Origin of the sequence: Actinocorallia libanotica (genome assembly GCF_039525175.1) — a bacterium.
GTDB classification, from domain to species: Bacteria; Actinomycetota; Actinomycetes; order Streptosporangiales; family Streptosporangiaceae; genus Actinocorallia; species Actinocorallia libanotica.
Window position 1 is genome coordinate 1 of the sequence record NZ_BAAAHH010000037.1, and the last position, 56378, is coordinate 56378.

At 70.8% G+C, this 56378-nt stretch carries 53 protein-coding genes (1 of these 53 running past the window's edge); 29 read left to right on the forward strand and 24 right to left on the reverse strand.

Annotated features, from left to right (window positions below):
* Positions 1–215 (reverse strand): heterodisulfide reductase-related iron-sulfur binding cluster (locus tag ABD140_RS32195; RefSeq protein ID WP_344245278.1); only part of this gene is annotated, 215 nt, incomplete at its 3' end.
* A complete protein-coding gene (locus ABD140_RS32200; RefSeq protein ID WP_344245280.1) occupies positions 212–1234 on the reverse strand; it encodes a LacI family DNA-binding transcriptional regulator in 1023 nt (340 codons plus the stop codon). The genes ABD140_RS32195 and ABD140_RS32200, both read right to left, overlap by 4 nt.
* A gap of 204 nt (positions 1235–1438) precedes the next feature.
* Here ABD140_RS32200 and ABD140_RS32205 point away from each other — a divergent pair, with 204 nt between their 5' ends.
* From ABD140_RS32205 to ABD140_RS32240, 8 genes are all read left to right on the forward strand, one after another.
* A complete protein-coding gene (locus ABD140_RS32205; protein ID WP_344245282.1) occupies positions 1439–2950 on the forward strand; it encodes a sugar ABC transporter ATP-binding protein in 1512 nt (503 codons plus the stop codon).
* Positions 2947–3987 (forward strand): ABC transporter permease, encoded by a 1041-nt coding sequence (locus ABD140_RS32210; RefSeq protein ID WP_344245284.1) that lies wholly within the window; start codon positions 2947–2949, stop codon positions 3985–3987. The genes ABD140_RS32205 and ABD140_RS32210 overlap by 4 nt, the downstream gene beginning before the upstream one ends.
* Positions 3977–4966, forward strand: a complete 990-nt coding sequence (locus ABD140_RS32215; RefSeq protein ID WP_344245286.1) for an ABC transporter permease — start codon at positions 3977–3979, stop codon at positions 4964–4966. The genes ABD140_RS32210 and ABD140_RS32215 overlap by 11 nt, the downstream gene beginning before the upstream one ends.
* Before the next feature lie 73 nt (positions 4967–5039).
* Entirely contained in the window at positions 5040–6104 is a 1065-nt protein-coding gene (gene rhaS / locus ABD140_RS32220; protein ID WP_344245288.1) for a rhamnose ABC transporter substrate-binding protein, read from the forward strand.
* A gap of 61 nt (positions 6105–6165) precedes the next feature.
* Entirely contained in the window at positions 6166–6486 is a 321-nt protein-coding gene (locus tag ABD140_RS32225) for an L-rhamnose mutarotase (protein ID WP_344245290.1), read from the forward strand.
* 42 nt (positions 6487–6528) lie between these two features.
* Positions 6529–7686, forward strand: coding sequence for an L-rhamnose isomerase (rhaI, locus tag ABD140_RS32230; protein ID WP_344245291.1), 1158 nt, complete (start codon positions 6529–6531; stop codon positions 7684–7686).
* A gap of 5 nt (positions 7687–7691) precedes the next feature.
* Positions 7692–9752: a bifunctional aldolase/short-chain dehydrogenase gene (locus tag ABD140_RS32235; RefSeq protein WP_344245293.1), complete on the forward strand. Its 2061-nt coding sequence runs from the start codon at positions 7692–7694 to the stop codon at positions 9750–9752.
* 162 nt (positions 9753–9914) lie between these two features.
* Positions 9915–12890 carry a glycosyl hydrolase gene (locus ABD140_RS32240; RefSeq protein ID WP_344245295.1) on the forward strand — a complete coding sequence of 992 codons (2976 nt, stop codon included), beginning with the start codon at positions 9915–9917 and terminating at the stop codon, positions 12888–12890.
* A 230-nt stretch (positions 12891–13120) separates the two neighbouring features.
* On the opposite strand, the gene ABD140_RS32245 is transcribed toward ABD140_RS32240, so the two are convergent.
* Complete coding sequence (locus ABD140_RS32245; protein ID WP_344245297.1) at positions 13121–13906, reverse strand: hypothetical protein; 786 nt, start codon at positions 13904–13906, stop codon at positions 13121–13123.
* Between the two features lie 126 nt (positions 13907–14032).
* Positions 14033–14584, reverse strand: a complete 552-nt coding sequence (locus tag ABD140_RS32250) for a GNAT family N-acetyltransferase (RefSeq protein ID WP_344245299.1) — start codon at positions 14582–14584, stop codon at positions 14033–14035.
* A 51-nt stretch (positions 14585–14635) separates the two neighbouring features.
* Between ABD140_RS32250 and ABD140_RS32255 the strand changes: the two genes are divergently transcribed.
* The 3 genes from ABD140_RS32255 to ABD140_RS32265 all read left to right on the forward strand — a co-directional run bounded on the left by ABD140_RS32255 (position 14636) and on the right by ABD140_RS32265 (position 17116).
* Entirely contained in the window at positions 14636–15295 is a 660-nt protein-coding gene (locus ABD140_RS32255; RefSeq protein WP_344245301.1) for a TetR/AcrR family transcriptional regulator, read from the forward strand.
* A 163-nt stretch (positions 15296–15458) separates the two neighbouring features.
* Positions 15459–16436, forward strand: coding sequence for a DMT family transporter (locus tag ABD140_RS32260; protein ID WP_344245303.1), 978 nt, complete (start codon positions 15459–15461; stop codon positions 16434–16436).
* 161 nt (positions 16437–16597) lie between these two features.
* Positions 16598–17116, forward strand: coding sequence for a hypothetical protein (locus ABD140_RS32265; protein WP_344245305.1), 519 nt, complete (start codon positions 16598–16600; stop codon positions 17114–17116).
* Positions 17117–17207: 91 nt separating this feature from the next.
* Here the strand turns inward: ABD140_RS32265 and ABD140_RS32270 are convergent, their stop codons facing one another.
* From ABD140_RS32270 to ABD140_RS32280, 3 genes are all read right to left on the reverse strand, one after another.
* Entirely contained in the window at positions 17208–17726 is a 519-nt protein-coding gene (locus tag ABD140_RS32270) for a hypothetical protein (RefSeq protein WP_344245307.1), read from the reverse strand.
* A 249-nt stretch (positions 17727–17975) separates the two neighbouring features.
* Entirely contained in the window at positions 17976–18260 is a 285-nt protein-coding gene (locus ABD140_RS32275) for a hypothetical protein (protein ID WP_344245309.1), read from the reverse strand.
* Positions 18261–18263: 3 nt separating this feature from the next.
* Complete coding sequence (locus ABD140_RS32280) at positions 18264–18578, reverse strand: hypothetical protein (protein WP_344245311.1); 315 nt, start codon at positions 18576–18578, stop codon at positions 18264–18266.
* A gap of 337 nt (positions 18579–18915) precedes the next feature.
* On the opposite strand from ABD140_RS32280, the gene ABD140_RS32285 reads away from it, so the two are divergent.
* Positions 18916–19275 (forward strand): VOC family protein, encoded by a 360-nt coding sequence (locus tag ABD140_RS32285; protein ID WP_344245313.1) that lies wholly within the window; start codon positions 18916–18918, stop codon positions 19273–19275.
* A gap of 17 nt (positions 19276–19292) precedes the next feature.
* Here ABD140_RS32285 and ABD140_RS32290 read toward each other — a convergent pair whose 3' ends face one another.
* Both ABD140_RS32290 and ABD140_RS32295 read right to left on the reverse strand, forming a co-directional pair.
* Positions 19293–20018, reverse strand: coding sequence for an SDR family NAD(P)-dependent oxidoreductase (locus ABD140_RS32290; protein WP_344245315.1), 726 nt, complete (start codon positions 20016–20018; stop codon positions 19293–19295).
* Between the two features lie 271 nt (positions 20019–20289).
* Positions 20290–21465 carry a macrolide family glycosyltransferase gene (locus ABD140_RS32295; RefSeq protein ID WP_344245317.1) on the reverse strand — a complete coding sequence of 392 codons (1176 nt, stop codon included), beginning with the start codon at positions 21463–21465 and terminating at the stop codon, positions 20290–20292.
* Positions 21466–21881: 416 nt separating this feature from the next.
* On the opposite strand from ABD140_RS32295, the gene ABD140_RS32300 reads away from it, so the two are divergent.
* Positions 21882–22622, forward strand: coding sequence for a dienelactone hydrolase family protein (locus ABD140_RS32300; protein WP_344245319.1), 741 nt, complete (start codon positions 21882–21884; stop codon positions 22620–22622).
* A gap of 218 nt (positions 22623–22840) precedes the next feature.
* On the opposite strand, the gene ABD140_RS32305 is transcribed toward ABD140_RS32300, so the two are convergent.
* Positions 22841–23218, reverse strand: coding sequence for a nuclear transport factor 2 family protein (locus ABD140_RS32305; RefSeq protein WP_344245321.1), 378 nt, complete (start codon positions 23216–23218; stop codon positions 22841–22843).
* A gap of 57 nt (positions 23219–23275) precedes the next feature.
* Positions 23276–24301 (reverse strand): LLM class flavin-dependent oxidoreductase, encoded by a 1026-nt coding sequence (locus tag ABD140_RS32310; RefSeq protein ID WP_344245323.1) that lies wholly within the window; start codon positions 24299–24301, stop codon positions 23276–23278.
* Positions 24302–24422: 121 nt separating this feature from the next.
* On the opposite strand from ABD140_RS32310, the gene ABD140_RS32315 reads away from it, so the two are divergent.
* Positions 24423–24878 (forward strand): MarR family winged helix-turn-helix transcriptional regulator, encoded by a 456-nt coding sequence (locus ABD140_RS32315; RefSeq protein WP_344245325.1) that lies wholly within the window; start codon positions 24423–24425, stop codon positions 24876–24878.
* Positions 24879–25153: 275 nt separating this feature from the next.
* Positions 25154–25708: a hypothetical protein gene (locus ABD140_RS32320; RefSeq protein WP_344245327.1), complete on the forward strand. Its 555-nt coding sequence runs from the start codon at positions 25154–25156 to the stop codon at positions 25706–25708.
* Positions 25709–25790: 82 nt separating this feature from the next.
* On the opposite strand, the gene ABD140_RS32325 is transcribed toward ABD140_RS32320, so the two are convergent.
* Positions 25791–25991 (reverse strand): hypothetical protein, encoded by a 201-nt coding sequence (locus ABD140_RS32325; RefSeq protein WP_344245328.1) that lies wholly within the window; start codon positions 25989–25991, stop codon positions 25791–25793.
* Between the two features lie 213 nt (positions 25992–26204).
* Positions 26205–26612 (reverse strand): YciI family protein, encoded by a 408-nt coding sequence (locus tag ABD140_RS32330; protein ID WP_344245330.1) that lies wholly within the window; start codon positions 26610–26612, stop codon positions 26205–26207.
* Between the two features lie 243 nt (positions 26613–26855).
* Here ABD140_RS32330 and ABD140_RS32335 point away from each other — a divergent pair, with 243 nt between their 5' ends.
* Positions 26856–27233 (forward strand): hypothetical protein, encoded by a 378-nt coding sequence (locus ABD140_RS32335; protein WP_344245332.1) that lies wholly within the window; start codon positions 26856–26858, stop codon positions 27231–27233.
* Between the two features lie 6 nt (positions 27234–27239).
* Entirely contained in the window at positions 27240–29312 is a 2073-nt protein-coding gene (locus tag ABD140_RS32340) for a tetratricopeptide repeat protein (protein ID WP_344245334.1), read from the forward strand.
* Here ABD140_RS32340 and ABD140_RS32345 read toward each other — a convergent pair.
* The gene (locus tag ABD140_RS32345) at positions 29254–29748 is read right to left on the reverse strand and encodes a YybH family protein (RefSeq protein WP_344245336.1); all 495 of its coding nucleotides are present in this window, start codon (positions 29746–29748) and stop codon (positions 29254–29256) included. The two genes, ABD140_RS32340 and ABD140_RS32345, sit on opposite strands and share 59 nt — an antisense overlap.
* A gap of 63 nt (positions 29749–29811) precedes the next feature.
* Between ABD140_RS32345 and ABD140_RS32350 the strand changes: the two genes are divergently transcribed.
* On the forward strand, positions 29812–30180 hold the full coding sequence (locus ABD140_RS32350; protein WP_344245338.1) for a winged helix-turn-helix transcriptional regulator: 369 nt from the start codon (positions 29812–29814) through the stop codon (positions 30178–30180).
* A gap of 220 nt (positions 30181–30400) precedes the next feature.
* A complete protein-coding gene (locus ABD140_RS32355; RefSeq protein ID WP_344245340.1) occupies positions 30401–31624 on the forward strand; it encodes a sensor histidine kinase in 1224 nt (407 codons plus the stop codon).
* A gap of 100 nt (positions 31625–31724) precedes the next feature.
* Here the strand turns inward: ABD140_RS32355 and ABD140_RS32360 are convergent, their stop codons facing one another.
* The 4 genes from ABD140_RS32360 to ABD140_RS32375 all read right to left on the reverse strand — a co-directional run bounded on the left by ABD140_RS32360 (position 31725) and on the right by ABD140_RS32375 (position 37481).
* On the reverse strand, positions 31725–32366 hold the full coding sequence (locus ABD140_RS32360) for a carbonic anhydrase (protein ID WP_344245342.1): 642 nt from the start codon (positions 32364–32366) through the stop codon (positions 31725–31727).
* Between the two features lie 130 nt (positions 32367–32496).
* On the reverse strand, positions 32497–32787 hold the full coding sequence (locus ABD140_RS32365; RefSeq protein WP_344245344.1) for an STAS domain-containing protein: 291 nt from the start codon (positions 32785–32787) through the stop codon (positions 32497–32499).
* Positions 32787–36938, reverse strand: a complete 4152-nt coding sequence (locus tag ABD140_RS32370) for a SpoIIE family protein phosphatase (RefSeq protein WP_344245346.1) — start codon at positions 36936–36938, stop codon at positions 32787–32789. The genes ABD140_RS32365 and ABD140_RS32370 overlap by 1 nt, the downstream gene beginning before the upstream one ends.
* A 138-nt stretch (positions 36939–37076) precedes the next feature.
* Positions 37077–37481 carry a hypothetical protein gene (locus ABD140_RS32375; protein WP_344245348.1) on the reverse strand — a complete coding sequence of 135 codons (405 nt, stop codon included), beginning with the start codon at positions 37479–37481 and terminating at the stop codon, positions 37077–37079.
* A gap of 308 nt (positions 37482–37789) precedes the next feature.
* On the opposite strand from ABD140_RS32375, the gene ABD140_RS32380 reads away from it, so the two are divergent.
* Both ABD140_RS32380 and ABD140_RS32385 read left to right on the forward strand, forming a co-directional pair.
* Complete coding sequence (locus ABD140_RS32380; RefSeq protein ID WP_344245350.1) at positions 37790–39196, forward strand: PP2C family protein-serine/threonine phosphatase; 1407 nt, start codon at positions 37790–37792, stop codon at positions 39194–39196.
* A 27-nt stretch (positions 39197–39223) separates the two neighbouring features.
* Positions 39224–39616 carry an STAS domain-containing protein gene (locus ABD140_RS32385; protein WP_344245352.1) on the forward strand — a complete coding sequence of 131 codons (393 nt, stop codon included), beginning with the start codon at positions 39224–39226 and terminating at the stop codon, positions 39614–39616.
* 46 nt (positions 39617–39662) lie between these two features.
* Here ABD140_RS32385 and ABD140_RS32390 read toward each other — a convergent pair whose 3' ends face one another.
* On the reverse strand, positions 39663–39944 hold the full coding sequence (locus ABD140_RS32390) for a hypothetical protein (protein WP_344245354.1): 282 nt from the start codon (positions 39942–39944) through the stop codon (positions 39663–39665).
* A 403-nt stretch (positions 39945–40347) separates the two neighbouring features.
* Between ABD140_RS32390 and ABD140_RS32395 the strand changes: the two genes are divergently transcribed.
* Entirely contained in the window at positions 40348–40884 is a 537-nt protein-coding gene (locus tag ABD140_RS32395) for a hypothetical protein (protein ID WP_344245356.1), read from the forward strand.
* Positions 40885–40910: 26 nt separating this feature from the next.
* Here the strand turns inward: ABD140_RS32395 and ABD140_RS32400 are convergent, their stop codons facing one another.
* Positions 40911–41855, reverse strand: coding sequence for a LysR family transcriptional regulator (locus ABD140_RS32400; RefSeq protein WP_344245358.1), 945 nt, complete (start codon positions 41853–41855; stop codon positions 40911–40913).
* A 113-nt stretch (positions 41856–41968) separates the two neighbouring features.
* On the opposite strand from ABD140_RS32400, the gene dnaE reads away from it, so the two are divergent.
* From dnaE to ABD140_RS32420, 4 genes are all read left to right on the forward strand, one after another.
* Positions 41969–45529 (forward strand): DNA polymerase III subunit alpha, encoded by a 3561-nt coding sequence (dnaE, locus tag ABD140_RS32405; RefSeq protein ID WP_344245360.1) that lies wholly within the window; start codon positions 41969–41971, stop codon positions 45527–45529.
* Positions 45530–45691: 162 nt separating this feature from the next.
* Complete coding sequence (locus ABD140_RS32410) at positions 45692–46909, forward strand: SUKH-4 family immunity protein (RefSeq protein WP_344245362.1); 1218 nt, start codon at positions 45692–45694, stop codon at positions 46907–46909.
* 160 nt (positions 46910–47069) lie between these two features.
* The gene (locus ABD140_RS32415; protein ID WP_344245364.1) at positions 47070–47699 is read left to right on the forward strand and encodes a TetR/AcrR family transcriptional regulator; all 630 of its coding nucleotides are present in this window, start codon (positions 47070–47072) and stop codon (positions 47697–47699) included.
* A gap of 403 nt (positions 47700–48102) precedes the next feature.
* Positions 48103–49071 (forward strand): NADP-dependent oxidoreductase, encoded by a 969-nt coding sequence (locus tag ABD140_RS32420; protein WP_344245366.1) that lies wholly within the window; start codon positions 48103–48105, stop codon positions 49069–49071.
* A 99-nt stretch (positions 49072–49170) separates the two neighbouring features.
* Here ABD140_RS32420 and ABD140_RS32425 read toward each other — a convergent pair whose 3' ends face one another.
* On the reverse strand, positions 49171–50598 hold the full coding sequence (locus tag ABD140_RS32425; RefSeq protein WP_344245368.1) for an aminotransferase-like domain-containing protein: 1428 nt from the start codon (positions 50596–50598) through the stop codon (positions 49171–49173).
* Between the two features lie 61 nt (positions 50599–50659).
* On the opposite strand from ABD140_RS32425, the gene ABD140_RS32430 reads away from it, so the two are divergent.
* A complete protein-coding gene (locus ABD140_RS32430; protein WP_344245370.1) occupies positions 50660–51565 on the forward strand; it encodes a PhzF family phenazine biosynthesis protein in 906 nt (301 codons plus the stop codon).
* Between the two features lie 11 nt (positions 51566–51576).
* Positions 51577–52548, forward strand: a complete 972-nt coding sequence (locus tag ABD140_RS32435) for an ornithine cyclodeaminase family protein (RefSeq protein WP_344245372.1) — start codon at positions 51577–51579, stop codon at positions 52546–52548.
* 90 nt (positions 52549–52638) lie between these two features.
* Here the strand turns inward: ABD140_RS32435 and ABD140_RS32440 are convergent, their stop codons facing one another.
* A complete protein-coding gene (locus ABD140_RS32440; protein WP_344245374.1) occupies positions 52639–53022 on the reverse strand; it encodes a DUF5997 family protein in 384 nt (127 codons plus the stop codon).
* A 55-nt stretch (positions 53023–53077) separates the two neighbouring features.
* Between ABD140_RS32440 and ABD140_RS32445 the strand changes: the two genes are divergently transcribed.
* On the forward strand, positions 53078–53743 hold the full coding sequence (locus ABD140_RS32445) for a LysR family transcriptional regulator substrate-binding protein (protein WP_344245376.1): 666 nt from the start codon (positions 53078–53080) through the stop codon (positions 53741–53743).
* Positions 53744–53889: 146 nt separating this feature from the next.
* Here the strand turns inward: ABD140_RS32445 and ABD140_RS32450 are convergent, their stop codons facing one another.
* Both ABD140_RS32450 and ABD140_RS32455 read right to left on the reverse strand, forming a co-directional pair.
* Positions 53890–54702: a crotonase/enoyl-CoA hydratase family protein gene (locus ABD140_RS32450; protein ID WP_344245378.1), complete on the reverse strand. Its 813-nt coding sequence runs from the start codon at positions 54700–54702 to the stop codon at positions 53890–53892.
* Between the two features lie 94 nt (positions 54703–54796).
* Positions 54797–56378, reverse strand: the 3' portion of a protein-coding gene (locus tag ABD140_RS32455; RefSeq protein WP_344245380.1) for an acyl-CoA dehydrogenase family protein. The gene runs 59 nt beyond the window's last position; 1582 of the gene's 1641 nt are visible here — the last part of the coding sequence; the start codon falls outside the window, past its right edge — the gene reads right to left on this strand; it ends in the stop codon at positions 54797–54799.

The window sequence follows — 56378 nt, forward strand, 5'->3', positions numbered from 1 at the left end:
ACGGCCTCGTGGTCGGAGAAGGTGCGGGTGAACGACTCCACCATCGGCAGTGCCTGTTCGGGGTAGCCGGTGTTGAGGTGCATCTGCCCGCAGCACGTCTGCCCCTCGGGGAAGATCACCTGGTGGCCGAGTCGTTCCAGCAGTGAGACGACGGCTCTGCCCGTTCCGGGGAAGAGCGTGTCGTTCACGCAGGTGAGGAAGAGCGCGATCTTCACGGTGCCGTCGATTCCCGTATGACGAGTTCCGGTTGGAACATGATCTGCTGGTGGGCGTGCCCCTCGGGGTCCTCGCACTCCTCGAGCAGCAGCTCCGCGGCGATCCTGCCGAGCCGGTAGGTGGGCTGCCGGACGGAGCTGAGCGGGATCGCCGAGGCGGTGGCGTACTCGATGTCGTCGTAGCCGATGAGCTTCACCCGGTCGGGCACCCGCACCCCCTGCTGGAGCAGGGCCCGCAGGACCCCCATCGCCAGCAGGTCGTTGGCGCAGAAGATGGCGTCGGGCAGCTCGCCGAGCAGCTGCCAGGCGGCCTCCTGCCCGGCGCGCGGCGTCATCTCCCCGACGGTGACGTGGCGCAGCGTGCCGTGTCCGGCCTGCTCCAGCGCGCGGAGCGCGCCGGCGTGCCGGTCGGCGCACTGCCGGATGCCCATCGGCCCCGACACGTAGGCGATGTCGCGGGCCCCGGTGTCCAGGAGGTGCGCGACGGCGAGCTGCCCGCCGGAGACGTCGTCGACGGTGACCGAGCACTGGTGCGGCCGTGTCGCGGGATGGTCGAGCATGACCGCGTTGACGCCGCGCTCGCGCAGCAGCGCCAGCCGGTCGGGTCCCTGGTCGACGGGGGTGACGAGCACGCCGCGCACCTGCTGCTCGGCGAGCATGCGCAGGTTGCGCTCCTCGCGCTCGGCGGAGGTGGCCGAGCTGCACAGGATCACCGCGTAGCCGCGCTCGCTCATCACGTCCTCGACGCCGCGGGCGAGGTCGGTGAAGAAGGGGTTGCCGAGGTCGAGGACCATCAGCCCGACGGTGCGGCCCTGCCCGGCCCGGAGGCTGGAGGCGGAGCCGTTGCGGACGAAGCCGAGTTCGCGGATGGCGGCCTCGACTCTGGTCCGTGTGGCGTCGGCTACCCGTTCGGGTCGGTTGAGGACGTTCGACACGGTGCCGGGGGAGACGCCGGCGTGCGCGGCCACCTCTTTGATGCCCACGGTGCCGCCCCGGGTGCCGGTCTGCGGTGTGCTCATGGACGTCCTTGTACTGGATCAGGGGCGGTTCTCGGGGGAAGCTTCGCATACTTTCGCCTCCCGGTTAAAACGTGTCAAGTCCTGAAGTTCGTCACTAGCTGGTACTTGACGGGTAAGCCCGGTCACATTTACGGTTCCAGCGTTCGCCCAGCTTTAAAACGTTTTTTACAGAAAGAGCCCGCAGATGAGATCAGGAGGCGGCAGGTGAGCGGACCGACACCGGTGCTGGCGCTGGTCGACGTGAGCAAGTCCTTCGGCGCCGTCCGCGCGCTCAAGGGCGTGCGCCTCGAGCTGTACGCGGGCGAGGTCCACGCCCTCGCCGGCGAGAACGGCGCGGGCAAGTCGACGCTCGTCAAGACCTTCGCGGGCGTGCACCGCCCGGACGGAGGACGGATCCTGCTCGGTGGCGAGCCGGTCGTCTTCAACAGCCCCGCCGACGCGCAGAGCGCCGGCGTGGCGGTGATCTACCAGGAGCCCACGCTCTTCCCCGACCTGTCGGTGGCGGAGAACATCTTCATGGGCCGCCAGCCGCGCGGCGCGCTCGGCCGGATCGACCGGAGCGCGATGCACGCCAAGGCCGCCGGGCTGTTCGAGCGGCTGGGCGTCCCCATGGACCCGCGCCGGCCCGCCCGCGGCCTGTCCATCGCCGACCAGCAGGTCGTCGAGATCGCCAAGGCGATCTCCCGCGACGCCAAGGTGCTCATCATGGACGAGCCCACCGCGGCGCTCACCGGCCAGGAGACCGCCCGGCTGTTCTCGGTGGTCGAGGCGCTGCGCGAGCAGGGCTGCGCGCTGCTGTTCATCTCCCACCGGCTGGAGGAGATCTTCGAGCTGTGCCAGCGGGTCACCACCCTGCGGGACGGCCAGTGGATCGCCAGCGAGACGCTCGAGGGCCTCACCCCCGACGACCTCGTCACCCGGATGGTCGGCCGCGAGCTGGACGAGCTCTACCCCAAGCAGGACGTCGAGCCCGGCGAGGTCGCGCTGAAGGTCTCCCGCCTCACCCGCGAGGGCGTCTTCACCGACGTCTCCTTCGAGGTGCGGCGCGGCGAGATCGTCGCGCTGGCCGGCCTGGTCGGCGCGGGCCGCAGCGAGGTCGCCCGCGCGATCTTCGGGATCGACCGCCGGGACGCCGGCTCGGTCGAGGTGGACGGCAGGCCGCTCAAGGCCGCCAGCCCCACCGGCGCGATGGCCGCCGGACTGGCGCTGGTGCCCGAGGACCGCCGCCAGCAGGGCCTGGTGATGGAGATGTCCATCGAGCGCAACATGGGCCTGACCCGGCTGCGCGCCCTCAGCCGAGGCCCCCTGATCTCCCGCGCCGCCGAGCGCGCCAACGCCGCGGACTGGGCCGTGCGGCTCCAGCTCAAGTACGCCAGGGCCGGCGACGCGGTCGGTGTGCTCTCCGGCGGCAACCAGCAGAAGGTCGTGCTCGCCAAGTGGCTGGCCACCGAGCCGTCCGTCCTGATCGTGGACGAGCCCACCCGCGGCATCGACGTCGGCACCAAGGCCGAGGTGCACCGCCTCCTGTCGGAGCTGGCCGCCGGGGGCCTGGCCGTCCTCATGATCTCCTCCGACCTGCCCGAGGTGATCGGCATGGCCGACCGCGTGCTGGTCATGCACGAGGGGCGGATCACCGCCGAGATCCCCCGGGAGCAGGCCACCGAGGAGTCGGTGATGAGCGCCGCCACCGGGCGGTACGGAAAGGAGGCGGCATGACGACCCTGACGTCGGCGCCACCTGCGAAGAAGGCGCCGAAGGCCGAAGGCGGCCTGCTGGACCTGGTGCTGCGCGCCCGGGAGCTGAGCATCCTGGGAGCCCTGGTCGTCCTGGTGGCGGTCACCGCGATCGTCAACCCGCGCTTCCTGTCCGCGCAGGGCGTCGAGGACATCTTCCTCAACGCCTCGATCCTGGTGCTGCTGGCCGTCGGGCAGACGCTCGTCGTCATCACCCGCAACATCGACCTGTCGGTCGGCTCGGTCGTCGGGCTCGTCGCCTTCACGACCGGCAAGTACGTCTCCGGCGACGACCGCAGCGTGGTCATGGCGATCCTCATCGGCCTGGCGATCGGCGCGCTGTGCGGCCTGGTCAACGGCTTGCTCGTCAGCTTCTGCGGCGTCCCGGCGCTGGTCGTCACCCTGGGCACCCTGTACGTGATCCAGGGGATCGGCTACTACATCGCGCAGGGCGACCAGATCAACGCCGCGGACGTCCCGCAGTCCCTGCTCGACCTGGGCAGCGGCGGCGTGCTCGGCGTGCCCTACCTGCCGCTGATCGCGGTGCTGGTGATGGCCGCCGTCGGCTACTACCTGCGGGCCTACCCCTCGGGCCGGGAGTTCTACGCCATCGGCTCCAGCCCCGAGGCCGCGCGCCTGGCGGGCGTCCCGATCCGCCGCCGCGTCCTGACCGCCTACGTCGTCAGCGGCCTGCTCGCGGGCCTGGCCGGCGTGCTGTGGCTGGCCCGCTTCGGCACCGTCGTGGCCGACGCCGCGGGCGGCTGGGAGCTGAAGGTCGTCAGCGCGGTCGTCGTCGGCGGCGTTGCGATCGTCGGCGGCGTCGGCTCGGTCTACGGCGCGGCGCTCGGCGCCCTGCTGCTCACCACGATCGGCAGCGTGCTGGTCGTCCTGAAGGTCAACTCGTTCTGGCAGGACGCCCTGACCGGCCTGCTGCTCCTGCTGGCGATCAGCGTGGACCGGCTGCTGGCCCTGCGGATGAACCGGGTACTGCGCAAGAGGAGCGCCCACCATGGCTCTTAAGACAGACGGCGCGCTGGGCCGCTTCGTCCGCTGGGACGTGCTGGTCACCGCCCTGCTCATCGCGGTGTTCCTCGGCGGCTCCGGGATGAACCCCGACTTCGCCAACACCGGGAACCTCTCCTTCGCCCTGGGCGACCTGGGGGAGATCGCGCTCATCGCGCTGCCGATGACCCTGCTGGTGGTCTGCGGCGAGGTGGACCTGTCGGTCGCCTCGGTGCTGGGCCTGGCCAGCGCGCTGACCGGCTCGCTGTGGAACGCCGGCTGGGCGTTCGAGACGATCGTCCCGGTCGTCCTGGTCGTCGGCCTGGTCTGCGGGCTGATCAACGGCCTGCTGGTGACGAAGCTGGGGCTGCCGTCCCTGGCCGTCACGATCGGCACGCTCACCCTCTACCGGGGGCTGGCCTACGTGGTGCTCGGCACCGAGGCCGTCTCCCAGTTCCCCCAGCAGTACGCCGACCTGGCCGTCTCCAACGTGCCCGGCACGCCCATCCCGTACCCGGTCGCCCTCTTCGCGGTGCTGGCCGTCGCGACCGCACTGCTGCTGCACGCCACCGGCCTCGGCCGCTCCCTCTTCGCGATCGGCAGCTCCGAGGAGGCCGCGTTCTTCGCCGGCGTCCGGGTCAAGCGCATCAAGCTCCTGCTGTTCGTGGCCGCCGGAGTGATCTCCGCGTTCGCCGGCATCGTCTTCACCCTGCGCTACGGCAGCGCCCGCGCCGACAACGGCATGGGGCTGGAGCTGACCGTTATCGCCTCCGTCCTGCTGGGCGGCGTCGACTTCGACGGCGGCAAGGGCACCCTCGGCGGCGTGATCGCCGGCGTGCTGCTCATCGGGGTGCTGCGCAACCTGCTCATGCTCGACGACGTCTCGACCGAGATCCAGGCGATCGTCACCGGACTCCTGCTCATCGTCTCGGTGCTCACCCCCCGGCTGACCGCGGTCGTCCGGGAGGCCAGAGCCCGAAGGCGGGTGCCCGTCTGAGGGCACGCCCTTCTCCCCTCCCACCCCCCTCCCACCCGGAAGGCCATCGAACATGTCCGTTCGTTTCCGCAGCGTGAGATCCGCGCTGTCGCTCGCCACCGCGGGCGCCCTCGCCCTGAGCCTCGCCGCCTGCGGCGGCACCACCAAGGACTCCGCCGAGAACAACAGCGGCTCCAACTCCGGCTCCAAGGCGACCGCGAACCCGAACGCCCCGATCAAGGAGGGCCTGAAGCTCGCCTTCCTGCCCAAGCAGATCAACAACCCCTACAGCACGATCGTCAACAGGTCGGGCATCGAGGCGGCCAAGGAGTTCAAGGGCGAGGCCAAGGAGGTCGGCCCGTCCGACGCCTCCGCCTCCTCCCAGGTCTCCTACATCAACACCCTGGTCCAGCAGGGCCACGACGCCATCCTCATCGCGGCCAACGACCCCAACGCCGTCTGCGGCCCGCTCAATCAGGCCCGCTCGCGCGACATCAAGATCGTCGCCTACGACTCCGACACGGACAAGAGCTGCCGCGACATCTTCATCAACCAGGCCAGCTCCGAGGAGATCGGCCGCAGCCAGGTCAAGCTGCTGTCCGACCAGATCGGCGGCCAGGGCGAGATCGCGATCCTGTCGGCGACCGCCAACGCCACCAACCAGAACACCTGGATCGAGTTCATGAAGGACGAGCTGAAGAAGCCGGAGTACTCCGGCATGAAGCTCGTCAAGGTCGCCTACGGCGACGACGACGACCAGAAGTCCTTCCAGCAGACCCAGGGCCTGCTGCAGGCCTACCCGAACCTCAAGGGGATCATCTCCCCGACCACGGTCGGCATCGCCGCCGCGGCCCGGTACATCTCCAGCTCCGAGTACAAGGGCAAGGTCGTCGTGACCGGCCTGGGCACCCCGAACCAGATGCGCAAGTTCGTCAAGGACGGCACGGTCGCCGAGTTCGCGCTGTGGAACCCCGAGGACCTGGGCTACCTGGCCTCCTACGCCGCCGCCGCGCTGTCCTCCGGCCAGATCACCGGTGCCGAGGGCGAGAAGTTCAAGGCCGGCCGCCTCGGCGAGCGGACGATCGGCACGGACGGCGAGGTCATCCTCGGCCCGCCCTTCACCTTCGACAAGGACAACATCGACGACTTCGACTTCTGATCCCGTCCGGACCCTCCTCGGACGGGGAGGGTCCGGCACCCCCACCACCGGAGGACCTCCCATGCGCCGACGTGTCTGCTTCCTGCTGAAGGTGCGCGAGGACAGGCGGGCCGAGTACGCCGAGCGCCACGCGGAGGTGTGGCCCGACATGCTCGCCGCCCTGCGCGACACCGGCTGGCACAACTACTCGCTCTTCCTGCGCGACGACGGGCTGCTCGTCGGCTACCTGGAGACCGACGACTTCCAGGCCGCCCTCGACGGCATGGCCCGCACCGAGGTCAACGCCCGCTGGCAGGCCGCGATGGCCCCCTACTTCGAGGACCTGGACGGCCGACCCGACGAGGGCATGCGCCCCCTCACCGAGGTCTTCCACCTCGACTGAACGACTCCACCTTGACCGACATCCGATTCGGGGATCGTGACCATGACTGACATCACGGCCGGGCTGGACGCCCTGGCCATCGAGACGCCCTCCTGGGCCTACGGCAACTCCGGGACCAGGTTCAAGGTGTTCGCCCAGGCGGGAGTGCCGAGAGACCCCTTCGAGAAGCTCGCCGACGCCGCGCAGGTCCACGCCTTCACCGGGGCGGCCCCGAAGGTCGCGCTGCACATCCCCTGGGACAGGGTGGAGGACTACGCCGGGCTCGCCGCGTACGCCCGGGAGCGGGGCGTCGCGCTGGGGACGATCAACGCCAACGTCTTCCAGGACGACGACTACATGCTCGGCTCGGTCACCAACCCCGACCCGCGGGTGCGGCGCAAGGCGACCGACCACCTGCTGGAATGCGTCGACATCATGGACGCCACCGGCTCGCGCGACCTCAAGCTGTGGTTCTCCGACGGCACCAACTACCCCGGCCAGGACGACATCCGAGCCCGGCAGGAGCGCCTCGCCGAGGCCCTCCAGGAGGTCTACGCCCGCCTCGGCGACGACCAGCGCATGCAGCTGGAGTACAAGCTCTTCGAGCCGGCGTTCTACACCACCGACGTGCCGGACTGGGGCACCTCGCTGCTGCACTGCCTCGCCCTCGGCCCCAAGGCCGTGGTCTGCGTGGACACCGGCCACCACGCGCCGGGCACGAACATCGAGTTCATCGTCGCCCAGCTGCTGCGCGTCGGCCGCCTCGGCGCCTTCGACTTCAACTCCCGGTTCTACGCCGACGACGACCTCATGGTCGGCTCGGCCGACCCGTTCCAGCTCTTCCGGATCATGCACGAGGTGGTCCGCGGCGGCGGCCTCGGAGCCGACTCCGAAGTCGCCTTCATGCTCGACCAGTGCCACAACATCGAGCCGAAGATCCAGGGCCAGATCCGGTCCGTCATGAACGTCCAGGAGGCCACCGCCAAGGCCCTCCTGGTCGACACCGCGGCGCTGAAGGCCGCGCAGGACTCCGGCGACGTGCTCGGCGCGAACGCCGTCCTGATGGACGCCTACAACACCGACGTCCGCCCGCTGCTCGCCGAGTGGCGCGAGGCCAAGGGCCTGGCGGGCGACCCGATCGCCGCGTACAAGGCGTCCGGGTACCTCGAGAAGATCTCCGCCGAGCGTGTCGGCGGCGACCAGGCCGGCTGGGGGGCCTGATACCGATGAGCGATGCTGTGAACACCGTTGTGCAGGACCTGCTGAACCGTTGCCACGAGCTGGGCGCCGACCCGCGCAACACCAACTACGCGGGAGGGAACGCCTCCGCCAAGGGCGTCGAGACCGACCCGGTCACCGGCGAGCCCGTCGACCTCATGTGGGTGAAGGGCTCCGGCGGCGACCTGGGCACCCTGAAGGCGTCCGGCCTGGCGGTGCTGCGGCTGGACCGGCTGCGCGCCCTGGTGAACGTGTACCCGGGCGTCGAGCGCGAAGACGAGATGGTCGCGGCGTTCGACTTCTGCGCGCACGGCAAGGGCGGCGCCGCGCCGTCCATCGACACGGCCATGCACGGCCTGGTCGAGGCGGCGCATGTGGACCACCTCCACCCGGACAGCGGCATCGCGATCGCGACCGCCGAGGACGGGGAGGAGCTCACCCGGAGGATCTTCGGGGACAGGGTGGCGTGGGTGCCGTGGCGGCGCCCGGGATTCCAGCTCGGGCTGGACATCGCGGCGATCAAGGCGGAGAACCCGCGGGCGATCGGCGTGATCCTGGGCGGCCACGGCATCACCGCGTGGGGGGAGACCTCCGCGGAGTGCCAGGCCAACTCGCTGGAGATGATCCGCACGGCCGAGGCGTTCCTCGCCGAGCACGGGCGTCCGGAGCCGTTCGGACCGGTGATCCCCGGTTACGAGCCGCTGCCGGAGGCCGAGCGCCGTGCCCGTGCCGCCGAGCTGTTCCCGCTGATCCGCGGACTCGCCTCGACGGACAAGCCGCAGGTCGGCCACTTCACCGACAGCGAAGCCGTGCTGGACTTCGTCTCCCGCGCCGAGCACCCGCGCCTGGCCGCGCTGGGCACGTCCTGCCCCGACCACTTCCTGCGCACCAAGGTCTCGCCGCTCGTGCTGGACCTGGCGCCCGACGCCCCGCTGGACGAGGCCAAGGCCCGGCTCAAGGAGCTCCACGCCGCCTACCGCGAGGAGTACGCCGCCTACTACGACCGTCACGCCACGCCGGAGTCCCCGGCGATGCGCGGCGCGGACCCGGCGATCGTGCTGGTGCCGGGCGTCGGCATGTTCTCCTTCGGCGCGAACAAGCAGACCGCGCGCGTCGCGGGCGAGTTCTATGTCAACGCGATCAACGTGATGCGCGGTGCCGAGTCGGTGTCGCGGTACGCGCCGATCGAGGAGTCGGAGAAGTTCCGCATCGAGTACTGGTCGCTGGAGGAGGCCAAGCTCCAGCGCATGCCCAAGCCCAAGCCGCTCGCCACCCGCGTGGCGTTCGTGACCGGCGGCGGCTCCGGCATCGGCGCCGCCACCGCCCGCCGACTGGCCGCTGAGGGCGCGTGCGTCGTCGTCGCCGACCGCGACCTCGCCGCCGCCGAGAAGGTCGCGGCGGAACTCGGGGCAGGCGCGCTGCGGGCCTCCGACGTGGCGATCGCCGTGGCAGCCGACGTCACCAGCGAGGACGAGATCAAGGCGGCTCTGGCCGCGGCCGTCCTCGCCTTCGGCGGCGTCGACCTGGTGGTCAACAACGCCGGCCTGTCGCTGTCGAAGCCGCTGCTGGAGACCACGGTCGCCGACTGGGACCTGCAGCACGACGTCATGGCGCGCGGCTCGTTCCTGGTCTCCCGCGAGTCCGCCCGCATCATGATCGAGCAGGAGATGGGCGGCGACGTCGTCTACATCTCCTCCAAGAACTCGATCTTCGCGGGCCCGAACAACATCGCCTACAGCGCGGCCAAGGCCGACCAGGCCCACCAGGTCCGCCTGCTGGCGGCCGAGCTCGGCGGACACGGCATCCGCGTCAACGGCATCAACCCCGACGGCGTGGTGCGCGGCTCCGGCATCTTCTCCTCCGGCTGGGGAGCCAACCGCGCCGCCGTCTACGGCGTCGAGGAGGAGAAGCTCGGCGAGTTCTACGCCCAGCGCACCCTGCTCAAGCGCGAGGTCCTGCCGGAGCACGTCGCGGCCGCCGTCTTCGCCCTCACCGGCGGGGACCTGACCCAGACCACGGGCCTCCACATCCCCGTGGACGCCGGCGTCGCCGCGGCCTTCCTGCGCTGACACCCACCGCCCGGGCCGTCTTCGGCCGCGGTCCGGGCGGATCTTCACATTCCCGGCCGACCAGCCCCGACCGTTCCAGGTCCGGGCCGCCTCGGGCGGCGGCGTTCTCGGGGGACGCCGCCGCTCCCTCCCCACCCTGCCTTTGTGAAACCGAGGTTCGGCATGCCCGAAAACAGCCCCGTCTTCTCCCGACGTCGTTTCCTCCAGACCGCCGCCGTGGCCGGCACCGCCGTCGCCGTCGCGGGCGGTCCCGGCGGTACGCCCGCCGCGCTGGCCGACGCCGGTTCCACCGGCTTCCCGAAACTCCCCGCCTCGGTACGGCCCTGGTTCCGCTGGTGGTGGCCGGACGGCCTGGTCGACCCGGCCGAGATCGCCCGCGAGATCGACCAGATCGCCGACGCCGGGTTCGGCGGCGCGGAGATCGCCGCGGTCCACCACAGCATCAAGGACAAGTCGGTGCTCGACCCGGCCGGGCACGGCTGGGGGAGCGCCCCCTGGATCGCCGGTGTGGAAGCCGCTTTGGAGCGTGCCAACAGGCGCGGCATCGGCATCGACCTGACGCTCGGCCCGGCCTGGCCCTCGGCCACCCCGACGGTCACGCCCGACAGCGCGGCGGCCTGCAAGGAGCTGGCGTACGGCGCGGTCAAGGTCACTTCCGGAACCGAGTACACCGGCCCCGTGCCGCCGCCCCTCGTCGCCGCCCACAGCGACGTCGAGGAGAAGCTCCGGTACGTGCACGCGATGCGCGTCAACGCCGCGAACGACACCCGCAAGGAGGTCGGACTCGAGCCCGCCTCCCACATCGACCTGAACGACGCCGTCGCCGACGGGCAGATCACCTGGACCGCGCCCGCCGACGGCGACTGGTACCTGTTCGCCTACTGGGAGCGCGGCTCGGGCCAGCAGCCGGAGTCCGGCCCGCACACCGCCCCCGAGTCCTACGTCGTCGACCACTTCAGCGCCGAGGGCACCCGGGCCGTCATCGACTTCTGGGAGGAGTCGGTCCTGACCAGGGAACTGCGCAGACTGCTCAAGCGCAACGGCGGCGCGCTGTTCGAGGACTCCTTCGAGCTGGAGACCGACGCCCTGCAGTGGACGCCGAAGATCGACGAGGAGTTCGAGAAGCGGCGCGGCTACGCGCTGTGGCCCGTCCTGCCGGCGATCCTCCTGAACAACGAGAACACCGTCTTCGCCTTCGACGCCGTGCTCAGCCGCGAGGTCCGGCACGACTACTGGGAGACCGTGGCGAACCTGTTCGACGAACGGCACTTCCGGCCGCTGCGCGACTGGGCGCACCGGCTCGGCATGAAGCTGCGCGCCCAGCCCTACGGACTGAACACCGACGCCATCGCCTCGTCCGCGATCCTGGACGTCACCGAAGGCGAATCGCTGGGCTTCAAAAACCTCGACGACTACCGGGCGCTGGCCGGCGGACGCGACATGGGCGGCCACCTCGTCATGTCGTCCGAGACCGGCGCCTACCAGGGCGGCGCCTACGCCACCACCTGGAAGAAGATCATCCGGACGATGTCCGGCGCGTACGCGGCGGGCCTGAACCAGACGGTGTTCCACGGCTTCTCCTACGCCACCGCGCCCGGCGTGCAATGGCCCGGCTTCGCGGCGTTCACGCCCTACGACGGCAAGGTCGGCTTCTCCGAGTCGTGGGGTCCGCGCCAGCCCAGCTGGACCCACATCAACGACATCTCCGACTACTTTGCGCGGATCCACGCCGTCACCCAGGCCGGCTCCATGCGCGCCGACATCGCCGTCTTCCGGCAGACCGGCTACTCCAAGACCGGCATCGGCGTCGGCTGGCTGACCTCGAACGGCGTCCCGCTCGGCTGGACCCACCAGATGATCAGCGCGCCCCTGCTCGACCTGCCGTCCGCGCGGGTCCGCGGGGGACGGCTGGCCCCCGACGGCCCCGCCTACAAGGCGATCGTCATCGAGGGCGACCGGTTCTACGGACGCGCCGCCACCCTTCCGCTGGACGTGGCGCGGAAGTTCCTGTCCTACGCCAAGGCGGGCCTGCCGATCGTCTTCGTCGGCGAGTGGTCCGCCGCGACCATCCCCGGCAAGGCCGTCGGGAACGAGAACGAGCGGCTCAAGGCGGTTCTCACCGAGCTGTTCGCACACCCGAAGGCGCGCGTCGTCGCGGCCGAGGCGGAGCTGCCCGCCGCGCTGGCCGACCTCGGCGTCACCCCTGATGCCCGTTACGCCGCGGCCTCGACGCTGCTCAACGCCCACCGCGTCGACAAGGACATGGATTTGTACTACCTGTCCAACGGCAAGCACGCCGAGAGCAGCAAGGGCGTCGTCGCCATCGACCACGAGGTGACGTTCGCCCGCAGCGGCCGCGACCGCGTCCCGTACCTCCTGAACCTGTGGAGCGGCGAGGTCGAGCGCATCGCCCGCTACACCGAGAACGGCGACGACGTGACCGTCCGGGTGTCGCTGCAGGTCAACCAGACCTGCGCGGTCATCCTGGCGCGCAAGGCCTGGCTGCAGGAGGCGAGCACCGGCCTGCACGCGGTGTCCACCACGGCCGACTCCGTCCACTACCGGGGGAGCCGCCGCCTGCAGATCCGTGCCAAGGCCCCCGGCACCTACACCACGGCCCTCTCGGACGGGCGGACCGTGACGACGGAGGTCGAGGCGGTGCCCGCGGCCATCGCCCCCGCGGCCTGGACCGTGACGGCCGATTCCTGGCTGCCCGGCGCGACCCCGGTGGAGACGGTGAAGGAGAAGGTGACCGCGGAGCTGACCACCCTGGCCCCCTGGTCGACCATCCCGGCCCTCCAGGACGTCTCGGGCGTCGGCCGCTACACCACCACCTTCGCCCTCGACGCCTCCTGGACCGACGACAACGGCGCCTACCTTGAGCTCGGCGAGGTCTTCGACACCGTCCGGGTCACCCTCAACGGCAAGGCACTGCCCCCGGCCGACCTCATCAACCCGGTCCTGGACCTGGACGGCTACCTCAAGAAGGGCGTCAACACCCTGGTCGTCGAGGTCACCACGACCCTGAACAACCGCCTCCGCCTGTCCGACCCGGGCGTCTACGGCGCCAATCCCCGCCAGGCCTACGGCCTGACCGGTCCCGTCCGCATCACCCCCTACACGAAGAAGGACCTCTGACGCTCTGACAAAGGGCTTCTGAGCCGGAAGAAGCGGGACGGAGGGGTGCCGTCCCGCTTCTTCTTCGTCATGGGCTGACACCCACCGCTCGGGCCGCCTCCGGCGGCACCGTCCAGGCGGTGCGATGCGAGCGGTCCGCGGCGGCGCTTCGACGGACACCACCCCGGAAAGACCTCATGGGCTATACCTGGGAGCGCATCGCCGGGGTGGTGAGTCCGTGAGGAGGCGGGCTACTTGCTGGGGGCCGCCGTGGTGAGCATGGCGAGACTGGGGGCGACCAGGCCGAGCCGGTAGTTGCGGATGCGGACGTAGGCGTCGAACTTGATGGAGTTCTCGCCGGCGGCGCTGGGGGTTCCGGCGGCGGAGTTGACGATGGAGTCCATGAGGCCGGCGCCGAGGCCGCAACCGGAGGCCCCGGGGACGGCGAAGGTGGTGTCGGAGACGTCCGCGCGCAGGACCGAGGTCTGGTTGACGGAGGCGACGCGGGGGTCGGCGATGACCGGCTTGATGACGATCGGGTCGGAGTCCGTGCCGATGTAGCAGTTGGCGCCGAGCGTCCAGTGCCGGAGGTGGATCTTCAGCGGGATGCGCTCGGGGATCAGGCCGTCGCCGCCCATCTCGCCCGCCTGGTCGACGCTCACCTTGATGGTGCCGATGACCGGGACCTCGTAGTCGAAGCTCGGGCCGCTCGCCGCCACCGCGTTCGCCGACGCCATCGAGGTGCCGCCGATGCCGCTCGTGATCGTGGTGATCTTGCCCTTGTGCCAGCCGACGCCGATCGTGATCGTCATCGGCGTGCCCAGGGTGGTGGCGATCTTGCCGACCTTCACCTGCCCCTTGTCGAGGTTGACCGAGACGCAGTTCCACAGCAGCTTGATCGCGTCGGCGGGCAGGGTCGGGCAGTTGGCGAAATCGCCGTCACCGGGCTGGTAGTCGGCGTGCGCCGCCGTGGGCGCGGCCAGCAGCGCCGCCGCGACGGCGCCGGACGCGGCCAGGCTGCGGAAGGCGAACTTCACGGTTACCTCCGAGGGGGGATGAGTGTGACCGAGGTAACAGGAGTGTAGGTTGAGGCGACCTATAAGTGAAGATCCTTCATATCTGAATGTCGCGGCCGACAGGGAGCCCCGAGGGCAATCGCCCGGTCAGCGGCCCGGAGCCCGCCATTCGGGGGCGAGGAGCGCCCAGATCTGCTTGTCGTAGCGCACGCCCTCGTACCGCCATGCCTCGCGGCGCACCCCCTCCAGGGTCATGCCGAGCCGCCTGGCCACCGCTGAACTGCGGTCGTTGTCGCCCCGGCAGTGCCACTCGGCCCGGTGCAGTCCTCGGGACGTGAACGCCCAGTCGAGCAGCGCGCCACACGCCTGTGTGACCAGGCCGTGGCCCTCGGCGGACGGCTCCAGCCAGCAACCGATTTCGCACGAACCGGCAACGGCGTCGAAGTCGGTGAACATCACGCCGCCGATCAGCGTTCCGCGCCGCCAGATGCCGTACAGGCGGGCACCGTCGCCCGCCTGGCTTCGGGCGTACCGCTGAAGTGTGGCCCGCGCCCCGTCCAGGTCGTCGGTGACGAACGCGGGCCCGACCCACGGGCGGATGTGCTCGCGCGCCCGGTCGAGGTGGTCGGCGAACTCTTCGGCGTGCCGGACCTCCAGCGGGCCGAGGTGGACGTCGTCGCGCAGCGGCAGCGAGAACATGAGGGCCTCCCCATTCACATAACAAGTGTTGTGTGAATGTACCGTGGTGGCATGCCACGCTCCAAGGGAGATCACGAAGCACGTCGGCGCGACGTCTCCGAAGCGGTGTGGCAGGTCATGGCCGCACGCGGCTTCACCGGCCTGACCCTGCGCGCCGTCGCCGCCGAACTCGGCGCGACCACCGGCCTGCTCACGCACTACTTCCCCACCAAGCGCGCCCTGGTGGAGTACGCCCTCGACCTGCTCGAGCAGCGCACGCTCTCCCGCCCCCGCCGCGACCCGGGCAAGGGCCTGGCCGCCCTGAGGGACGGGCTGCTGGACGTCCTCCCGCTGACTCCCGAGGCCGCCGACAGCAGCCGGATCTGGGTGTCCTCCTGGGACGCCGCGCTTTCCGACCCCGAGCTGAGCACCGGCTACGCCCGCAAGTACGCCGCGAGCCGTGACAGGCTGAGCGAGCGGGTGGCCGCGGCCCAGGAGCTCGGCGAACTGCTCCCCGGCGACCCCGCGGAGATCGCGGCCGGGACCCAGGCCTTCGTCCTGGGCCTGGTGGTCCAGGCACTGTTCGCCCCGGCGTCGTTCCCGCCGCGGCGGCAGGTCCAGCTCCTCGACGACTACCTGGCCGCCCTGACCGCCCGGATCGCCCCCACGGCCGTCGATCCGCGCGACCCTGACGGGGAACCGCAATCGGTACGACGACCTGAGATCCGCTAGCGTGAGCGCATGCAGCTGTTTCTGACGCCTCCGCCGCCCGCCGTCTAGGCGGGCGGTCGTACACGTCCATTCCGGCGTCGCCGGGATGGACGTGCGGGTTGCCCACGGAAGACATCGTGTCGGCAATCATGCGAGGAGATCTCAGTTGCAGTCCTCTTCCACCTTGTCCGTCGGACAGGGTGTTCTCTACGTCGCGATCGCGGCCACGGCGTGGGGCACCGGCGGTGCCGTGGCCGCCGAACTGTACGGCGTCGGCGGGATCGGCCCCGTCTCCGTTTCCTTCTGGCGGTTCCTGACCGGTCTCGGGTTGCTCCTGGCGGCCCATTCGCTCCGACGGCGTCGGCGAACGGGAACAGCGGTCCCGCTTCGCGCCGCCTGGGCGGCGAATCCGCGCCGAGTGCTCGTCACAGGCGTCGGGCTGGCCGTCTATCAGACGGCCTACTTCGCCTCGGTGCAGCAGGCCGGTCTGACCGTGGCCACGGTGGTGACCCTGGGCTCGGGTCCGGTGCTGGTCACCGCCGGAGCGCGGCTCGCGCTGGGCGAGCGGACCGGGGCGGCCGGAACCGCCGCGGTGGCGAGCGGCGTCGTCGGCCTGGTGCTGCTCGTGGGGGGAGCGGACGGGAGCACCGGCCCGGCTCCTCTCGCGGGCATCGGGTACGCGTTGCTCTCCGCCGTCGGCTATGCGGGCGTGACGCTGTTGGGCCGGTCCTCCGGCCGAAGCGGTGCCGGTGGCGCGTTCGAGTCCACGGTCACCGGCTTCGCGGTGGGAACGGTGTGCCTTCTGCCGATGGCCCTGATGGAGGGCCTTCTGCCCGACCCGGAGCGGCTGGCCTGGACCTCGGGCCTGATCCTCTACCTCGGAGCGGTGCCGACCGCGTTGGCGTACGCGCTGTTCTTCGCCGGCCTCGGAGCGGTACGGGCGACCACGGCTTCCGTGGTCGCCCTGGTCGAGCCGCTCACCGCAGCGGCCATCGGCTTCCTGGTCTTCGGCGAGCGGCTCAACGCGAGCGCCCTCATCGGCGCGGTCCTGCTGCTGCTCGCCGTGATCTTCCTGGCGGCCGGTGAAAGACATGACCCGACGGCTTCCCGGCGGACATCGGCCGTCGACCACGGCCGGTCCGAGGCCTGTCCGGCCGCGTAGGCCAAGGGCTGACCCGACGCGCTCTCCATGGCGGGCGGATACCCGGTCCGGGGATACCGGGGCAGGGCGAGGCGGTCCACCGGGTCCGCCATCGTCCCGCCCCGGGAACCGCCGACCGAAAAGGATTTGCCGGGCCGGAGCGCGGTGCCTAGCGTCGAAGGATGAAGGTCGATTTCACTCGTACCGGCGAGCGGCGTTACCGGGTGGGCGTCACTCGTGAACTGGCGGCGCCGCTGGTGATGGAGCCCGCGCCCGGCTACCACGACCACCTCCCGCACGACCTGGTGCACTTCATGGTCGAGTGCCACTGGGGCCTGAAGGACGGTGTCTACGGCCAGCTCGCCACCGGCGGCACCGGCCTCTTTCGGACCGTCGAACAGCCCGGCAAGCGCCGTTCCCTCCAACGCGACCGCAAACGCGGAGCCCGCCGCGACACCCACTCGGGCCGCGACATCGGCCGCTCCGAGCAACTCGCACAAGCCGCCCTCATCGCCTGGACCACGCACCACAGCAAACGCCCGGCCCCCGAACACGTCCTCGCGACGCTTGCCGCGGCGGCCGTCACCGAAGCAGAGCTCGCCGCCTGCGTGGACGAACTCGTTCCCCTCGCCGACCGCTGGCACTCCCTTCCCGTCGGCGAACCCATCACCCTCACCTGGCCCTGGCCCGAACGCCGCTGAGCGCGCGGACACTCAGCGGATACAGGCAGGGCGCCCTGCGGACGAACTTCGAACCCGATGTGCCACCAGCTCGGTAGATCGGCGTCCGGGACTACTTGACGAGTGCGTTGAGGATGACGACGAGCACGCCGAGGAACGCGTCGGCGGTGGCGGTGAGCAAGGCGGAGCGCGGACCTCGTCCGGCACTCCAGTTGGTGAGCAGGCCCCAGGCGAAGAGAAGGACGATGTTGGTGACGAAGGCGACGTACTCGATTCCCTGGGACTCCCACCAGCCGACGCCCGCGCCGAAGAGCAGCAGTGCCGTGGGAAGCGCGAACACGACCATCGGCCATTCGTCCAGAAGGGTTCGTGTGAAGGCGCCGTAGCCGCGGGGATGCCCCTCCTCTCCTCGGTCGGCGAGGATGTGGGAGTAGCCGTGCGCGATCGCCGCGGCGACGACGGTGATCATCAGCCATGTCGCGTCGTAGAGGCGGTCCTCCTGCACCGGCGGCGGGTACTGGGTCAGTGCGGCGACCATCGTGCTGGCGAGGATCGTGCCGTAAACACCGCCGAAGGCGACCTGCGGGCGCCTCGCGAATCGCGTGAGGCCTCGAATGGTCGGTGAGTTCATGGCCTTCCCTGTCGATGACGACTTGTGGATCCAGTGTCACCAGCGGGAGCTATGGGCTTCCCCATTCGAGGCTGATGGGAGATCAACGGCAGCGTGTTCTCGTCGTAAGCCGTGGTCCCGGCCAGGGGGGTCCCCACTCGTCCGGCCGAGAATATCGACGCAAATGTCCACGCGACGAGGGTGTTTTTGCATCTTCGATCGCATCGAAGAGTTCTGTCGCCGGGCTGGGGCAAAATCAACCGCGTGTGATTATTTCATGCTGTTATCGCGGTAGATTTTTATGAACTCCACGCACATGTCCTCGTGTTCCTCATCCGCCCTCAAGCGGATGTACACGTACAAGCCATCGTCGGGGCGAACGTCGAACGCGTCCGGCTCCGGGGGGAACTTCGCATACCACCAACGGCTCTGCCATGTCCCGTCCTGCAGTGTCTCCAGAAACTCCGCCATCCGTTCACGGTCCGCGCGGCTGGCCGTCTGCATCCACTCGGCCACGTCCCTCTCACCGGTTGTTGTGAGCCGTAGCCTGTCCACCTGCTACTCCCGGAGCCTCCGGATCAACTCGTCGACGTACACCCCGTCGCCCGGCCTGCCCAGGCCCCGCGTCGGCGCGCGGCGAGCCTCGGTGAACCCGGGCTGTCGTTCCAGGTGAACCATCCCGTCAATACTCTCCGTGAGCTTCACGAGACGGTCAATATCCTTCGTACGACCGTATGCGGCCACCGCCTGCATCACCGTCACGAACACCTCGCGCTGTTCGGATGGTGTGAGCCGGTCCCACACCGCCATGGCCTGCTCGACCACATCTTCGTCAGCCGGGGACGTTCTGGGACGCACGTACTCGAAGGACACCGTCTTCTCCCTGCTCGGTGACACCGCCCCGCCACCGTAGAACCCTCGAGTATCGGCTCAGAGGAGGAACTGCGGGGCTGGCCGATGTGGGACGAAGCCGCGATCCCGGGTAAACCAAACGACCTGGGAGCCGTCCCCGACGGAAGAGGATCTCCAGACGGAGGGACCGCGGTGCCGGCGCAGGGCGGCGGGTTCAATGCCGAGTGCGGGTGATTTCGCAGACGCGTCAGCGCCTTCGAAGAGACGCCCTTCCCGGGCGGTGAAGTCGTCTCATCACTCATCGTGAGAGAGTGGTTTCATGCCCTTGAGTACGTATCCACTCAGAACTTCGATCGCCGTGTCCGACATACAGGAGGCGATCGCGTTCTACGAAGGCAAGCTGGGCTTGGAGGTGCTGGAGTCCGGCCCCAGCGCCGACATCGCCGACGGCAGCCGCGTCTACGGTTCTGGTGGCGGACCGGCGCTGCACGTGTACCAGTCGGTCACCGCCGGGAAGACTCCGGCGACATTGGCGACGTGGTACGTCGACGACATCGATCAGATCGTTGACGAGCTCGTCTCGTCCGGCGTCGAGTTCATCCGCTACGACCAGTTCGAACACGACGCCAAGGGGATCACTCCTCGGGCAGGCGGTGGACGTATCGCGTGGTTCCAGGACCCGGACGGCAATACCTTCGCCCTCGAGGCAGACGTCTGATTCCCCGTCGGAGCCGCTCAGAGCGCGGTGCCGGTCTCTTCGGCCAGGGTCTGCACGAGGAGTTCCTGGAACTCCTCGTCGTTGACGGCGGGGTGAGGCTGTCGCCGTTGGCGGTGGTACCAGTATCCGCCGCTGGTCAGGGCCTGGGGTTCGTCGCTCGTGACGAGCCATTCCTGGGTCCGGTGGCCGAGTTCGAGATCGTCCGGCGCGCCTGGTCCGCCCATCTTGGTCGGGACCCAGCCCGGATCCACGGCGTTGCTGACCGTCCCAGGGCGGAGGCGGGCCACTGCCGCGGCGAGTGTCGTGACGAACAGCTTGCTGTCGGCGTAGGAGCCCGCGCTCTCTCCCCGCCAATCGATCCCGGCGAGCGAGGGGCGCCCGTTGAAATGCGAGCTGCTGCTGAGGTACACGAGTCGGCGTGGTTCGTGGAGCAGGGCGGTGAGGAGGTACGGTGCGACGATGTTGACCGGCATGACCGCCGGTCCGCTCCACACACCGGCGTTGTGAACGACCGCGTCCAGCGGCTCGGCGCCGTTCAGCTCGGCGGCGATGCGCCGTACGGCGTCACGCTCGGTGAAGTCCCCCACGACGATACGCGCTCCACGCTCGACGAGTGGTTCGAGGCCCGCAGCGCGCTCCCGGTTGCGGGCGTGCACCACCACGTCATGACCGGCCGACATGAGTGAGACGGCCGCGGCGCGTCCAAGACCGTCCGTGGAACCGGTCACCAGGATCCGGCTCATGATCGCACCGCCTTCCGGATGCGGGGGGCTCGCACCGGCGGCATGACCGCGATCGCCGCAGGGAGGTCGGGTTCAACGCCGGATGGGTGATCGCCTGTCGGCTCGTCCTCCGGCATGATTCGCCTCCCCTCCCAATGGCAATTCCTCGCTTATCGGTAAAAACTCCCAAGGTGGTGGAGCCTTTGCCCTTACGGGACGGAGTCAAGGAAAGCCCTCGTGCCGATGTGCCGTGCGCTGCCGGTCGCAGCGACCGGCAGCGCACGGCGGGGGGTCAGGGCAGCTGGGACTCGATCACCTCGGCGGCGCGCGTCGCGCCGCCTTCGGTACGCGTCCGGGCGCGCAGCTCTGCCGCACGGCGTGCCACCGCCGGGTCCGACGTCAGTTCCAGCAGGGCCGTGCGCAGGGCCTCGGCCGTGGCATCAGCGGTGTCGATCCGTCGGGCCACGCCCAGTTCCACCAGGCGGTCGGCGTTCATGAACTGGTCGACGGCCTGCGGGACCGCGATCATCGGGGTGCCGGCGAGCAGGCCTTCGCTGCAGCCGCCCATCCCCGCGTGCGTGATGAACGCGTCGGCCTGCCGCAGGATCGCGGGCTGCGGCACCCAGGCGCGCACTTCGACGTTCGGCGGGATCGCGCCCAGCTCGGCGGGGTCGAGGTACTTGCCGATCTGCAGCACCATGTGCCAGCCCGGCAGGTTCCCGTAGGCGGCCAGGCAGTTGCGGTAGAACTCCGGCTGCCGCGTGTAGGCCGACCCCAGCGAGACCAGCAGGACCTTCTCGGCTCCGTCCGGACGCTTCCAGCCTTCCTGTTCGGCGCGTCCGCCCAGGCAGGGGCCCGTGAAGGTCACCACGTCGGTGTCGACCTTCTCCAGGTTCGGCTGCATGGCGCCGGGGATCAGCGCCACCGATCGCGCGGGACGGCCGGAGAAGGCGGCCGGGTCGGTGGTGAGGGCACCGCAACCGGCCAGCCACCGCGCGAACTTCTCCTGGTAGGCGACCGCGCCCGGCAGCGCCAGCATCGGCGCTGCCACCTCCTCCTCGTAGCCTTCCCAGGCCACGATCGCCGGGGACAGCTGCACGTACGGGCGGCCCTGGGACTCGGCCAGCGCCCGCGCCGCGTACGCGCCGATGTCGTACAGGTACACATCGGCCGGATCGTCGTCGTAGAAGGTCTGCAACTGCGGCAGCATCCGCATCGCGTCGTCGAGGAAGACGCCCATCGCGGCGATGGGGTCCTCCGGCCAGTCGTTGTCGGCGACCGGCAGCGTCGAGGTGTAGGGGACGAGCTCCGCCCCGGTGGAGGCCACCAGGTCGGCGGCGGCCGGGCCGTTGGCGTAGGTCACCCGGTGGCCGCGGGCCACCAGTTCGCGGATGACCTCCAGGCTCGGCAGCACATGGCTGACCGCGGGGATGCCGATCATCGCGATATGCGCACGGCGAGAAGACATGAGGAACCCACTTCACAGATCCACAGAGAACAAGGACGCGGAGAACCGGCGCGTCACCCGGAAGCGGCGGTGAACACACGCCGCGGGACGCGCCGGAACACGGGGCGCCTGCGCCCCGTCGGCATCAGCCGTAGGTCAGGGTCTGGAAGTACATGCCTCGAAGCTACTCGGCCGCATGATCGGAAGACAACCGGTTTTCCGGTGAAGGGCTGTCGGTACCGGGTTCGCGCAGGAGCATCCGTAAAACCCGTTGGCGGATCATGGCGGCTACTGCTACCTTGCCGGAGGCCGTGCAAGAGAACGAGGAGGTGGTACCCGTGAACGCAGTATCGACATGGGTGCTCCCTTCCGGGGCCACGGTCGGGCGATAGGTCGTCCGGGAGCGCCATTCAAGAGCACTCCCGAAAGGCACGACCATGCGTTTCACTTCCGAGCGGCGCCTCGACAACGGCGTCCTCGAACGCGGATTCACCCTCGGCGAGGTCCCCGGCATCCTGTGGACGCCCGATTCCGCCTCCGCCTCCGCACCGGTGCCGCTGATCCTGGTCGGTCACCCCGGCGGGCTGGACAGGATGTACCCCCGGCTGGCGGGGCGGGCCCGGCACACCGCGGAGCAGGGCTTCGCCGCGGCCACCCTAGAGCTCCCCGGGAGCGGCGACCGGCCCCGGTCGGCCGTCACCGACCAGGCCCGCGCCGACCTGCGCCGGGCGCTGGAGGCCGGCGAGCCGGTCGGCGAGGAGCTCATCGACCGGCTCGTCCTCCCGCTGGTCGAGAAGGCGGTCCCGGAATGGCGGGCCGCCCTGGACGCCCTCCTCTCGCTGCCCGAGATCGGCGGCCCGGTCGGATACTCGGGGGGAGTGATCTCCATCGGCACCCGGCTGGCGGCGGTCGAGCCGCGCATCTCGGCCGCCGTCCTGTTCGCCGGGAGCTTCGTGCCCCGCGTCATCTTCGAGGAGGCCCGGCAGGTCACCATCCCGCTGCTGGTCCTGCTGCAGTGGGACGACGAGGGCAACGACCGGCAGATGGCCCTGGACCTGTTCGACGCCTTCGGCTCCGAGGAGAAGACGCTGCACGCCAACCTGGGCGGCCACACGGGCGTCCCGCAGTTCGAGGGGGACGCCGCGGCCCGCTTCTTCACCCGGCATCTGATGGGTTAGCCGCCGCCGGCCTCGCCGTCAGCACGCCAGCAGACGGCGCCGGCCAAGACGCCGCTCATCGAGGACGGGTCCCGACCCTCCTCGATGAGCGGTGGTCGGCAGGTGCACGACCGCCCCCGATCGCAGCAGCGCCGGTCCTTTCACCGCCGGGTGCTCAGCGGCACAGGGAGTCGATGCGGTCGCGGAACTCACCACCTTCGGCTTCCCGGTCCCGGGCGTCAGGCGAGTTCGATGTCGATCTCGGAGATCCGTCCGTCGCGCACCTTGTAGCGGCCTCGCAGGTTCAGGGTCAGGGTCTCTCCTGCCTTGAGCTTCATGCCCATGAAGTCTGGAACATCTGCGCGTGCCGTCAGGGTGTTGACGATGGAGACGGTGGCGGTGTCGCCGTCCGCCTCGATGCGCTGGGGCGTCATCCGGTCGACGAACGTGGTGATCATCGTTCGGTAGGTGTCGAGGTAGCCGGGCAGGCCCTGACCGGTCCCCGCGGCCGAACGCAGGATGACGGAGTCGTCGAGCACGGCCGCGAGCCGGTCCGGGTCCTCGCTGTTGTAGGCGTCGTAGTAGGAGGTCATGACCTGGTTCACGGTGGTGGTCATTTTTCTCTTTCCGTGCGGGTTCTTCGGTGGCGATGTGGAGGGGCGGTCTTCGGGCCGTCAGGGTCCGGCCGTCCGGAGGCCGAAGGCGGTGGCGAGGAGCTCGTGTGAGCGGTGCCGGTCGGCCGGCTCGGCGATCATGTTCTGGATCATGATCTCGTCGGCGCCGCTCTCCGCGGCCATGCGTTCGAGGGTGGCGCGGACCTGGTCGGGGTCGCCGGCGATGAAGCGGGGCCAGCGGCCTGCGGCGATGGACGTCGGCTCGTCCCGCTCGGACGGGGTGAGCTCGCGGGCCGCCTCGTCGGCCGAGGGGACGAGGGTGTCGAACCGTCCGCGCCGCAGCCGGGCGTAGTAGGCCTTGGCCGAACCCACCAGGCGCTCGGCCTCGTGCTCGGTCTCCGCGACGGTGACGTTGACGCCGAGGATCGCCCTCGGCCCGCTCAGGCCGAACCCCCGCGGCCGGAACCGCTCGCGGTAGGCGCGCAGCGCCGGTGCCGCGCTCTGCGGGTTGATGAATCCGGCGAAGGTGTAGCCGATGCCGAGCCCGGCCGCCAGGTCGGAGCCGCCGGGGCTGGAGCCCAGCAGCCAGGTCTGCGGGACCTCGGGGACGCTCGCCATGAGCCGGGGCCCGGCGAAAGGATGGTCGTCGGGGAAGCCGCCGTGCAGCCACAGCACGGTCTCGGCGACCTGCTGGAGGTGGTCGGCGTGCGCGGGATTCTCCCGGTCCCGCTGGAGGGCCAGGTCGATCACCGGCCCGGCGGTGGCGCGCCCCATGCCGAGGTCGACCCGGCCCGGGAACATCGCCTCGAGCTGCTTGAACATCTCCGCGACCTTGAACGGGCTGTAGTGGTTCATCAGCACCGCGCCCGAGCCCACCCGGATACGGCTGGTCCGTGCTCCCACGGCAGCGATCAGCAGTTCGGGATGGTGCGAGGCGCCCATCGCGTTGGCGTGGTGTTCGGCGAACCAGATCCGGTGGAATCCGAGCCGCTCGACGTGCGCGGCGAACCGCACCGAGTCGGCCAGCGCCTGCTTCTCGTCGCCTCCCGGTGCCACCAGGCCCAGGTCCACCACCGACAACCGCATCCGACCACCCCTGCGCAGGGCCGGCGGCAACCACCGACCACGTCGTGTCGAACAGACCCTAGGAGGAAGTATTTGGTTTGTCCAAACCAACTTTCTGATCCGAGGGGCCTATGCTTCTGGCATGGCCGCGTCCACCTCGCCCCTGCAGGTCTTCGAGCAGAGCCTGAGCACGGTGATCCGCCTGCTCGAAGAACGCGAGGGCGACGTCGCCCTCCGCTGCGGCCACGACCTCCCGCCGGCCTCCTGGTCGTTGCTGGAGCACCTGCACGCCCGGGGGACCCTGCGCGTCTCCCAGATCGCCGCGTGCCTCGGCGTGGACATCTCCTCCATCACGCCCCGCCTCAAGGCGCTGGAGGGTTCCGGCCTCATCGCACGGCGGCGCGATCCCTCCGACGGCCGCGTCCACCTCATCGCCATCACCGAGACCGGCAGCCAGGCGGTCCATGGCCTCCACCAGGCCCGCTGCGAACTGCTGGAAGGCCTCACCGGCGACCTCGCCCCCGGGCAGATCTCCGACGCCGCGGCCGTCCTCGCGCATGTCGCACGTCGACTGGACGATCAGCGGCCGCACGTCTGAGGCCTGTTTCCTGGACCGGACGAGGAGCCGGTGAGGGTCGGGGCGGAGTGGGCGGATCCCGGCACGGCGGCGTGCCGAAGAAGGAAACGTTCGGTCATGTCTTGACATCGGAGTGCGCGAAAGGGTCTTCTAGTCACACGTTGCGAAACCGTGTTTCCTCTACCGAAACGCCGGGGGCGCGCTCGGCCGCATGCGGACCGGTGGGCGCGCTCGAGGAGCCGCGGCGTGCTTCCGTGCGGGTCGCCGTGATCCGCACGCGACAGAAGGAGCGGTTCATGTCGACCAGCCCGATGAAGACGAAGGGCCGCGGGGCACTGCGCGGCCTCACCCTCGGCGCCACCGCGATCATGCTGGCCACCGTGGGGTTCGGCAGCGCCCCCGCCTCGGCCGGTACCGGGACCGTGGCCTATGGCTGCCGCATCTTCTCCACCAATTTCGACTACAACGCCAAGGTCACCATGAAGGGCCCGGCCAAGCGCTCCGTGGGCGACACCGTGAAGATCACCGCGGACTTCTCGGCGCTGCCCGGGGTGTCGCCGGTCGCCGTCGACTCGTGGAAGACCACCGGCAAGTTCGTCGCGTCGGGCGCCCAGAAGACCTCCGTCAGCGCGTCGGGGCCGAAGAAGACCGGCCCGGTCAAGGCCAAGGCCAAGATCCCGATCGGGAAGCTGACCGGCAAGCTGCGGTTGAAGAAGGCGGGGAAGGTCACGCTGACCACGGGCGCGATCAAGATCACCGCGACGGCGCTCGGCTCGTCCGTGGCGATGACCTGCACCCCCAAGAAGAACAAGCCCCTGCCCAAGCTGCTGAAACTGACCGTGAAGCGCTAGGTCCCCGTCCTCGGACCAGCTGCGGAGCCGGACGGACGGGGCCGTCTCGGCGATGGCGCCGAGACGGGGTGCGGGCCGGTGCTCACGTACGGCGGACGCGCCTCCTCAAGGACCTCAGCAGGGCGCCGCCCAGGACCCACACCAGGAAGCAGCCGATGGCGCCCTGCCCGAACCGCGCCCACGCGGACGCTCCGGCGTCGTCGGAGAGGGCCGCCAGGATCATGGTGAGTCCGACGACGATCCCGAGGAACGTCCCCAACCAGGCCAGAAGGCGTTTGATCATCGGATGCCTCCCTGTTCCGTAAAGGGGGGACTCTACGCGGTCTCGACGGGCCGGTTCTCCCTCGGCGTCGCTCCCTGGCGACGGCGGGGGAGAGCGGGGTCGAGCAGGACGTGTCGAGGTACTTGCGTCAGGCCACGGTGACCGCCCGGGGGCCTGCGGCGCGCCGTCCGGCCGCACCCGCACGGCCTCGACCCGGGCCTGGTCCCTCGTGCGTCACTCCGTGGTGGACGGGGGATCGGTCAGGAGCGGCCGCAGCTCCAGCCACTCCTGGACCGGCCTCCCATCCGCGCCCGGAGCGGCGGAGAGCTCGCCGGCCAGCTCGAGCGCCCGCTCGTAGGACTCGACGTCGATCACCATCCAGCCGGCGATCAGGTCCTTGGTCTCCGCGAACGGGCCGTCGGTGACCGGCGGCCGCCCCTGCCCGTCATGGCGGACGAACACGCCTTCCGGGGAGAGCGCCCGGCTGTCGACGAACTCGCCGGTCTCCTCGAGCCGCGCGGCGAAGTCCCGCATGTACTGCATGTGGGCCGAGACCTCCTCCGGCGTCCACCGGTCCATCGGCACGTCGTTGACCGACGCCGGAGCGCCCCGGTAGTGCTTGAGCAGCAGGTACTTGGCCATCGTGTCCTCCTCGGTGGGGTACGGCCCATCGTGGCCGTGTGTATCCGTGGGGACGGAGCCGAGTGCGGGTTCTCGACATCCCATGGACGAGGTTTTCCGCCTTCGGATCACCCTGGTGGCGAACTTCCCGGACGGCCGGGCGCGGTCAAACGATGATCCTGCCCGCCCGCGGGGCCGCGAGTGTTCTCCGCGGGTTTCCTTCGGCCGCCGCCTGTGATCTTGTTGGGGCGAGATCATGTGAAGATGAAGCCGAATGGGTTGAAATGGGCGGGTGGGATCGTCGTGGGCGCGGCGATCGTCGGGTTGGCGGTGTATCTGGCGACGCTGGGGTGGGAGAAGGCGGGCTGGGTCGCGGGGGTGGTGTCGATGTTCCTGACGGTGGCCGGTGTGGGGCTGGCGGTGGCCGGTGAGATCCGCGGGCGCCGGGAGGCGGGGCCGGGCGGGCAGGGCCCGGCGCAGGGCCTGGCGCAGGGTTCGGTGACGAACACGATCTCCGGTACCACCAACAGCGGCACGATCATTCAAGGCCGGACGGTGAACCCGCCGCCTGGGACCGCTCCTGCCGCCGAGCCTCCGGTGCGGGAGGACGGGCCCGCCGACGGCGCTGCCGGGCAGGGCTGATCCGGGGTGGGGGAGGTCTCCAACACGGTCGCCGGGACGTTCAACCTCGGAGTGATCGTTCAGGGCGAGCATGTCACGGTGCGGTTGCCCGTGCAGCTGTCGGCGGCGATGGCGGGCCTGCCCGCGGTGAAGTCGTCGTTCACCGGCCGGGAGGAGGATCTGCGGGCACTGTTGGAGGTGCTGGCCCCGCACGCGGACACCGCCGCGGCCGACAGCGGTGCGGTGCTGGTGTCGGCGGTGGGCGGGATGGGCGGGGTCGGCAAGACGGCCTTGGCGGTGCGCGCGGCGCGGACGGCGCTGGAGCGCGGCTGGTTTCCCGGCGGTGTGCTGTTCGTGGACATGTTCGGCTACGACCCTGAGCGCGCGCTGGACGTCGATGCGGCGGTGGCGGGGTTCTTGCGGGCAATGGCGGTGCCGGGTGAGCACATCCCGGCGGACCCGGGCGAGCGGCTGGTGTTGTACCGGTCGGTGCTGGAGGGCTACGCGAGCTCGGGCCGTCCGGTGCTGGTGTTCATCGCCAACGTCGCAGAAGCCGGGCAGGCGTTGGCGCTGCTGCCGGGACACGGCGCGTGCCGGGCGGTGGTGACCAGCAGAGAGCGGCTGGCCGGACTGGACGCCCGCCTGATCGATCTGGACGCCCTCCCCGAGGCCGAAGCGGTGGCACTGCTGGCCAACGCCCTGCACACCCGCCTGCCCGACGACACCCGCCTGGCCGATGAGCCTGACGCCGCACGGGAGCTGGCCGGCCTGTGCGCAGGGCTGCCGCTGGCGCTGCAGATCGCCGCCGCCCTGCTGGCCGGGAACCCGCATCAGAGCGCGGCCGGCCTCGCCGACATCCTGCGGCCCACGGGAGAGCGGTTGAGTGAGCTGCGCGACCACCGCGGCACTCTGCACACGATGTTCGACCTGTCCTACCAGCGCCTGCCCGCCGACCGGCAACGACTGTTCGCGCTGCTGCCGGTCGGCCACGGCTCCGACATCTCCACCACCGCGGCTGCCGCCCTGGCCGACCTGGACCCCACCACCACACGCCGCATACTGGAAGGCCTGGCCGGCGCCCATCTCGTCGAACCCGCCCCCACGCCGCCGGGCGGCGAGCAGCGGTGGCGGATGCACGACCTGCTGCGCCTGTACGCCCGCCACCTGCCCGACACCGACCGCGGCAGCGCCCACACACGGCTCCTGGACCACTACCAGACCACCGCGGAGCTGGCCGCCGCCCATCTCAGGCGGAGCGCCGACGGTGATCCGGCATCCGCTGCCTTCCCCGACCGCGGCAGTGCCCTGGCCTGGCTGGACGCCGAACTCGACAATCTCGCCGCCGCCATCACCGCGCCCCCCGCCGACGACCACCACCGCGAATTCGCCCGCGACCTCCCCCTCACCCTGGCCGACTACCTCGCCTGGAGACGCCACTTCAACCAGCGGATCACCCTCACCACCGTCTCCCTCCAGCAAGCCGAGCACTTCGGCGACCTGCCCTCCAAAGCCGCTGCACTGAACAACTTGGGGAGCTCCCTGCGGGAGGTGCGGCGGTTCGCGGAGGCGATCGAAGCCCACCAGCAGGATGTGCAGATCTGCCGGGAGGCCGGCGACCGACCCGGTGAGGGCACGGCGCTGAACAACCTGGGGCTCGTTCTGCGGGAGCTGCGGCGGTTCGCGGAGGCGATCGAAGCCCACCAGCAGGATGTGCAGATCTGCCAGGAGATCGGTGACCGGCCCGGTGAGGGCATGGCGCTGAACAACCTGGGGCTCGTACTGGTAGAGGTGCGGCAGTTCTCCGAAGCGATCGACGCCTACCGGCAGGCCGCCGCCATCTACCGGGAGATCGGCGACCGCTATGGCGAGGGTGGAGCCCTGAACAATCTGGGGCTCGTACTGGTGGAGGTGGGGCGGTCTTCCGAAGCGATCGACGCCTACCGGCAGGCCGCCGCCATCTTCCAGGAGGCCGGCGACCGGTACCACGAGGGCGGGGCGCTGAACAACCTGGGGCTCGCGTTGAGGAGACGTGGTCGGTTGATCAAGGCGGGGAGGGCGTTCCTCCGTGCGTGGGAGCTGCTGAGCGAGTTCGAGGAGTGAGCACGGGTGCGCTCTCTCGGGGCGTTGGCTCCGCGGGGTCCTCGACGGCGAGCGGCTGTGGGCGGAGGCCGAAAGGGTTGTCGATGACGTACCGCCAGCGGCCGTCCGGCCCCCGCCGGGCGACGTCGGTGGCGGTGCCCTCGATGTGCACGGCCCGACCGTCGGGATCGGTGCCCTCGATGGTCCAGTCCACGATCAGCAGTGCCAGGTCCGCGTTGCGGTAGACGTGGCGCGGACGGACCGAGATGGGGATTCCGAGCCGCTGCAGGCGGCTGTTGGCGGCATGGAGGTCCGGGCCGGTCACCGGCGTTCCCGGCTGTGCGACCAGTACCGCCGCCTCCTCATAGACCTGTGCCAGCGCAGTGGCGTCGCCGCTGTTGAACCGTTCGGCGAACACCGCGGGCACCTCATCGGGCCGTTCGGCCAGTTCTCGCATGATCGACACACGTCCTTTCAAACCGGGAGAATCCAAGCGCTCTACACGTTAGGAGGCGCTCTCGTGACTCACCGAACGGTTGGTCACCCGCCCGGGCTGCCCGACGACCCGCACGCGACCGTCGCGGCTCCCACTTCCGCCTGCCCGGTGGAGATCACGCTGGCGGCCCTGCAGGGCCGCTGGACGACACTGGTGGTCCGCGAACTGCTGCGCGGTGACCGCTCCTACAGCGAACTGCGTGCGGCCCTGCCCGCCTTGTCGGACAAGGTGCTCTCCGATCGGCTGGCGCAGCTCGGCGAGGCCGGCGTCGTCCATCGTGATCGCCGTCCGGGCTGGCCGCCGCGAGTGCGCTACACGCTCACCGCCCGTGGACGCCGACTCGGCCCGGTCCTCCAGGCCCTGTGGGATTGGGGAGCGGACGCCCCGGACTGAGAGACGGGGCTGTTTCCCAGAACTCTGCCCGAAGCAGCTCAGAGCAGGGCAAAGGCGCTGGGGGAAGCCGACGGGTGGAATCGGCCAAGGTCATGGCCGGTTGTACCGATAAGGGAAGTTTTGGCAAGGTCATCACTTTCCCGTTTCGGGGCGCCCCTCGGCGGTCCGGGGGATCACTCGTCTGGGGGCCGCCGAGTCGGCGGGGGCGGGGGGAGCGGAGATGGCGGAGATCGATCCGGCGGTGTTGTTCGACGCCGAGCCGGTGCCGGTGGCGCTGGTATCGCCCGAAATGATCTTTCTCGCGGTCAACCGGGCTTATGAGGAGATGCTGGGTCACTCACGCCAAGAGGTGATCGGCCGTGATGTGTTCGAGGTGTTTCCCGGCGGGCCTTCGGGTGAGGAGGCGCAGGCGGTGCGGTACTCGCTGGAGCGGGTGCTGGCCACGGGTGAGGTCGACCTGCTGCCGGTGCACCGCTACGACATCGAGGTTCCCGGTAGGCCGGGGGAGTTCGAGGAGCACTACTGGAACGTCACCACCGCCCCGCTGCGGGACGAGAAGGGCGAGGTGATCGGGATCTTCCTCCAGCCCCAGGAGGTGACGGCCGTCCTTCGCCACCTGCGCCAGGAGGAATCCCCGCCCGCTCTCGCGGAGCCGCGCATGCCGTACGCGGAAGCCGTCGAGGCCCATTTGCTCGCTCAGGCCGGCCAGTTGTGCGAGATCAATCAGCGACTGCGCCACGCCAATGTCCAGGAGCGGCAGACCGCCGAGGGGCTGCGCAAGGCGGTGCGGCAGCAGCGTGAGGCGCTGGCCGACGCCTCTCATGATCTGCGCGGGCCGCTCACCGGCCTGCTGCTACGGCTGCAGGACGCCCTGGACGATCCCGAAGCCGACCCCCGCCAGGTTCTGCAGGACGCCTTGCACGACGCCGAACGGCTCGGCGACATCGTCGGCGACCTGCTGGAAATGGCACGCCTGGAGTCCGGTGCGCCCACCGAGACCGAGCCGGTCAACCTTTCGCGCCTGGTGGCGGGTGAACTGCTGCGCCTTTCCCCCAAGAACGCCGTCACCACCCACCTGGACCCGGGTGTCATCGTCGACGGATCCCCGCTGCGCCTGGCACGCCTGGTGGCCAACCTGCTGGCCAACGCCGAGCGCCACGCCCACTCCCACCTGGAGGCGATCGTCAGCGCCCAGGGCGGCCAAGCGGTCCTGGAAGTCATCGATGACGGCTCCGGCATCCCCGACGCCGACAAGGAAGCGGTCTTCCGCCGCTTCTACCGCCGCAGCGACGCCCGCCGCAGCGACCCGGGCGGAACCGGCCTGGGCCTGGCCATCTCCCGCCAGATCGCCCAGATGCACGGCGGCACCCTGCACGCCGCCGACCGCACCGACCACCACTCCGGAGCCCGCCTCGTCCTGCGTCTGCCGCTGAGCCAGCCATGACGCCGGGATCCGCCCTCGCACCGGACCGGTGCGAGGGCTCCGCAAGAACAAGGCGATCCGTTCGGTGAAACCGGCGCCGCCGTCATCCCCGTGCGGGAGGTCAGGCGACTGCGACAGGAGACGCCTCGACGCCGTGCGCGGTGACGAGGTGGGTGGTGCCGTCGGTCAGCCGGTACGTCATGCCGACGACCGCGAGACGACCGGCCGCCACGGCCTCGGCGACGACCTTCGAACGGTCGAGCAGCAGGTCCACGGTGTGGCGTACGTGTGCGGCGATGAAGTCCGTGTCCTCGGTGCATCCGGCGGCCTGGGCGGCCAGCACGCTGGGGGTGACCCGCTCGATCACGTCGCGGACGTAGCCTTTGGTGGTGGCGCCGTCCTGGACGGCCGCGCGGGTCGCGCCGACCGCGCCGCAGGAGTCATGTCCGAGGACGGTCACCAGGGGGCAGTCCAGGAGTTCCACCGCGTACTCGATGGTGCCGATCACCTCGGGCCCCATGACGTGGCCGGCGGTGCGGACGACGAAGAGGTCGCCCAGCCCGCGGTCGAAGATGATCTCCCCGGCCAGCCGGGAGTCCGAGCATCCGAACAGCACCGCGAAGGGCGACTGCGCGGGCGCCACCTCGGAGCGGCGTGCGGCGTCCTGGTTGGGGTGCTCCGGGGTGCCGGCGACGAAACGCCGGTTGCCGGCCAGCAGCGTCTCGAAGGCTTCTTTAGGGCTGAGAGCAGCGTGGGCGTCCATGCCCGCACCTTACAATCCGCGTGCTCATCGCCTTTGCTTCAGGGGGTCCGTAGACCGGATCACCCCGGAATGCGAGGGCCGCGGGAGCCGATCCGAAAGCCCTCGGCGGACGGCCCGCATCGTGCGGCGACTACTCCAGGCCGTGGACGGTGGCCACGTCGGCGAGCCCCGAGAGGGTGAGGACGGGGGCCAGAAGGGGAGTGGTGATGAGTTCGAGGCGGTCGGCGTGGTCGAACAGCACGCTGAGGCCGGCGCTGTCGAGGTAGTCGACGGCGGTCAGATCGATGACGACCCTGCCGCGCGCGTCGTCGAGGGCGGCGGCGAGGGCGGTGGTGTTGCTCATGTCGATCTCACCGACGGCCGTGAGGAGGGTGGTCCCGTCGGAACGATGACTGGAGGTGAGGGTGAGCGGGGTGGTCATCAGGCGATCCTCGTGTACATGTCGACGGTGGTGCCCGTCGGACCGGGGGTGATGGTGACCTGCTGCATGAGCGTGCGCATGAGGATCACGCCGCGGCCGCGGTGGGTGTTGGTCTCGGGCCGGGGCTCCTGCCAGCGGCCGGTGTCGGCGATGGTCAGGTGCAGGTTGTCGACGAGTGCTTCGGCACGGAGCTGCACGACCTCGCCGGGAGCGTGGCGGTGGCCGTGCTCGATGGCGTTGGCGCACGCCTCACCGGCGGCGACCAGGACGTTCTGCACGGTCTGCGGGGGGAGCTGGCACTGGGCGAGCCAGTTGCGCAGCGCCTTGCGGACGGAGGCGAGCTGGGCGGACTCGGCGGGGAAGGACATCTCCAGCGGGGCGGGATGGCGGTACAGCAGCAGGGCGACGTCGTCGTCGTAGCCGCCGGCGGGGGCCAGGCGGGCCATGACCTGGGTGGCGAGGTCGTCGACGGCGGTGTTCCGGCCGGCCTGGACGGCCGCGCCGGCCAGGTCGATCCCGGCGGTCAGCGGCTGGCGGCGGCGTTCGACGAGCCCGTCGGTGTAGAGCAGCAGCGTGGAACGGGGCGGGACGGTGCACTCGGCCTGGGGCCGCTGGGTGATCGGTCTGACCGCGAGCGGGACGAACCGGCCGCCCGCCAGGTGTTCGGTGGTGCCGTCCGCGTGGGCGAGGATGCCGGGCGGGTGTCCCGCGCTGGAGTAGACCAGGTGGCCGGTGCCGGGGTCCAGGACGGCGCAGAAGACGGTGGTGCACTGCGCGCCGGGGACGGTGGCGGCGAAGTGGTCGAGGGCCATGAGGACCCGGGCGGGACCGGGATCCTGCAGCAGGAGGGCGCGGCAGGCGCTGCGCAGCTGCCCCATGACGGCGGCGGCGGCCAGCCCGCGGCCGACGCAGTCGCCGACGACGATGCCGATGCGCCCGTCGGGCAGCGGGATGGTGTCGTACCAGTCGCCGCCGACCTCCAGGGGGCGGGCGGCGGGCTCGTAGCGGACGGCGAAGCCCTCGGGCAGGCTGGAGGGGCCGAGGATGGCCCGCTGCAGTGCCAGCGCGGTCTCGCGCTGCTGGTCGATCTGGTGGGCGCGGACCAGCCCCTGGGTGAGGTGGCCGGCCAGCAGGGACAGCAGGGTCTGGTCCTGGTCGGTGAAGGGCCGCCCGTCGCCCAGGCCGAGCCACAGGACCAGCCGGCCCTGCGGATGCTCCAGGGTGATGCCCGCGCCCGTGGCGCGGTCGGCGACCGGGACCAGCGTCTGGTGGTCGCGCAGGGCGGTCAGGGCGGCGCGCTGCTCCTCGGTCAGGCCGTCCCAGGACAGGCCGGGTTCCGTGGCGGTCAGCGAGGGCGCGTCGTCGCCGAAGACGACGGCCGTCACACGCTTGGCGAGCCAGAGTTCCCTGAGCTCCTCCAAAGCGCCGGACAGCGCTTCGGCCAGGCTCGTCGCCTGGGACAGGCGCATGCTCAACGCCGCCAGGGCGCTCTCGCGCTGGATGGCGTAGTGCTCGGCGGTCACGTCGCGGAAGGTGCCCACGATCACCTTGCGGCCGGTGTCCGGATCGTGGATCTGGTTGAAGGTGATGCCGGCCCACAACCGGTGTCCGTCGCGGTGGACGACGGGGATGGTGTAGCTGCCCCGGCTGTCGTCGAGCAGGGCGGCGAAGACCTCCTCGACCTGCCGGTGGGCCTGGGGGTCGGTGGCGGCGTCCGGCCACCAGGGGTGGATCGGCCGGTAGGGCAGGTCCTCGGCGGCGTAGCCGAGGATGTCGGTGAAGGCGGCGTTGATCTCGATGACCGCCCCCTCCTCGTCGCAGACGAAGAACGCCTCCTGCATGGAGTCCACGAGCGCGGTGCGCCAGCGCGCGTGGTGGTTGCGCAGCCGCGCCAGCTCCACGTTCGCCCGGACGCGCGCCAGGAGTTCGGCGGCGGCGAACGGTTTGACCAGGTAGTCGTCGGCGCCGGCCTGCAGGCCCTCGATGGAGGCCTCCTGCCCGGCCCGGGCAGAGAGCAGCAGCACCGGGACGGACGCCGTCCGGGGGTCGGTGCGCAGCGCCGCGACCAGCGACAGGCCGTCCAGATGGGGCATCATCACGTCGCTGACGACCAGGTCGGGAGGGTTCGTGCGGACGGCGTCCAGCGCCTCCAGGCCGTCGCTGACCGCGTCGATCGCGTACCCGGCGCCGGTCAGGAGGCGGGAGAGGTACTCGCGCATGTCGGCGTTGTCGTCGGCGATCAGCACCCGGGCCGAGACGGCGGCGCCCTGCGACGGCGCGACCGGTCCCTCGACCGGTACGGAGAACGGTCCGGGCCGCTCGTGCGGCAGCCAGCGCAGCGCCTCCTGCACATAAGGGTCGGCGGTGGAGGAGACGGTGTTCGGGCCGCTCGCCTCCACCAGCGACTCGGCCGGAAGGTGGGCGGTGCCGTAGGGCAGCCGGATGGTGAAGGCGGTCCCCTCGTTCTCGGCGCTCCGCGCGGTGATGGCGCCGCCGTGCAGGCCGACGAGCTCCTGGACCAGCGACAGGCCGATGCCGCTGCCCTCGTTGGAGCGGGACCGGGCGCTCTCGATGCGGTGGAAGCGCTCGAACAGCCGGGGGACCTCCTCGGCGGACACGCCGATGCCGGTGTCCGCGACGGTGACCACGGCGTGGTCGTCCTCCGCGCGCACCGCCACCCGGATGGATCCCTCGAAGGTGAACTTCAGGGCGTTGCTGAGCAGGTTGAGGACGATCTTCTCCCACATGCCGCGGTCGACGTGCACGGGCCTGCCCAGCGGGGGGCAGTCGACTTCGAACGCGAGCCCGGCCTTGTCGACGGCGGAGCGGAACACGCTGGCCAGCTCGGCCGTGGTGGCGGCCAGGTCGACGGGCTCGTAGCGGGCCTGCATGCGACCGGCTCCGATGCGGGAGAAGTCCAGCAGGGTGTTGACGAGCTTGCTCATCCGCAGCCCGTTGCGGTGGATGGTCTCCAGTTCCTCGCGGACGCGTTCGTCCCTCTCGCCGATCCCGCCGAGCAGCTCTTCCAGCGGCCCCAGGATCAGGGTGAGCGGGGTGCGGAACTCGTGGCTGATGTTGGAGAAGAACGTGGTCTTGGCGCGGTCCAGCTCGGCGAGTTCCTCGGCCCTCCGCTGCTGGGTCTGGTAGCTGCGGGCGCTCGCCACGCCCGCCGCGATGTGGCCCGCGACGAGCTCGGCGAAACCGCGGTAGCCCTCGTCCAGGGGGCGGTAGCGGTTCAGCGCGGCGACCAGGAACCCGTACGGCGCGTCGCCCTGCTGCAGCAGCGGCAGCACCAGCGCGTGCGTCGGCGGCTCCGACCAGTCTCCCGCCGGCAGGCCGGTGTACGCGCCGCCCTTGAGCTCCATCAGCACCGACTCGCCTCGGACGAGCGCCACCGCGGGCCACACCGCGTTCGGGTCGTCCACGGCCAGCGTCTCCGGGACGGCACGGTGGCCGGAGGCGATGCCGGTCGAGGCCGTGAGCCGTGCGGAGCCGTCCTCGTGGAACAGGTAGGTCAGGGTGAACGGGAAGTCACGCAGATTGCGGTCGAGCTGACGGCCGGTGAAGGCGAGCATCTCCTGCTCGGTGCGTACCACGCTGAGGTCGGAGCCCAGGTCCCGCAGCGTCGCCATCTGCCGTTCGCCGATGACCCGCTCGGTGTCCTCGCTGACCACGCAGAGCATGCCGACGACGTCCTCGGCTTCGTCGCGCAGGGGGCTGTAGGAGAACGTGTGGTAGGACTCCTCGGGAAAGCCCGACCGTTCGAGGAACAGCAGCAGGCCCTCGTCCCAGGTCGCCTCGCCCGTGGACAGCACGGTCCGGATCCGGGGGCCGATGTCGTCCCAGATCTCCGCCCACACCTCGTTCGCCGGCCGGCCCAGCGCCCACGGGTACTTCTGGCCGAGGGTGTCCCGCCGGTAGGCGTCGTTGCAGAAGAACGTCAGCTCCGGGCCCCACGCCATCCACATGGAGAAGCGGGACGACAGCAGGATGCTCACCGCCGTCCGCAGGCTCTGCGGCCAGCCGTCCGGCGCGCCGAGCGGAGTGGCCGCCCAGTCCACCGCGGCGAGATCCCGCCCGACCACGGCGTCCGCGGCGAACACATCGGCCATCGCCGATGCCTTGTGTTCGGTGCCTTCAGAACGCGTCACGGACATCCTTTTCTTCACACCGATCGCTCCCGAAGCGGCCCCGCTCCTGCTGGTAGGCAGGATACGGCAATCGCTTCCTTTCCTGGATGTGCTGGTCCGGAGGGGGGAAGGCCGAAGATCCGGGCGCTCTCCGTCTGCTCATGCCCGCTCCTTGACGGTGGCCACCAAGGAGCGCAGCCGGGTCAGGGCCTGCTCCGCATCGTTGACGTGATCAGAGTGCACGATGAGGACGTCCGGAACCACGCGGAGGCCGACCGGCTCGGTGCGCCACTGCAGCAGGGGGGAGAAGACGACCGCGCACCGGTTCAGCACCCGTGCCAGCTGTCCGCGGGAGAGCGCGGCGGCCATCGCGACGACGGCCAGAGCCTCACGCAGCCTGAGCATCCTTCCTGCCAGCGACATCGACCCGTCGGCCGGCCGCCCCAGCAGCGTCCACAGCCTCTCGGCGATCGCACGATCGCCGTCGGTCAACCGCCACAGTCCGGAGGCCAGCTGCTCCTCGGTGTCCACGGCGATCTCCTCGACCGCCGTTCTCATACTCACTGGAGTTTCGTTACCGATACAGCCTGGGACGACACAGTGATGCTTCCCTCATCTGTACGATCTCTCGGGTTCCCGAGGATTCTGGAAAGAGCCGCACCTGCCTCCTGAAGCGCGGCCGCAGGGTACGGGCCGCAGGAGAGCACCAGGCCCAAGTGTCGTGGAAAAGGCCGCTAAGATCAGCCGTTGCACTGAAATGTTATGCAGGGAGTGCGCTGGTGGGACCAACGATGGGTGGACGGACATCTCCCGGAACGGCTCAGGCCACCGTGGCGCGTGGGCGGACCGGCGCCCGTCCGGATCCCGGCCCGGTGACGGACCTCTCGCACAAGCTCGATGAGCGGGCACGGCTGGCTGCGGTGCACCGCTACGACATCCTCGACAGCCCGCCGGAGGAGGCCTTCGACCGGATCGCGGCCATGGCGGCCCGGCTGCTCAAGACACCGATGGCGACGGTGGCGTTCGTGGACGCCGACCGGGTCTGGTTCAAGGCCGCCCACGGGTTGGAGGGGGTGCGGCAGGTCGGCTGCGAGCCCGGCCTGTGCACGTCGGTGATCGAGTGCGGAAAGCCCATGGCCGTCCGGGACGCCCGGGCCGACGCGGTGGCGCGCTCTCATCCGCTGGTCACCGGTGCGCCGGGGGTGGGGTTCTACGCGGCGGCGCCGATCATCACCTCCCAGGGGCACCGGATCGGCACGGTGAGCGTGATGGACACCCGCCCCCGCCGGTTCGGCCCGCAGTCGGCGGCCGCGCTGGCCGACCTCGCCGCCCTGGTGATGGACAGGCTGGAGCTGCGGCTGTCGGCGCTGCAGATGCTGCAGGAGGAACGGCGTCTGCGCGAGGAGGCCGAGCGCCAGCAGGCCGAGGTGGAGCGGTTCGCCACCACTTTGCAGCGCACCCTGGTCCCCCCGGCGCTGCCGCGGATCTCGGGCATGGAGCTGGCCAGCCATTACCAGACGGCCTCCTCCCGCCATGTGGGCGGCGACTTCTACGACGTGTTCGCCCTGGACCACCGGCGGTGGGCGTTCTTCGTCGGGGACGTGTGCGGCAAGGGCGCCGTGGCCGCGTCCGTCACCTCGCTGATCCGCTACACCCTGCGCGCCGCCGCCCTGCACCAGGACGATCCCGAGAAGGTGCTGGAGGAGCTGAACACCGCTTTGAACCTCGACCCCCACCATGGGGGCAGGTTCTGCACCGCGGTGTTCGGCATCCTGGAGCCCGCCGCGGACGGCGGTTTCACCGTGAAGGTCGCCACAGGCGGACATCCGCCGATGATGCTCCTGCGCGCGCCCCGGCCCGGCGAGCCCGCACGGGTGGAGTCGGTGGAGGTGTACGGGATGCTGATCGGCGCCCTGCCGGAGGCCGTCTTCTCCTCCACCACACTGCACCTGGCACCGGGGGACGGACTGCTGGCCTACACCGACGGCCTCATCGAGGCGCGCCCGGACGGGGGCGGCATCCTGGGACACGAGGGCCTCCAGCAGCGCCTGGCCGCGCACGTGAACCGGGTGTCCCGGGAAGCGAGGATCTCCGCACCGAGTATCGTCGCCGATACCATCGCGATGCTGGACACCTTCGTCCAGGGCTCCGGCGACGACATCGCCGTCCTGGCGCTGCACGCCTTGACCCATCCGTCGGAGGCCGCCGAGGAAGGTCCGGTGGAGGCGGAACTGGCGGTCGACATGGCGGTGGGCGCCGCCCCGCCTTCGGATCTTTAGTCTCCTCAACCTGAAGAAGGACACCGCATGCACGCTTCGCAGCTGAGCATCGCTTTGGCCGCCGAGCACGGCAAGGCCGCCGTGCTCACCGTCGCCGGAGACCTCGACCTGCACACCAGCGATCTGTTCGACGAGCGGATCGCGGCCGCCGTCCGCCCCGGCATCACCGATGTGGTCCTGGAGATGTCCCAGGTGTCCTTCTGCGACTCGACCGGCCTGAGCGCGTTGATCATACTGTTCCGGCGGCTCAACGCCGAAGGCGGTCACCTGGCCTTGGCCGCTCCGCCCGACCGGCTGTTCCGCCTGCTGCAGATGACCGGCATCCACCAGCTCATCCCCTCCCACCCCAGCTCCGAGGCGGCCCTGCAGGCCAGGGGCCACATCGCCCCCGGCGAAGCCGGCGGCCCCGACCGGCCCTGACGGCGGTCACCGCCGAGTGGGTGATCATCCATCGGTTCGGGGCGGCTCAGCAGTCCTCGCGTCGGGCGCCGAGGTGCGGCTCGAGCCGGTCGAGGAGGTCGAGTTGCAGCCGGAGCGCGGTGGCGGCCGGTGCCCGGAGGATCTGGCGGAGGCGGGCGGGGGCGTCCGGAGGGATGGCCAGGTCGTCGAGGTGGCGTGGGAAGGTGCCCAGGTCGAGTGAGGGATGGGGCAGGTCGTTGACCGTCCAGGCGGTGCGGACCAGGAGGTCGACCGGCAGGGGGCGGGCCCTGCGCCACGGGGCTCCGTCGGTGTCGCCGGAGCCGACCACCAGGACGTCGAGGTCGGAGTCGGGAAACGGATGTCCTGCATGAACTCTCCCGGGTGGCGCGGGTCAGACGAAAGCGGCGGCTCGTCGGTCAGTTGAAGCAGTGCTGCTTGGCGTGCGCCAAGCCCATCTGGTCCACCTTGTCACGCAACTCCCGCAGAGTCGGGCGGGCGGGGATACCGGACAGATGCGGGCTGCGGGAGCCGGGCCGTGCCCGCGACGCGTTCGTGGAGCCGGACGGCGGAGGCGGTGCCGCCGAGTGATCTTGGTGTGGCGGCCTGGACACCTCTTTGTGGCGGGCCCCGGAAACGGTGCCGTGCGTCACGAAGGGGGAAGGAGGGATGCAGCGGTGCGCTGATGCCGGTGCAGGATGTACTTCGCCGATGCGTCGGATGGAGAGGTCGGGATGAACGATTACGAGAAGGTCGTGCAGGCGGTGAAGGCGGCGCAGATAGCCATGGGGATGTGGTCGGACCGGGTGCGCCAGTCGGGTGAACGCCGCCATGGGCTGGGGCCGACCGATCCCTTGTGGGAGGTCGACGCCGACTACAGGGCGTCGCTGGACGCCGCCGCGGCGTTGAGTGAGGCGCTGGAGGTGATAGAGGGGATGGCCGAGGTCGCCGATCGCACCGAGAAGGAGCATGCCGCGGCGGAGGAGCGGGAACTCGCCCGGGCGGCCGCCGAAAGCCCGGAGCAGGCGCATCAGGCCGCCGTGCTGAGCGAGTTGGCCGAGGCGGGCTTTGAGCACCAGGACGCGGAGTTCCGCCTGGAGGCGACGGCCGAGAGGGTCCGCCGCGCCATCCTCGCCGCCCGCGCCGAAGGCGTCCCGGCCCACCGTGCGGCCCAGATAGGAGGGGTCCCGGTGGAGTCGGTCGACCGCTGGGCATGCCAGGCCGAGCAGGCGCAGATGGCCGTGGTGCACAAGGACCAGCGAGCCTCTTGATCCTGCCGCCCCGGCCCGGCCGGCGTTCAACGGTGCTCGGGGCCTGCGGTGAAGAGGGCGCGGTCGGGGTCCGGAAGCCATTGGCGTCGCGGGTCGAAGGGCCGGTGGCTGTTCGTGATGTGGCGGACGAGCAGTTGCAGGGCCGGGTGCCGGTTCCGGGGGTGGTGGAGCAGCGACCACGGATAGACGGGCACGGGGTCGACGAGGGGGATCTGGACGGTGTCCGGGTGCCAGGGCAGGCGTGACCTCTCCCCGACGAGGCTGGCCTGCTCGCCGGCGGCGACCTCGTTCACGAAGTGCTCGTAGCCGAAGTTGGGTCCGGAGGCGTCGATGCCGATGCCGAAGGCGGCGCCGAGGTAGCAGTGGTATTCGGCCCATTCGCTCCCGGCGGCGTTGCCGGGCATCCATACGGTGGTTCCGGCCAGTTGCGTGATCTCCACCTGGCGCCGTTCGGCGAGGGGGTGGCCGCGGCTGACCAGCAGGTGCACCGGTTCCAGGTAGGCCGGTATGCGGACGAGGCCCTCCACCGTCGCGGTGACCCGGCAGAAGGCCGCGTCGACGGTCCCGCGCGTGAGGGTGTCGCGTGCGGATCGGAGCCCGTCCGAGGTGATGATCTCGATGTCGGCCTCCCTGGCGGTCTCATAGAACCCCTGGACCAGGTCGATGGCCGCCGTCCGGGTGTCCAGCACGTCGACGCGGAGCGCGCGGCGCCGGTCCCGCAGCAGGGAGAGCGCCTGGTCGGCGGCGTTGACGAGGGCGCGCGCGTGGGGGAGGAACGCCTTCCCGTCCTCGGTGAGCTCCGCCCCGGTGCGTGAGCGGGACAGCAGCCGCATGCCGAGGTCGGATTCGAGTTTGGCGATGCGTTTGGAGACGGCCTGCTGGCTGATCCCCAGCGCGGCCGCGGCCTCGCTGAAGTACCGGTCCTCGGTGACGGCGAAGAAGGCGCGGACCGCGGCGAGGTCGAGGTCCACCTCACCTCCATGCACAACAGCTGGTTGTGGATTGTCGGCGTGTCGATTGTTGGACAACACCACTCGCTCTCGGGTCGAATGCACGGGCTCGCGGATAAATCTACAACCAGGGGATGTGGATATCGGTGCGTTCCTTCGTGCATCTCCACGTGCACACCGAGTACAGCATGCTCGACGGCGCGGCCAAGGTCGGCCTGCTGATGCGGGAGGTGTCCCGGCAGGGGATGCCCGCCGTGGCGATGAGCGACCACGGCAACGTGCACGGCGCGTACGAGTTCTACCATTCGGCCGAGCGGGCCGGCGTCAAGCCGGTCATCGGCATAGAGGCCTATGTCGCACCCGGCTCCCGGTTCCGCAAGGAGGCCGTCTACTGGAGCGACGACCTCGCGCTGCGCAAGTCCAACGACGACACCGGAGAAGGCGGTGACGTCTCCGGCCGCGGCCTCTACACCCACATGACGATGTGGGCCGCCGACGCCGAGGGGCTGCGGAATCTCTTCCGCCTCCAGTCGAGGGCCTGGCTCGAAGGCCACGCGCAGAAGTACCCCCGGATGGACGACGAGCTGCTCGCCGAGCACGGCAGAGGCATCATCGCCACGACCGGCTGCCCCTCGGGCGCGGTGCAGACGCGGCTGCGCCTGGGCCAGTACGACAAGGCCGTCGAGACCGCCGCCGGATACCGCGACATCTTCGGCAAGGAGAACTACTTCCTGGAGCTGATGGACCACGGCATAGCCATCGAACGCCGCGTCCGCGACGACCTGCTCCGTTTGGGAAAGGAGCTGGACCTGCCGCCTCTGGCCACCAACGACTCCCACTACGTGACCGAGGACCAGGCCCAGGCGCACGACGCCCTCCTGTGCATCGGCACCGGCAAGCAGCTCGCCGACCAGAAGCGTTTCCGGTTCTCCGGGAGCGGCTACTTCATCAAGACCGCCGAGCAGATGCGAGCGCTGTGGGACACGGAGGTCCCCGGCGCGTGCGACAACACGCTCCTGATCGCCGAACGCGTCGCCGACTACGGGGAAGTGTTCGCCCACCGCGACCTCATGCCGAAGTTCCCCGTCCCCGACGGCGAGAACGAGTCCTCCTGGCTGCGCAAGGAGGCGCTGGCCGGCGCGCGGCGCCGCTACAGGGGCGACCCGCCCCAGGAGGTCGTGGAACGCATCGACTACGAGCTTTCGGTGATCGACGACATGGGCTTCCCCGGCTACTTCCTCGTGGTCGCCGACATCTGCCGCCACGCCCGCGCCAACGGCATCGGCCTCGGTCCGGGGCGCGGCTCGGCGACCGGGTCGATGGTCGCCTACTGCACGGGCATCACCGAGCTCGACCCGATCGAGCACAAGCTGATCTTCGAGCGCTTCCTCAACCCCGAGCGCATCACGATGCCCGACGTCGACCTGGACTTCGACGACCGCCGCCGGGACGAGATGATCAACTACGTCACGGAGAAGTACGGCGACGACCGGGTGTGCCAGATCGTCACCTTCGGCACCATCAAGGCGAAGGCCGCCGTGAAGGACGCCTGCCGGGTCCTGGGCTACCCGTACGCGCTCGGCGACCGCATCACCAAGGCCTTCCCGGCCGCCGTCGGCGGCAAGGAGATCCCGCTGTCGGCCATCCGCGACGAGGGCCACCCCCGCCACGGCGAGGCCGCCGAACTGCGGAAGATGTACGCCGAGGAGCCCGACGTCAAACGGATCGTCGACACCGCGACGGGCGTGGAGGGCCTGACCCGCGGCACCGGCGTCCACGCCGCGGGCGTGATCCTGTCGTCCGAGCCGCTGGTCGACGTGCTGCCCCTGGTGAAGCCGAAGCAGGACGGCCCGGTCATCACCGCCTTCCCCTTCACACAGGCCGAGGAGATGGGCCTGCTCAAGATGGACTTCCTCGGACTGCGCAACCTCACCGTCATCAACGACGCGATCGCGAACGTCAAGGCCAACAAACGCGTCGAGATCGACATCCGCGAGGTCCCCTTCGACGACCGCAGGACCTACGAGCTTCTGGCGCGCGGCGACACCCTCGGGGTGTTCCAGCTCGACAGCGGCGGGATGCGGGTCCTGCTGCGGCTGATGCAGCCGACGGTGTTCACCGACATCGCCGCGGTCAACGCCCTGTACCGGCCGGGGCCGATGGAGATGAACGCCCACACCAACTACGCGCTGCGCAAGACCGGCAAGCAGAAGGTGGAGCCGATCCACCCGGAGCTCGAAGAAGCGCTGGAGCCGATCCTGGGGGACACCTACCACCTGGTGGTCTTCCAGGAGCAGGTCATGGCGATCGCCCAGCAACTCGCCGGGTACTCCCTCGGCGGCGCCGACATGCTGCGCCGCGCGATGGGCAAGAAGAAGAAGGAGGTCCTGGACGCCGAGTGGGGCAAGTTCTCCGCCGGTATGGGGGAACGCGGCTTCTCCGACGAGGCCGTCAAAGCCGTGTGGGACGTGCTCGTCCCGTTCTCCGGCTACGGCTTCAACAAGTCGCACACCGCCGGGTACGGCGTCGTGTCCTACTGGACGGCCTACCTCAAGGCCAACCATCCCGCCGAATACCTCGCCGCGCTGCTCACCTCGGTCGGCGACGACAAGGACAAGATGGCGGTCTACCTGTCGGACTGCCGCCGCCTCGGCATCAAAGTACTGCCCCCGGACGTCAACGACAGCGAGCTGAACTTCGCCGCCGTCGGCCAGGACATCCGCTTCGGTCTCGGCGCGATCCGCAACGTCGGCGCGAACGTCGTCGCGGCGATCGTCAAAGCCCGCCGCGAGAAGGGCGCCTACACCGACTTCAACGACTTCCTGAACAAGGTCCCGCCGATCGTCTGCAACAAGCGCGTCATCGAATCACTGGCCAAGGCCGGCGCGTTCGACGGCCTCGGCCACCGGCGCAAGTCCCTCGTCGCGGTCCACGAACAGGCCATCGACGCGATCATCGACGTCAAACGCCACCAGGCCCAAGGCCAGGACTCCCTCTTCGGCGCCCTCGACGAACCCGGCGAGAGCTCCTTCTCGGTCGCGATCCCCCAGGAGGAGTGGGACAAGAGCATCCTGCTGGCCTTCGAGCGCGAGATGCTCGGCCTGTACGTCTCGGCCCACCCCTTGGACGGCACCGAGCGGATCCTGAAGGCCAACCGCGACACCACGATCGCCCGCCTCCTGTCTTCCGGCCGCACGGACGGCCCCGTACAGGTGGCCGGGATCATCTCTAGCCTGCAGCGCAAGGTCACCAAGCAGGGCAACCCCTGGGCGATCGTCACCCTGGAAGACCACGACGCCGCGGTGGAATGCCTCGTCTTCCCCAAGGCCTACACCCTGTACGGCGAAGCCCTGGCCGAGGACCGCGTCGTCTCCGCCCGAGGCAGGACCAACACGCGCGACGAGACAACGAGCATCTACGTCGAGGAGATCACCCCGCTCGACGTCTCCCAAACCGACACCGGAACCCCCGTGGTGATCACCCTCCACGAGAGCCGAGTGAACCCGAGACTCGTCCAGGAGCTCAAACAGATCCTGACCACCCACCCCGGCCGAACCCCGGTCCACCTGCTCATGCACCGCCACGGCGCCAAGAGCGTCCTGATGGACCTCGAACCCTTCCAGGTCACCCCCGCCCCGGCGTTCTACGGCGACCTCAAAGCCCTGCTCGGCCCCGACGCGATCCGCGGAACATGACGACGTTGTGTCGCAGCACCGACAACCCGCCCGGGCCGTCGCCGACGGCCCGGAACGAGGTGGGCTTGCCACCGAGGCGTTCGTCTTCCGCACGGGCACGGACGTCATGGTCGTCGATCTAGGGTGGGGGAGATATTCGTATTCGTACTGCATGGGAGAACCGTGTCGGAGACCGGAGCCGTCGTGTCCGGGTGCGCACCGCATCCGCTGATCACCCATGAGCCGACGCGTCGCGCTCTGGCGCTGGGGGAGCGGCTGGACGGGCACGGCCTGGTGAGTTTTCACCCGCTCTGCGAGTCGTCGTTGTCGACGGTCCGTGAGCGGGTGGCGGCGTTGGACGGTGATCCGTCGGAACTCGATGAGGATCTCGCCGAGCTGCTGCTGATCGGCCACCTGATCGTCGAGGGGGACAAGGAGGGCGAGGAGGTCGTCCTCGACGGCGGGACCGGTCGGGTGTTCAGCATGTGGCTCTATGCGAAGTCGCCGGACGGGGCGGAGCTGTTTCCGCTGGCCCCGTCGGTCGGGGCGCTGCTCGGGTTCCTCGCCGCGGTGGACGACTTCCGGGGTCTGCGCGGCAGGTTCGCAGGGCTGGTCGGGCGGACGGGCCCGGAGGCCGTGGGTGAGGCGGAGCGGTTGCTGACCGAGGTCTTCACCGAGGCGGAGTGGGGTGAGGACGGCTGGGGTCCGGCCGGTCCGCGGTCCGGCTGGGAGCATCCGCTGCCGGCATTGTGGCGGATCGCGGCGGTGATACGGCCGCTCGGACTGGTCGCCGGGCCTGGGGACGGACTGGCCCTGGACCTGCCGGATGAGCTGTTCGAGGCGGAGGAGAGAGTGAGGCTCACGGCCGACCGGCTGCCTCCGGCCCTCGTCCATCCGCAGACTCGTCGTTTCCTGACCGAGGTGGGCCTGCCCGAGGACGGATTCATGTTCTACGGGCCCGACCCCGGGCCGCTTCCCACGCTCCCGGAGGACTGGGCCGACTCGCAGAGCAGGCCCCAGCACGCCCACCTGTGGCGCGGCGACGAGCGGCTGCCTCCGGAGGCGGAGCATCTGGTGGTGCTCGGCGGCCTGGTCCACGACTTCACCGTCCTGATCGACGGCAGGACCGGTGCCCTGTTCTACACGGAATTGGGCTCCGACCAGGTCGTCCCGGTCAACGCCGACATCTCCACGCTCGTCTTCACCATCTGGCTCCACCGCCGGGAACACGAGCTCGACGAGGAGCACGGCTTCACGCAGGACTTCTACCATCAGCTCGCCGACACCATGATCGAGGTGCTGGCCTCGGTCGACCCGGTGGCCTGCCGCCCGGCCGAAGACCCGGACGACTACCGGTACTGGCCGGAGGTCTTCCACGACGAGGCGGGCGGCGTCCTGTGACGACCAGGTACGGCAAAGCTCCGCCGGGAGAAAGGCCGTAGCTGGGCTTCGCCCTGCTCGGACCGGTCGGCCGCCGCGGAGGGCCGGTGTATCCACAGGCCGTCAGGCATGTTCTGCGGGTTTCCCTTACTCTCGGTGCAGGCAGGGAGGGGACGGACAGGTGGAGACGAAGTCGGGTTCGCGCCGCAGTCAGCAGGAGCGGACGAGGGCGACCACGGCGGCTCTGGTGGCCGCGGCGCGCGAGCTGTTCGTCGCGGAGGGGTTCGCGGGCACCTCGCTGGGCGCGATCTGCGACCGGGCCGGGGTGACGCGCGGGGCGTTCTACCACCACTTCGAGAACAAGGAGCAGATCTTCCGCGAGGTGTACGCGGCCGAGCAGAAGGAGCTCGGCGCCGTGGTGCGGCGGGCCTTCCTCGCCGAACGCGACCCCTGGGACGGGCTGGTCGCGGGCAGCCGCGCGATGCTGGAGGCGTCCCTGGAGCCCGCGGTGCGCCGGATCACCCTGGTCGAGGCGCCGGGCGCGCTCGGCTGGACGGTGATGCGCGGCATCCAGGCCGGTTGCAAGGAGCAGCTGCGCATCGGGCTGGCCCTGTCCGTCGAGGCGGGCTGCATCCCCGACCGCCCGCTGGCCCCCCTGACCTCCCTGCTGTACGGGGGACTGTGCGAGAGCGCGCTGGACATCGCCGGCGCCGACGACCCCCGCGCGGTGCTGGAGGACACCATCACCCAGCTCGAAGCGCTGCTGACGGGCCTCACAGGCCGTACCGGCTCCGGCTGCGCCCACCGCTGACCGGGACCCGTTCGCACGGGTGAACGACCCCGGACACGTCTCGAAAGCACGTCCGAACCGGGCTCGGCCGCGTCCACCGCTGCCCGAAGCCGACTCGCGCGGGCGGCCGGTCCAGGTCACGTCTTGAAGGCACGTCCCAAACGGGCCCGGCTGCTCCCACCGCTGGTCGGGGTCAATTCGCGCGGGTGACCGGTCTTGGGGTCGCAGAGAGCAGGCGCCAAGCCTGCTGGCTGCGCGCCCGAGAACCGGTGCCGAGTCTGCCGGCTGCGCGCCCGCGACCCGGCGCTGAACTTCGCGGGCCACCGCTTCGCCACCTCCGCGCTTCCCTGCGAGCATTGACATACATACAGCATGTATGTAAATCTCCCCGGGATCAAGGACCCAACGGGGAAAGTGGGCGGAGATGCGCGCGATACGGCAGGACGCATGGGGCGGGACCGAGACGATGGGCCTGGTGGAGACCGAGGCACCGGAACCGGTCTTCGGGGAGGTGCAGGTCAGGGTGGTCGCGGCCGGGGTCAACCCGGTGGACGTCTACACGCGGCAGGGGGCCGCCTACAACCGGGTGCTCGACCTGCCGTTCGTCAACGGCTGGGACGTCGCGGGCGTGGTGGAGAAGACCGGCTACGGCGTGACCCGCTTCCGGCCGGGAGACGCGGTCTTCGGCATGCCGTGGTTCCCGCGGGCCGCCGGCGGCTACGCCGAGTACGTCGCCGCGCCCGCCCGGCACTTCGCGCTGATGCCGCCGGAACTGACCTTCACGGAGGCCGCGGCGCTTCCGCTGGCCGGACTGACCGCCTGGCAGATGCTCACCGAGGTCGCCCGGGTCGGCGAGGGGGAGCGGGTGCTGGTCTCGGGCGCGGCGGGCGGGGTCGGCCACCTGGCCGTCCAGATCGCCAAGTCCCTGGGCGCCCACGTGATCGGCACCGCCAGCGCCGCCAAGCACTCACTCCTGTACGAACTGGGCGTCGACGAGGCGGTCGACTACACCGCCGCCAAGGTCCCCGAGGCGGTACGGGACGTGGACGCCGTCATCCAGATGTTCGGGGGCGCTCCGGGCCTGGAGGCGCTGGAATGCCTGCGCCCCGGCGGGGTCCTGGTCTGCGGCCAGGCCGCCTGGACCCCCGGCCTGCACGAGCGCGCCGCCGAACTCGGCGTACGCGCCGCCGCCTACCTCGTCGACCCCGACGGCGCCGGACTGGAAGCCCTCGCCCGCCTGGTCCGCGACGGACGGCTCAGGGTCCGCCTCGCCCGGACGTTCCCCCTGGCCGAGGCCGCGGCGGCGCACGACCTCGTCGCGACCGGCCGCACCACCGGCAAGGTCGTCCTCACCGTCACCGACCAGGCCGACCGCACGCCTTCCGGGAGCTGAGAAGCACGCCGCAGAAGCACGCCTCATACGCCTGGCCCCGACCGTCTGAACCGGGCGTCCGGCCGGACGGGCGGGGCCTCGGCGGTGGGCGGGAGCCGGTCACGGAGTGCTTTCCAAAGCGGCATGGGCCTCGGTGAGCCGGTCGACCGCGGCGTCGAGCGCCTCGGGCGGGAGGGTGAAGGGGAGTCGCAGGTAGCGGTCCAAGGCGCCGTCGGGGGAGAAGTGGAAGCCCGGCGTGAGGGAGAGGCCGCGTGCGGCTGCGAGGGCGGCCAGCCGGCTGGAGTCGGCGTCGAGGAGTTCGAGCCACAGGGACAGGCCGCCCTGCGGTGTCCGGAAGCGGCACCACGGCAGTGCGGACAGGCGGGAGGCCAGGTGGTCGCGCTGTGCGCGCAGCTGGGCGCGCCGGCGGTCGAGGATCGCCTCCCGGTGCTCCATGAGCCGGGTCGCGACGAGCCGGTCGAACGGTGAGGGCGCGAGGGCGGCCGCGAGGGGGAGCGCCGCCAGACGGCGGATGACGTCGGGGTGGGCACGGATCCACCCCACGCGCAGGCCCGGCCACAGGGACTTGCTCAGGGAGCCCACATGGACGACGTCGCGGTCGCCGGCGCGCGTGACGGCGCGAGGCGGCGGGGAGACGGGCTCGCGCAGGTCGAGGTCCCGCATGGTCTCGTCGAAGACGACCACGGTGTCGTGGGCGCGCAGGCGGCGCCGGAGTTCACCGCGCTCTTCCTCGCCCATCAGCAGGCCGGTGGGATTGTGGAAGTCCGGGATCAGATAGGTCAGGGACGGCCGGGCCGCCTGGAGGGCGCGGTCGAGGGCGGGGATGTCCCAGCCGGTGGGGCCGAGGGGCTGCGCGACGAGCCTGGCACCGGCGGCGCGGAACGCGGCGAGCGCGCCGGGATAGGTGGGGGAGTCCAGGACGACTCTGCTGCTCTGGCGCAGATACGCCGCGCTGAGCAGGTTCAGCGCGGCGTCGGCGCCGCTGGTCAGAAGGAGGTTCTCGCCGCGGGTCGCGAACCCCTGAGCGCAGTGGGCGTCGGCGATGGCGGAGTGCAGCGCCGACGGTCCACCGCCGTCGGCGGTGTCGTGCAGCAGGGCGGGCAGGGCGTCGGCCGCCGCGTGCACCGCCTGCAGGAGTTCGTCGAACGGCGCCGCGGGCTCCGCTCTGGTCAGGTCGAGCGCCGCGCCGCTCCTGCCCGCCCGGCCTCGGTCGCTGGCCCACGGCGAAAGGCGGTCGCGCAGCCGGGGCGGCAGGGAGGTGGTGCTGCCGGAGCCGGTCCGGGTGATGATCAGCTGCTCGGCTCGCAGGATGCGGTAGCACGCCGCCACGGTGCCCCTGGCGAGTCCGAGCTCGTCGGCGAGGAGGCGTTCGGCGGGAAGCCGCACCCCCAGCGGCAGCCTGCCGTCGTGGACGGCCTTCTCCACGGCGACGGCCAGCCGCCCGGCGAGCGAGCCGCCGCCGACACGCCAGTCGCCGAGCAGACGGGGGAACTGCGACGCCGGGACGTGCCGCACAGCACGATGCATATAGTCCACTTTACCTAGATTGGACCACGACCGGACGGCCGGACCCGCCTAGTGTCGAGCCGTGACCAGCCACCACCGCACCGGCCCTGAGACCCGCACGCCCCTGAGCTACCGGCATGTCGACGTGTTCGCCGCCAGGGCGTTCACTGGCAACGGCCTTGCCGTCTTCCCCGAGGACCCGGGCCTGTCCGCCGCGCAGATGCTCGCGATCACCCAGGAGCTCCGGCACTTCGAAACGATCTTCGTGAGCCGCTCGGACGAGGCGGGAGAGGTCCAGGCCCGGGTGTTCGACCTCTTCGAGGAGCTGGACTTCGCCGGGCACCCCGTCCTGGGCGCGGCCGCCGTCCTGCACGAGCGCGCCGGGGACCTCGGCGTGCGGCGCTGGCGGTTCCACCTGCCCCGCAGGACCGTCGCGGTGGCCACCCGCCGTACGGCTGCCGGATACCACGCCGAACTGGACCAGGGGAGGCCGGAGTTCCTCGCGACCGTACCGGCACCGGGCAGGTCGGAGATCGCCGCGGCCCTGCGCCTGCCGGAGTCGGCGCTCGCCGACCTTCCCCTGGAAATCGTCTCCACCGGACTGCGCTACCTCATCGTCCCGGTGGTGGGAGGGCTGGCCGAGGCGAGGATCGTCCGCAGCGATTTCGCGGACTTGATGGCGCGGCACGGCGCGCAGTTCGCGTACCTGGTCGACGTCGAGGCACTGGAAGGCCGCCACTGGAACAACGACGGCGTCCTGGAGGACATCGCGACGGGCAGTGCGGCCGGCTGCGTCGGCGCTTATCTGGCCAAGCACCGCATCGTGCCCGTCGAGGAGGAGTTCCTGCTGCGGCAGGGGCGCTTCACCGGTCGGCCGAGCCTGCTCGCCGTCCTCCCGCAGGGCCGGCCCGAAGACCTGCACAACGTCCGGGTCGGCGGCGAAGTGACCATGGTGGCCCGGGGAACCCTGGACACCCTGCCCGAGTGAGGACCTCTCCCATGCCCGGCTTTCCCCGCTACCCGGCCGACCGGATCCGTGCGGCGGTGGGCCTCGCCGACCTGATCGAGCCGGCGGCCGAGGCCCTCACGGCGTTCAGCACCACCGACGGCGCCCAGGCTCCGGTCGTGGTGCTCCCCCTGGCCGACGGCGGGGACTCCCACATCAAGGCCGCCCACCTGCCCGGAGGACGCCACTTCCTCGTCAAGATCGCCAACTGGTTCCCCGGCAACCGGGCCCGCGGCCTGCCCGAAGGCGGCGGGTTCGTAGCGCTCTTCGACGCGACGACCGGCGCCGTCACCGCCCTGCTGGAGGACGAGCACCACCTCTCCGACCTCCGCACGGCCGCAGCGGGAGCCGTCTGCGCCCGCGCCCTGGCCCGCCCGGACGCGGCCCGCGCGACCATCCTGGGCACCGGCAGGCAGGCCGAACTGCAGGCCCGCGCGCTCACCCTCGTGCGTCCGATCCGGCAGATCAGCGTGTGGGGCCGGGACCACGGCCGGGCGACCGCACTCGCCTCCCGTCTGAGCCGAGACCTACCGCACACCGAGGTCACCGCCGCCGAGGACCCCGGGCAGGCCGTGCAGCGGTCCGACATCGTCGTCACCGCGACCGCCAGCCCCGCCCCCGTCCTGTTCGGCTCCTGGCTGCGCCCCGGACAGCACATCACCGCGCTCGGCGCCGACGCTCCGGACAAGCGAGAACTCGACGGCACCGGCTTGCGGCGCGCCACCCGGGTCTTCGTCGACAGCCGGGAACTCAACCTTCGCTACGGAGACGTCCACGCCGCCATCGCCCGCGGAGAGGTGACCGCCGACCGCATCGACGGCGAGATCGGCGAAGTCCTGGCCGGCCGGATCCCCGGCCGCCGTACACCGGAGGACATCACGGTGGCCAAACTCATCGGTGTCGGCACCCAGGACCTCGCCGCCGCCGAAACCGCCCTCACCCTTCTGGAGCAGTCCGGCCGATGACCGCCCCGCAGCGCCCCGTCCCCGCGCGGACCGGCCGCCAGGAGCAGGCCTGGACGGCCGGGGCCGGTGAGTTCTTCCGCGCTTCGCGGGTCAGGACTTGGCGCGCTGCTGCTTGAGTCGGAGCTCCTCGTTGCGCACCTCGGCCTGGGTGGCCTGCTCGCGCTCCAGCCACTCGGGCTTGGCGGCCTTCAAGGCCTCGATCTCGGCGGTGGTGAGGGGGCCCGTGACGCCGCCGCGGGCCAGGCCCGAGACGGAGACGCGGAGCTTGGCGGCGACGACCTGCTTGGGGTGGGGGCCCTCGCGGCGCAGATCGGCGAGCCAGGAGGGCGGGTCGGCCTGGAGCGCGTTCAGCTCGTCCCGGGACACGGCGCCCTCCTGGAATTCGGCGGGCGCTGCCGACAGCAGGATCCCCAGCTTCTTGGCCGCGGTCGCGGGCTTCATGGTCTGCGGGGTCTTCGACTTGGACGTGCTCATGAGGTCAAGGGTAGCCAGTGCGGGAGGGCCGTCCGGACGCCGCTAGGCTGGGGAGGTGACCGAGTTCCGGCTGGCCTACGCGCCGGGGGTGACGCCTGCGAAATGGGCGGGGGTCTGGGCCGAGCGGGTGCGCGAGGTGCCGCTCCGGCTGATCCAGGCGTCCGCCGCCGAGGCCGTCCCCCTCCTGCGGGGCGGCGGCGCTGAGGCGGCGTTCGTGCGCCTGCCCGTCGACCGCGAGGCCCTGCACGTGATCCCGCTCTATACGGAGACGACCGTCGTCGTGGTGCCCAAGGAGCACGTGGTGGCCGCGGTCGACGAGCTGGAGCTCGCCGATCTCGCCGACGAGGACGTCTTCGAACCGCTCGACGAGGTCCTGGACTGGGCCGAGCGCCCCGGACAGCCCGCCTTCACCCGCCCCGAGAGCACGGCGGACGCGATCGAACTGGTGGCGTCAGAGGCCGGCGTCCTGCTGCTTCCCCAATCCCTGGCCCGCCTCCACCACCGCAAGGACCTCACCTACCGCCCCGTGACGGACGCCCCCCGATCCCAGATCGGCCTGGCCTGGCCCGAGGAGGAGACGTCCGATCTCATGGAGGAACTGATCGGCATCGTCCGCGGCCGCACCCCCAACAGCTCCCGCGGCCGCGCCCCCCGGCAGCCCGCCCCCAAGCCCAAGCGGGCCCCGCAAAAGCGCTCCGCCCCCAAGCACCGACGCCGCTGAGCCGCCCGGACGCTCCACCGCCGGCCGATCACGGGGCCCGTACGTCACGGGTCCATGCACTTCACGGGCGCGGGTCACGAGGAGGTACGCGGGCACGGCGGAAGGACCGCCGGACCGCGCCTCCCGACACCCGCGCCCGTTCCGGTTCAGGGACTTTCCGGACCTGCGGAGGACGGGAAGGAGCGCGCCGGATCGCCGTCGAAGGCGCCGTGGCGCCCCTGGCCGGAGGCGAACCGGGCGGCGCCCGCGAGGGTGTCGGCGGCCAGGGAGACCAGGCCGTGCCGCCACTCGTTGTCGATCGCCTCGGGCAGCGGCAGGCCGTGCTGCTCGTAGGCCGAGAGCCGGTCGTGCCGCATGCAGGTCTGCGGGAACGCGGCCAGCCGTTCGGCGAGGGCGACGGCCTCGTCCAGCGCGGCGCCCGGGGCGCTGACGCGGTTGGCCAGGCCCATCCGGTGCGCCTCCTCGGCGGTGACGGGGCGGCCGGTGAGGATGAGGTCGAGGGCGTGGGACTGGCCGATCAGCCGGGGCAGGCGGATGGTGCCGCCGTCGATGAGCGGCACGCCCCACCGGCGACAGAACACCCCGAAGACCGCGTCCGGGTCGGCGACCCGCAGATCCGCCCAGATCGCCAGCTCCAGCCCCCCGGCGACGGCGTGTCCCTCGACGGCGGCGATGACGGGCTTGCCCAGCAGCAGCCGGGTGGGACCCATCCCGGCGGGACCCTGCCCGGGAGCGCCGACATCGACGTCACCACGAGCGACCGCTTTGAGGTCCGCCCCGGCGCAGAAGTTCCCGCCCCTGCCGTGCAGGACGGCGACCGCCGCGCCGTCGTCGGCGTCGAAGTCCTGGAACGCCGCGGTCAGCAGCGCCGCGTGCTCGGAGTCGACGGCGTTGCGGACCTCGGGCCGGTCCAACGAGATGATCGTGACGGGTCCGCGGCGCTCGACGTGCACGCTCATCGCGCCACCGCCCGGGGGCTCCGCGGTTGCGCGGCCATCAGCTGCTCCTGGAGGGGTCGGGCGTCCTGCTCTGCAGTTCTGTCATTGCGGTCTCCTACGGTCGGCTCTCGAGCTTGGGGGTGGCGCGGTCGATGATGGGGGCGAGGTCGAGGCCGGTGGGCAGGGTGCCGAAGACGTCGCCGCGGTCGCCGTCGAGGCGGCTGGCGGCGAAGGCGTCGGCGACGGCGGGGTGGCCGTGGCGGACCAGCAGCGAGCCCTGGAGGACGAGCGCCATCTGGCCGACGACGCTGCGGGCGCGGTGCTGCATGGTGTCGAAGTCGCCGAACTGGCCTTCGAGGCGGGTGATCGCGGCGTCGAGGCGCCGGTCGGCTCCGGCGGCCCGCTTGACCTCGGTGAAGAACACCTCCAGGGTCTGGGGCTGCTTGGCCAGCGCGCGCAGGGTGTCGAGGGCGGCGACGTTGCCCGAGCCCTCCCAGATCGACATCAGCGGTGCCTCGCGGTAGAGGCGGGGCATCCGGGAGTCCTCGACGTACCCGTTGCCGCCCAGGCACTCCAGTGCCTCGGCCGCGTGGATCGGGCCGCGCTTGCACACGTGGTACTTGCTGACGGCCAGGGAGATGCGGCGCAGCAGGCCGGCCTGCTCGTCGCCGGAGACCGCCTCGTCGGTGAGGGCGGCCAGCCACAGGGCGACGGTGGCGGCGGCCTCGGCCTCCACCGCCAGGTCGGCCAGGACGTTGCGCATCAGCGGCTGGTCCACCAGGTGGGCGCCGAACGCCCTGCGGTGGACGGCGTGGTGGACGGCGGCCGCCACGCCCGTGCGCATCGCCGCGGCCGAGCCCACGGTGCAGTCGAGCCGGGTGAGGTTGACCATCTCGATGATGGTCGGCACGCCGCGGCCCTCCTCCCCGACGAGCCAGCCGACGGTGTCGTCGTACTCGACCTCGCTGCTGGCGTTGGAGCGGTTGCCGAGCTTGTCCTTCAGGCGCTGCAACGCGAAGGTGTTGCGGGTCCCGTCGGGCAGCACCCGGGGGACGAAGAAGCACGACAGCCCGCCGGGCGCCTGCGCCAGCACCAGGAACACGTCCGACATCGGCGCCGAGGTGAACCACTTGTGGCCGGTGATCCGGTACGTCCCGTCCGGCGCCGGCCGGGCCGTGGTGGTGTTGGCGCGCACGTCGGAGCCGCCCTGCTTCTCGGTCATCGACATGCCGGCGATCAGCCCGCGCTTGGCCAGCGGCGGGCGCAGCCCCGGGTCGTACTCCGACGAGCACAGCAGGGGCTCGTACTGCGCGGCCAGTTCGGGGGCGGCGCGCAGGGCCGGGACGACGGCGTAGGTCATCGAGATGGGGCAGCCGTGGCCGGCGTCGACCTGGCCCCAGACGCTCATCTTCGCCGCGCGCACCAGGTGCGGCATCGGCCGGGTGTCCGCCCACGGCGCTCCGTGCAGTCCGAACCCCACGGCGTGCGCCATCAGCCGGTGGTAGCTCGGGTCGTAGGCGACCTCGTCGATGCGGTGCCCGTACCGGTCGTGGGTGTGCAGGACCGGCGGGTGGGCCTCGGCCAGGTCTCCGAGTTCCTGCATCTCCCGGCTCCCGGCGAGCACGCCCACCTCGTGGAGTTCCTCCAGCGCGTGCTCGGCGCCCTCGCGGCGCAGCGCCTCCAGGATCACCGGCTGG

What these genes read in the sequence shown, in the direction of transcription:
- ABD140_RS32200 (WP_344245280.1), bottom strand. Translation starts at nt 1,234, where the DNA reads ATGAGCACACCGCAGACCGGCACCCGGGGCGGCACCGTGGGCATCAAA.
- ABD140_RS32210 (WP_344245284.1), top strand. Translation starts at nt 2,947, where the DNA reads ATGACGACCCTGACGTCGGCGCCACCTGCGAAGAAGGCGCCGAAGGCC.
- ABD140_RS32215 (WP_344245286.1), top strand. Translation starts at nt 3,977, where the DNA reads ATGGCTCTTAAGACAGACGGCGCGCTGGGCCGCTTCGTCCGCTGGGAC.
- ABD140_RS32225 (WP_344245290.1), top strand. Translation starts at nt 6,166, where the DNA reads ATGCGCCGACGTGTCTGCTTCCTGCTGAAGGTGCGCGAGGACAGGCGG.
- rhaI (WP_344245291.1), top strand. Translation starts at nt 6,529, where the DNA reads ATGACTGACATCACGGCCGGGCTGGACGCCCTGGCCATCGAGACGCCC.
- ABD140_RS32235 (WP_344245293.1), top strand. Translation starts at nt 7,692, where the DNA reads ATGAGCGATGCTGTGAACACCGTTGTGCAGGACCTGCTGAACCGTTGC.
- ABD140_RS32240 (WP_344245295.1), top strand. Translation starts at nt 9,915, where the DNA reads ATGCCCGAAAACAGCCCCGTCTTCTCCCGACGTCGTTTCCTCCAGACC.
- ABD140_RS32250 (WP_344245299.1), bottom strand. Translation starts at nt 14,584, where the DNA reads ATGTTCTCGCTGCCGCTGCGCGACGACGTCCACCTCGGCCCGCTGGAG.
- ABD140_RS32255 (WP_344245301.1), top strand. Translation starts at nt 14,636, where the DNA reads ATGCCACGCTCCAAGGGAGATCACGAAGCACGTCGGCGCGACGTCTCC.
- ABD140_RS32265 (WP_344245305.1), top strand. Translation starts at nt 16,598, where the DNA reads ATGAAGGTCGATTTCACTCGTACCGGCGAGCGGCGTTACCGGGTGGGC.
- ABD140_RS32270 (WP_344245307.1), bottom strand. Translation starts at nt 17,726, where the DNA reads ATGAACTCACCGACCATTCGAGGCCTCACGCGATTCGCGAGGCGCCCG.
- ABD140_RS32290 (WP_344245315.1), bottom strand. Translation starts at nt 20,018, where the DNA reads ATGAGCCGGATCCTGGTGACCGGTTCCACGGACGGTCTTGGACGCGCC.
- ABD140_RS32295 (WP_344245317.1), bottom strand. Translation starts at nt 21,465, where the DNA reads ATGTCTTCTCGCCGTGCGCATATCGCGATGATCGGCATCCCCGCGGTC.
- ABD140_RS32300 (WP_344245319.1), top strand. Translation starts at nt 21,882, where the DNA reads ATGCGTTTCACTTCCGAGCGGCGCCTCGACAACGGCGTCCTCGAACGC.
- ABD140_RS32305 (WP_344245321.1), bottom strand. Translation starts at nt 23,218, where the DNA reads ATGACCACCACCGTGAACCAGGTCATGACCTCCTACTACGACGCCTAC.
- ABD140_RS32310 (WP_344245323.1), bottom strand. Translation starts at nt 24,301, where the DNA reads ATGCGGTTGTCGGTGGTGGACCTGGGCCTGGTGGCACCGGGAGGCGAC.
- ABD140_RS32315 (WP_344245325.1), top strand. Translation starts at nt 24,423, where the DNA reads ATGGCCGCGTCCACCTCGCCCCTGCAGGTCTTCGAGCAGAGCCTGAGC.
- ABD140_RS32320 (WP_344245327.1), top strand. Translation starts at nt 25,154, where the DNA reads ATGTCGACCAGCCCGATGAAGACGAAGGGCCGCGGGGCACTGCGCGGC.
- ABD140_RS32325 (WP_344245328.1), bottom strand. Translation starts at nt 25,991, where the DNA reads ATGATCAAACGCCTTCTGGCCTGGTTGGGGACGTTCCTCGGGATCGTC.
- ABD140_RS32330 (WP_344245330.1), bottom strand. Translation starts at nt 26,612, where the DNA reads ATGGCCAAGTACCTGCTGCTCAAGCACTACCGGGGCGCTCCGGCGTCG.
- ABD140_RS32335 (WP_344245332.1), top strand. Translation starts at nt 26,856, where the DNA reads ATGAAGCCGAATGGGTTGAAATGGGCGGGTGGGATCGTCGTGGGCGCG.
- ABD140_RS32345 (WP_344245336.1), bottom strand. Translation starts at nt 29,748, where the DNA reads ATGCGAGAACTGGCCGAACGGCCCGATGAGGTGCCCGCGGTGTTCGCC.
- ABD140_RS32355 (WP_344245340.1), top strand. Translation starts at nt 30,401, where the DNA reads ATGGCGGAGATCGATCCGGCGGTGTTGTTCGACGCCGAGCCGGTGCCG.
- ABD140_RS32360 (WP_344245342.1), bottom strand. Translation starts at nt 32,366, where the DNA reads ATGGACGCCCACGCTGCTCTCAGCCCTAAAGAAGCCTTCGAGACGCTG.
- ABD140_RS32365 (WP_344245344.1), bottom strand. Translation starts at nt 32,787, where the DNA reads ATGACCACCCCGCTCACCCTCACCTCCAGTCATCGTTCCGACGGGACC.
- ABD140_RS32385 (WP_344245352.1), top strand. Translation starts at nt 39,224, where the DNA reads ATGCACGCTTCGCAGCTGAGCATCGCTTTGGCCGCCGAGCACGGCAAG.
- ABD140_RS32395 (WP_344245356.1), top strand. Translation starts at nt 40,348, where the DNA reads ATGAACGATTACGAGAAGGTCGTGCAGGCGGTGAAGGCGGCGCAGATA.
- dnaE (WP_344245360.1), top strand. Translation starts at nt 41,969, where the DNA reads ATGTGGATATCGGTGCGTTCCTTCGTGCATCTCCACGTGCACACCGAG.
- ABD140_RS32420 (WP_344245366.1), top strand. Translation starts at nt 48,103, where the DNA reads ATGCGCGCGATACGGCAGGACGCATGGGGCGGGACCGAGACGATGGGC.
- ABD140_RS32425 (WP_344245368.1), bottom strand. Translation starts at nt 50,598, where the DNA reads ATGCATCGTGCTGTGCGGCACGTCCCGGCGTCGCAGTTCCCCCGTCTG.
- ABD140_RS32435 (WP_344245372.1), top strand. Translation starts at nt 51,577, where the DNA reads ATGCCCGGCTTTCCCCGCTACCCGGCCGACCGGATCCGTGCGGCGGTG.
- ABD140_RS32440 (WP_344245374.1), bottom strand. Translation starts at nt 53,022, where the DNA reads ATGAGCACGTCCAAGTCGAAGACCCCGCAGACCATGAAGCCCGCGACC.
- ABD140_RS32450 (WP_344245378.1), bottom strand. Translation starts at nt 54,702, where the DNA reads ATGAGCGTGCACGTCGAGCGCCGCGGACCCGTCACGATCATCTCGTTG.